The organism is Roseateles albus, from assembly GCF_028595345.1.
In the GTDB taxonomy this organism is placed as follows: domain Bacteria; phylum Pseudomonadota; class Gammaproteobacteria; order Burkholderiales; family Burkholderiaceae_C; genus Paucibacter_A; species Paucibacter_A albus.
Window position 1 is genome coordinate 1 of sequence record NZ_JAQQXT010000012.1, and the last position, 57,498, is coordinate 57,498.

Annotated in this window: 49 protein-coding genes and 1 pseudogene (1 of these 50 only partly in view); 25 read left to right on the plus strand and 25 right to left on the minus strand. The window is 58.8% G+C overall.

Translation table 11 applies throughout. The features are described from left to right. The coding region (locus PRZ03_RS17765; RefSeq protein WP_273601566.1) for an integrase core domain-containing protein at nt 1-211 on the plus strand (211 nt) is incomplete at its 5' end. Nucleotides 212-265: 54 nt separating this feature from the next. Here PRZ03_RS17765 and PRZ03_RS17770 read toward each other — a convergent pair. Genes PRZ03_RS17770 through PRZ03_RS24125 form a run of 3 tightly spaced genes read right to left on the minus strand, consistent with a single transcriptional unit; the run spans nt 266 to nt 1,264 of the window. Then, complete coding sequence (locus PRZ03_RS17770) at nt 266-565, minus strand: hypothetical protein (RefSeq protein WP_273601567.1); 300 nt, start codon at nt 563-565, stop codon at nt 266-268. Then, nucleotides 555-1,001, minus strand: coding sequence for a type II toxin-antitoxin system HicB family antitoxin (locus tag PRZ03_RS17775; protein ID WP_273601568.1), 447 nt, complete (start codon nt 999-1,001; stop codon nt 555-557). The genes PRZ03_RS17770 and PRZ03_RS17775 overlap by 11 nt, the downstream gene beginning before the upstream one ends. Before the next feature lie 8 nt (nt 1,002-1,009). Next, on the minus strand, nt 1,010-1,264 hold the full coding sequence (locus tag PRZ03_RS24125; protein ID WP_409993974.1) for a type II toxin-antitoxin system HicA family toxin: 255 nt from the start codon (nt 1,262-1,264) through the stop codon (nt 1,010-1,012). A gap of 120 nt (nt 1,265-1,384) precedes the next feature. Here PRZ03_RS24125 and PRZ03_RS17780 point away from each other — a divergent pair. Next, nucleotides 1,385-1,789: pseudogene (locus PRZ03_RS17780) on the plus strand (transposase); the annotation flags it as partial. Between the two features lie 338 nt (nt 1,790-2,127). Here the strand turns inward: PRZ03_RS17780 and PRZ03_RS17785 are convergent. The 3 genes from PRZ03_RS17785 to PRZ03_RS17795 all read right to left on the minus strand — a co-directional run bounded on the left by PRZ03_RS17785 (nt 2,128) and on the right by PRZ03_RS17795 (nt 5,654). After that, nucleotides 2,128-2,715: a nucleotidyltransferase family protein gene (locus PRZ03_RS17785; RefSeq protein ID WP_273601569.1), complete on the minus strand. Its 588-nt coding sequence runs from the start codon at nt 2,713-2,715 to the stop codon at nt 2,128-2,130. 1,239 nt (nt 2,716-3,954) lie between these two features. Next, a complete protein-coding gene (locus tag PRZ03_RS17790; protein ID WP_273601570.1) occupies nt 3,955-4,452 on the minus strand; it encodes a hypothetical protein in 498 nt (165 codons plus the stop codon). Nucleotides 4,453-4,457: 5 nt separating this feature from the next. After that, nucleotides 4,458-5,654 carry a hypothetical protein gene (locus tag PRZ03_RS17795; protein ID WP_273601571.1) on the minus strand — a complete coding sequence of 399 codons (1,197 nt, stop codon included), beginning with the start codon at nt 5,652-5,654 and terminating at the stop codon, nt 4,458-4,460. A gap of 247 nt (nt 5,655-5,901) precedes the next feature. Here PRZ03_RS17795 and PRZ03_RS17800 point away from each other — a divergent pair, with 247 nt between their 5' ends. Next, nucleotides 5,902-6,759 carry an integron integrase gene (locus PRZ03_RS17800; RefSeq protein ID WP_273601739.1) on the plus strand — a complete coding sequence of 286 codons (858 nt, stop codon included), beginning with the start codon at nt 5,902-5,904 and terminating at the stop codon, nt 6,757-6,759. Between the two features lie 961 nt (nt 6,760-7,720). On the opposite strand, the gene PRZ03_RS17805 is transcribed toward PRZ03_RS17800, so the two are convergent. The 6 genes from PRZ03_RS17805 to PRZ03_RS17830 form a co-directional block, all read right to left on the minus strand. Then, the gene (locus tag PRZ03_RS17805; protein ID WP_273601572.1) at nt 7,721-8,041 is read right to left on the minus strand and encodes a hypothetical protein; all 321 of its coding nucleotides are present in this window, start codon (nt 8,039-8,041) and stop codon (nt 7,721-7,723) included. Between the two features lie 50 nt (nt 8,042-8,091). Next, nucleotides 8,092-8,910: a hypothetical protein gene (locus tag PRZ03_RS17810; RefSeq protein ID WP_273601574.1), complete on the minus strand. Its 819-nt coding sequence runs from the start codon at nt 8,908-8,910 to the stop codon at nt 8,092-8,094. A gap of 219 nt (nt 8,911-9,129) precedes the next feature. After that, nucleotides 9,130-9,795, minus strand: a complete 666-nt coding sequence (locus PRZ03_RS17815; protein ID WP_273601575.1) for a nucleotidyl transferase AbiEii/AbiGii toxin family protein — start codon at nt 9,793-9,795, stop codon at nt 9,130-9,132. Next, on the minus strand, nt 9,795-10,277 hold the full coding sequence (locus PRZ03_RS17820) for a helix-turn-helix transcriptional regulator (protein WP_273601576.1): 483 nt from the start codon (nt 10,275-10,277) through the stop codon (nt 9,795-9,797). The genes PRZ03_RS17815 and PRZ03_RS17820 overlap by 1 nt, the downstream gene beginning before the upstream one ends. A 322-nt stretch (nt 10,278-10,599) precedes the next feature. Next, complete coding sequence (locus PRZ03_RS17825) at nt 10,600-10,878, minus strand: type II toxin-antitoxin system RelE/ParE family toxin (protein WP_273601740.1); 279 nt, start codon at nt 10,876-10,878, stop codon at nt 10,600-10,602. After that, nucleotides 10,878-11,330 (minus strand): antitoxin PaaA2 family protein, encoded by a 453-nt coding sequence (locus PRZ03_RS17830; RefSeq protein ID WP_273601577.1) that lies wholly within the window; start codon nt 11,328-11,330, stop codon nt 10,878-10,880. The genes PRZ03_RS17825 and PRZ03_RS17830 overlap by 1 nt, the downstream gene beginning before the upstream one ends. A 401-nt stretch (nt 11,331-11,731) precedes the next feature. Here PRZ03_RS17830 and PRZ03_RS17835 point away from each other — a divergent pair, with 401 nt between their 5' ends. The 4 genes from PRZ03_RS17835 to PRZ03_RS17850 all read left to right on the plus strand — a co-directional run bounded on the left by PRZ03_RS17835 (nt 11,732) and on the right by PRZ03_RS17850 (nt 17,500). Continuing rightward, on the plus strand, nt 11,732-14,101 hold the full coding sequence (locus PRZ03_RS17835) for a phage integrase family protein (protein ID WP_273601578.1): 2,370 nt from the start codon (nt 11,732-11,734) through the stop codon (nt 14,099-14,101). A gap of 691 nt (nt 14,102-14,792) precedes the next feature. Further along, nucleotides 14,793-14,945: a hypothetical protein gene (locus tag PRZ03_RS17840; RefSeq protein WP_273601579.1), complete on the plus strand. Its 153-nt coding sequence runs from the start codon at nt 14,793-14,795 to the stop codon at nt 14,943-14,945. 864 nt (nt 14,946-15,809) lie between these two features. Then, nucleotides 15,810-16,499: a ParA family partition ATPase gene (gene parA / locus PRZ03_RS17845; protein ID WP_273601741.1), complete on the plus strand. Its 690-nt coding sequence runs from the start codon at nt 15,810-15,812 to the stop codon at nt 16,497-16,499. Beyond that, nucleotides 16,496-17,500 (plus strand): ParB/RepB/Spo0J family partition protein, encoded by a 1,005-nt coding sequence (locus tag PRZ03_RS17850; RefSeq protein ID WP_273601581.1) that lies wholly within the window; start codon nt 16,496-16,498, stop codon nt 17,498-17,500. The genes parA and PRZ03_RS17850 overlap by 4 nt, the downstream gene beginning before the upstream one ends. 9 nt (nt 17,501-17,509) lie before the next feature. Here the strand turns inward: PRZ03_RS17850 and PRZ03_RS17855 are convergent. Next, nucleotides 17,510-18,636 (minus strand): IS3 family transposase gene (locus tag PRZ03_RS17855; RefSeq protein WP_273601582.1). Its coding sequence is split into 2 segments (ribosomal slippage): nt 17,510-18,375 and nt 18,375-18,636, totalling 1,128 coding nucleotides; the frame shifts between segments, so codons are not numbered across the junction. 2,330 nt (nt 18,637-20,966) lie between these two features. Here PRZ03_RS17855 and PRZ03_RS17860 point away from each other — a divergent pair. From PRZ03_RS17860 to PRZ03_RS17870, 3 genes are all read left to right on the plus strand, one after another. Next, nucleotides 20,967-22,325: a replication initiation protein gene (locus PRZ03_RS17860; RefSeq protein ID WP_273601583.1), complete on the plus strand. Its 1,359-nt coding sequence runs from the start codon at nt 20,967-20,969 to the stop codon at nt 22,323-22,325. A gap of 397 nt (nt 22,326-22,722) precedes the next feature. Continuing rightward, nucleotides 22,723-23,682: a hypothetical protein gene (locus tag PRZ03_RS17865; protein WP_273601584.1), complete on the plus strand. Its 960-nt coding sequence runs from the start codon at nt 22,723-22,725 to the stop codon at nt 23,680-23,682. Then, a complete protein-coding gene (locus PRZ03_RS17870; protein WP_273601585.1) occupies nt 23,675-24,571 on the plus strand; it encodes a hypothetical protein in 897 nt (298 codons plus the stop codon). Before PRZ03_RS17865 ends, PRZ03_RS17870 begins: the two co-directional genes overlap by 8 nt. 522 nt (nt 24,572-25,093) lie before the next feature. On the opposite strand, the gene PRZ03_RS17875 is transcribed toward PRZ03_RS17870, so the two are convergent. The 6 genes from PRZ03_RS17875 to PRZ03_RS17900 form a co-directional block, all read right to left on the minus strand. Continuing rightward, nucleotides 25,094-25,498, minus strand: coding sequence for a bacteriohemerythrin (locus PRZ03_RS17875; RefSeq protein WP_273601587.1), 405 nt, complete (start codon nt 25,496-25,498; stop codon nt 25,094-25,096). A 30-nt stretch (nt 25,499-25,528) separates the two neighbouring features. Beyond that, the gene (locus PRZ03_RS17880) at nt 25,529-28,012 is read right to left on the minus strand and encodes an EAL domain-containing protein (RefSeq protein WP_273601588.1); all 2,484 of its coding nucleotides are present in this window, start codon (nt 28,010-28,012) and stop codon (nt 25,529-25,531) included. Nucleotides 28,013-28,021: 9 nt separating this feature from the next. Then, the gene (locus tag PRZ03_RS17885) at nt 28,022-28,447 is read right to left on the minus strand and encodes a bacteriohemerythrin (RefSeq protein WP_273601590.1); all 426 of its coding nucleotides are present in this window, start codon (nt 28,445-28,447) and stop codon (nt 28,022-28,024) included. A 42-nt stretch (nt 28,448-28,489) separates the two neighbouring features. Then, a complete protein-coding gene (locus PRZ03_RS17890) occupies nt 28,490-30,058 on the minus strand; it encodes a methyl-accepting chemotaxis protein (RefSeq protein WP_273601591.1) in 1,569 nt (522 codons plus the stop codon). Nucleotides 30,059-30,838: 780 nt separating this feature from the next. Continuing rightward, nucleotides 30,839-32,032 carry an esterase-like activity of phytase family protein gene (locus PRZ03_RS17895; protein WP_273601592.1) on the minus strand — a complete coding sequence of 398 codons (1,194 nt, stop codon included), beginning with the start codon at nt 32,030-32,032 and terminating at the stop codon, nt 30,839-30,841. A 288-nt stretch (nt 32,033-32,320) separates the two neighbouring features. Then, complete coding sequence (locus tag PRZ03_RS17900; RefSeq protein WP_273601593.1) at nt 32,321-34,426, minus strand: TonB-dependent siderophore receptor; 2,106 nt, start codon at nt 34,424-34,426, stop codon at nt 32,321-32,323. 295 nt (nt 34,427-34,721) lie between these two features. Here PRZ03_RS17900 and PRZ03_RS17905 point away from each other — a divergent pair, with 295 nt between their 5' ends. From PRZ03_RS17905 to PRZ03_RS17915, 3 genes are read left to right on the plus strand one after another with little or no spacing between them, the layout of a single operon-like run. Beyond that, complete coding sequence (locus PRZ03_RS17905; protein WP_273601594.1) at nt 34,722-35,036, plus strand: iron uptake protein; 315 nt, start codon at nt 34,722-34,724, stop codon at nt 35,034-35,036. Then, on the plus strand, nt 35,036-36,709 hold the full coding sequence (locus tag PRZ03_RS17910; RefSeq protein WP_273601595.1) for a PepSY-associated TM helix domain-containing protein: 1,674 nt from the start codon (nt 35,036-35,038) through the stop codon (nt 36,707-36,709). Before PRZ03_RS17905 ends, PRZ03_RS17910 begins: the two co-directional genes overlap by 1 nt. Continuing rightward, a complete protein-coding gene (locus PRZ03_RS17915) occupies nt 36,702-37,031 on the plus strand; it encodes a DUF3325 family protein (RefSeq protein ID WP_273601597.1) in 330 nt (109 codons plus the stop codon). The genes PRZ03_RS17910 and PRZ03_RS17915 overlap by 8 nt, the downstream gene beginning before the upstream one ends. A gap of 465 nt (nt 37,032-37,496) precedes the next feature. Here the strand turns inward: PRZ03_RS17915 and PRZ03_RS17920 are convergent, their stop codons facing one another. From PRZ03_RS17920 to PRZ03_RS17945, 6 genes are all read right to left on the minus strand, one after another. Continuing rightward, complete coding sequence (locus tag PRZ03_RS17920; protein ID WP_273601600.1) at nt 37,497-37,964, minus strand: hypothetical protein; 468 nt, start codon at nt 37,962-37,964, stop codon at nt 37,497-37,499. Further along, a complete protein-coding gene (locus tag PRZ03_RS17925) occupies nt 37,952-38,677 on the minus strand; it encodes an FAD:protein FMN transferase (RefSeq protein ID WP_273601602.1) in 726 nt (241 codons plus the stop codon). Before PRZ03_RS17925 ends, PRZ03_RS17920 begins: the two co-directional genes overlap by 13 nt. A 13-nt stretch (nt 38,678-38,690) precedes the next feature. Further along, nucleotides 38,691-39,239, minus strand: a complete 549-nt coding sequence (locus PRZ03_RS17930; protein ID WP_273601604.1) for an FMN-binding protein — start codon at nt 39,237-39,239, stop codon at nt 38,691-38,693. Next, nucleotides 39,239-40,537 (minus strand): hypothetical protein, encoded by a 1,299-nt coding sequence (locus tag PRZ03_RS17935; protein ID WP_273601606.1) that lies wholly within the window; start codon nt 40,535-40,537, stop codon nt 39,239-39,241. The genes PRZ03_RS17930 and PRZ03_RS17935 overlap by 1 nt, the downstream gene beginning before the upstream one ends. A 73-nt stretch (nt 40,538-40,610) precedes the next feature. Continuing rightward, a complete protein-coding gene (locus PRZ03_RS17940) occupies nt 40,611-41,831 on the minus strand; it encodes a cytochrome-c peroxidase (RefSeq protein WP_273601608.1) in 1,221 nt (406 codons plus the stop codon). A 230-nt stretch (nt 41,832-42,061) separates the two neighbouring features. After that, on the minus strand, nt 42,062-42,250 hold the full coding sequence (locus tag PRZ03_RS17945; RefSeq protein ID WP_273601610.1) for a hypothetical protein: 189 nt from the start codon (nt 42,248-42,250) through the stop codon (nt 42,062-42,064). 191 nt (nt 42,251-42,441) lie between these two features. Here PRZ03_RS17945 and PRZ03_RS17950 point away from each other — a divergent pair, with 191 nt between their 5' ends. The 12 genes from PRZ03_RS17950 to ccoG all read left to right on the plus strand — a co-directional run. Then, the gene (locus PRZ03_RS17950) at nt 42,442-43,731 is read left to right on the plus strand and encodes an MFS transporter (protein WP_273601612.1); all 1,290 of its coding nucleotides are present in this window, start codon (nt 42,442-42,444) and stop codon (nt 43,729-43,731) included. 42 nt (nt 43,732-43,773) lie between these two features. Continuing rightward, nucleotides 43,774-45,390, plus strand: a complete 1,617-nt coding sequence (locus PRZ03_RS17955) for an MFS transporter (protein WP_273601614.1) — start codon at nt 43,774-43,776, stop codon at nt 45,388-45,390. Between the two features lie 33 nt (nt 45,391-45,423). Beyond that, nucleotides 45,424-49,212, plus strand: coding sequence for a nitrate reductase subunit alpha (locus PRZ03_RS17960; protein ID WP_273601616.1), 3,789 nt, complete (start codon nt 45,424-45,426; stop codon nt 49,210-49,212). Between the two features lie 163 nt (nt 49,213-49,375). Then, nucleotides 49,376-50,899: a nitrate reductase subunit beta gene (narH, locus tag PRZ03_RS17965; protein ID WP_273601618.1), complete on the plus strand. Its 1,524-nt coding sequence runs from the start codon at nt 49,376-49,378 to the stop codon at nt 50,897-50,899. Between the two features lie 8 nt (nt 50,900-50,907). Then, nucleotides 50,908-51,591: a nitrate reductase molybdenum cofactor assembly chaperone gene (narJ, locus tag PRZ03_RS17970; protein WP_273601620.1), complete on the plus strand. Its 684-nt coding sequence runs from the start codon at nt 50,908-50,910 to the stop codon at nt 51,589-51,591. Beyond that, nucleotides 51,588-52,310: a respiratory nitrate reductase subunit gamma gene (narI, locus tag PRZ03_RS17975; RefSeq protein WP_273601622.1), complete on the plus strand. Its 723-nt coding sequence runs from the start codon at nt 51,588-51,590 to the stop codon at nt 52,308-52,310. The genes narJ and narI overlap by 4 nt, the downstream gene beginning before the upstream one ends. A gap of 14 nt (nt 52,311-52,324) precedes the next feature. Then, the gene (locus tag PRZ03_RS17980) at nt 52,325-53,173 is read left to right on the plus strand and encodes a peptidylprolyl isomerase (protein WP_273601624.1); all 849 of its coding nucleotides are present in this window, start codon (nt 52,325-52,327) and stop codon (nt 53,171-53,173) included. A 21-nt stretch (nt 53,174-53,194) separates the two neighbouring features. Next, the gene (locus tag PRZ03_RS17985) at nt 53,195-53,908 is read left to right on the plus strand and encodes a carbonic anhydrase (RefSeq protein WP_273601626.1); all 714 of its coding nucleotides are present in this window, start codon (nt 53,195-53,197) and stop codon (nt 53,906-53,908) included. A gap of 170 nt (nt 53,909-54,078) precedes the next feature. Beyond that, a complete protein-coding gene (locus tag PRZ03_RS17990; protein ID WP_273601628.1) occupies nt 54,079-54,378 on the plus strand; it encodes a DUF2249 domain-containing protein in 300 nt (99 codons plus the stop codon). A 25-nt stretch (nt 54,379-54,403) separates the two neighbouring features. Continuing rightward, nucleotides 54,404-55,612, plus strand: coding sequence for an NnrS family protein (locus PRZ03_RS17995; RefSeq protein WP_273601630.1), 1,209 nt, complete (start codon nt 54,404-54,406; stop codon nt 55,610-55,612). A 41-nt stretch (nt 55,613-55,653) separates the two neighbouring features. Next, a complete protein-coding gene (locus PRZ03_RS18000; RefSeq protein ID WP_273601632.1) occupies nt 55,654-56,151 on the plus strand; it encodes an RrF2 family transcriptional regulator in 498 nt (165 codons plus the stop codon). Beyond that, a protein-coding gene (ccoG, locus tag PRZ03_RS18005) for a cytochrome c oxidase accessory protein CcoG (RefSeq protein ID WP_273601634.1) crosses the window boundary here: on the plus strand, nt 56,138-57,498 show its 5' portion. 88 nt of this gene lie beyond the right edge of the window; only the first 1,361 of its 1,449 coding nucleotides appear in the window; it begins with the start codon at nt 56,138-56,140; its stop codon lies off the right edge, out of view. Before PRZ03_RS18000 ends, ccoG begins: the two co-directional genes overlap by 14 nt.

Genomic DNA, 57,498 nt, shown 5'->3' on the forward strand with positions numbered 1-57,498 from the left:
CAACGGCAAGTTCAGGGACGAGTGCTTGAACGAACACTGGTTCCAAACCTTGCCTCAAGCCAGGACTGAGATTGCCGCTTGGCGGCGTGACTACAACGAGGTCAGACCGCACAGCAGCATTGGTCGAATGCCACCCGCTCAGTTCGCTGAGCAGCATCGCCGAAGTACTGGAGACGCTGCGCGACATCTGATCCCCACAGAAATCCATTAACCTTCAACCCAGGACCCCTGCCGAATCATTGATACGGAGAAAGGGGGCAGGTCATCAGTCGGTTTTTTTGCGGGGCTTCTTCTTAGGATTAACTTCTGAAGCGTCTACAGTGTTTGGGCCAACGTTCGAGCTTGGAACGAGACCGACCTCTGATACCCCGATCATCACACCAGGAACAGCCTGCTCCTTTGTTGGGCCCACGCCTCCCGTTCCAACGTGATAGCCAACCATTAGGTCATACATTCCGTCGTTCAGGTCGTAATGCTTAACCAGAAGGATTGCAAGATCCCTTAGTGATAAAGGAGCAGCAACCGGAGGTGTTTGCAGCCCTAACACTTTGCTGTCAGTGGACATGAGCTACTCCCCACTTAGGATTCTCATTCGCAACGGCTGTAAGCGTACTAAGCGAGCCTTCCGACGATTCCAGCGTTACGCGAATGTTGTGATTGACGTCGGCACGGCAGTTGAGAAATGCATCTAAGGCGCGGACGACTACGTCATTCAACGACACCGCGTCAGCAGCAGCTCGTATTGCGGCTGCTCTATGAAGAGTTGGTGACACTCGTACATTGAATTGCCCACGGAAGGGGCGCTGCGCCTCCTTTTCGAGTTGAGCGCACGTATCCAAGTAATCGTCAACTGCCTCCTCGAATTCCTTCTGAAGATTGGCAGGGGAGGATGACTCGTAAGTAACAAGATCATCAATAAACAAGACCTTGCCCCGGCATGTATTCCGAGTCATGTCCAACTCTGCCGTACCTTCGTAGTCTTTGTACTTAAGGATATCCACTTTGGTTCCTAGATAAATCCGTAGACCGTGAGATGCTCAATCACGTCTGATATGCAACCCTTATCGACCGTCGGAGAAGGGTGAGGCTGATGACAAATGATCAAGGCTTTCTTCCCTGCATGGAAAAACTTTCGGCGGGAGCCACTGCCCTTGAGCATGTCGTACCCTAAGTGCTCAAGCACTCCTTTGAGTTCCTGCCACTTAATGTCTGAGGCAGGAGGATTGGCGCATAGCCTGTGTAGGGCCTTCTGGTGTTTTGACATGCGAGTCTAGGTCATCAGGAACAGTAGTGTAACTACAAAATGGTTACAAAATTGGCTTTTTCTTCTCGCTTCCCCAAGTACGGACGCCTGTAGCCCGCGCTGCATTGCGACGCCCAACGACTCACCGCGTCGGCCCTGGTAGCGGCCGTTGGCGATATGCGCCAGTTCAAGAGCGCCCGCCAGTTCAGCGCCTGGGTGGGGCTGGTGCCGAGCCAGAACTCCAGCGGCGGCAAGAACCGGCTGGGTCGCATCACCAAGCGCGGCGATAACTATTTGCGAACCCTGCTGATCCAGGGCGCCAAATCCGCGCTGCTGGCGGCCACCAAGCGCAGTGACCGCATCTCACAGTGGCTGTTGCAGCTGCGAGACCGAGTCGGGTGGCAGAAGGCCTTGGTGGCACTGGCCAACAAGAACGCCCGCATTCTTTGAGCGGTGCTGACGCGGGAGATCGACTTTGATCCCGATCATGTGCCGCCAATTCCTCAATGCAAGCTGCCGGCGCTCAAGGAGCCGCAGCCAGCTTGAGCACAGTCATTCATTGAATCCAGTTCACATCGCAGACCCACATTCGTAGAGGCAAAGCACAGGTCAGACCGGCAGCAGGTGAGCCCGATAACCCGTCCGTTGCAAGCTCGGCACGCTGAGCCAACAACGCCGAACGAATGGGGTCCTGCTGAGCGGTTCGTATCTGGGGCAGCGGCACTGTCCGCACCAAGCCCGTTTGTAGATGTTCAGTCTGTTCCTCGTTGCGTTGCTGCTGCTCAGAACAATGGTCTAGAAATGAAAAAGACCCCGAAGGGTCAGGTCTTGCTATTGGAGCTTGAAATGCTAGGAAGTCCTTGTAGACCGGTTAGACCTCTGGCTCAACATGGCACGACCTGCACTCTCGGCCAGCGAGCAGAGTAACGCTTTTGTTCCACCCGCTGGCGATATGTATTGACGCTGACCCGAACCGGATTACGCCGCACAACACAAGCGAAGAGATCTTCAAGCCCATGTGGCGCAATGACGGTAATGGACTCGTCCAGTTCCAATCGAATACCCACCGAAGTTGCGTATTCTGGCCAGGAAGCTACAGCGTCCATGAGCGAATTTAGTGGCGGAACAGGATGTCCAAAGTGTTGCTCAAACCAGAGATGAACCGCAGCCTGATTCGTGACTTCCCACGGAACGCCGGGTAGAGCTGCTGACAGTTTGGCCTGCAAATCTTTGTCTTGCGCCGACACAAGGCATTCGGCATCAAAGTAGGCAACGTCAACGTCTGCCAACTCAGACGGCTCAAGTTTTTCGTGAATAGCATCCCATACGAGGTTCCGGACAGCACCAGCACCGATGCACCATGAGACGAGGCCCAAGCTGCGCACGGCGATCAGCGCGTCCATCATCCACTGCGACTCGCGCACGAGGGAAATCAGGCGATCGTTGCACTCGCATTCCGTCTCGAATTGCATCTGAGGTCTAACGTTGAAGCTGAGTGGCCGGAGCCAGCTGGCCGCGCGGAGCTGAAAATATACAGGCAGCGCATCGCGGCCAGCTGGCGGAGGTCCACTCGAGCGACTCGTTAGATGCCACGCTTTCTCCGCAGCAACCACCGACAAATGCTCGGCACGAAAACGAACCATTGGAAGTAGCCGATTGACACCACGGCTACCCAAGACGGAAGCAAATCTAGAAATGGCGAATACGGGAGCCCAAGCTTTTCAGAAAGACTAGATGTGATCATTCCAACAATCGCCGCAACCGGCAAGCCAACGGGGAAGGCCAGTCCGATTAGTAGCCAGGTGAATGCCACAGGCATATCGTGGATATCGCGCTGTACGTATCCGAATACCAGCAGACTGACGCACATGAGCAGCCAGAACAGCGCAAGTGCTCGCCCGATGGTGGTTTTGGGTATTGGTGGCATCTAACGTTCGAGCTGAGGGGCCGCAGCCAGCTGGCCGCGCGGAGCTGAAAATACAGAGCCAGCATAGCGCGGCCAGCTGGCGGAGGTCCACTCGAGCGACAGGTTAGGCAGCACGGGACTATTTTGTCGGTCTGCCATTGAAGCTGTCGGTTTGCCAAGGTCCGAGTGCGGCACGTCTTGCTTCCTCGTTGTACGCCGTAATGCAAGCAAGCCCATTCTGGGACCGACTTAGTGGCGCATTGAGGCTTATGCGATGAACACGACGGTCAATTTCACGCTTGAGCCGACTCTCGGGAACGGCGCCGCCTACGTTGCAAAACTGCTGCACTTCCGAAGATGGAATGAGAGGCAGTAGCTTGGCCGGGCATCGTGACACAGCGAGAGATAGCGATTCTCCGAGTGCTTGAGCCGTCTCAGCGTTGGTGCCGCGGTGCAACTCAAGAGCCAACTGCATTGCCTGTATATCGCACCGCTCAACCTTTCGACTTAGCGGGGCCATCGCGGACTCCCAGTGGCCGCTAAGGTATGCGTTGACCGCCTCCAGTCCATCGTTTGCTAGGCGGGACTTCAAATCAGCGACGATGTCAGTTGCCGCCGTCGCGGCCGCACACAGCGACAAAGCGGCAAAGATGACTGCGAAGGATCGTCGCACGGTATTGCTGCCTAACGTTTAAGCTGAGCGGCCGCAGCCAGCTGGCCGCGCGGAGCTGAAAATATACAGGCAGCATAGCGCGGCCAGCTGGCGGAGGTCCACTCGAGCGACCGGTTAGGCACCAGGCCGCCCTTATCCCGAGTAGCAACTGTATGAGACACGGATTACAACTCCTGAAACGGCTTGAAAATCCACGGTGTCGCTGTCGCTGCCATACGAGTTCTTAAGCTCATCATCGCCTTTGGCGCTTTCACCTATGAGCGCCTGCGCTTCAGCGGCAGGCCGCCCTAGCTTGAAGGGACTAAGGCGATTCCAACTTGGCTTTGAAACTTCCGCGTGTGTGACCATCACGCGCGCAGGATCATTCGAGAACTCAGCGATCCCAAGTTCAAGCCCATCAAAGAAAAGTGTCTTGCGTGTAGCGGTGTAGCCGTCCCACTGCTCGACTTCCGAGACGCTCTCGCGGAGTAGTTTGCTAAGAGACTTCAGCCGTCTTAGGTCGTTGGGCAAGACAAGTCCGTACCGGCCACCGACACATTGAATTGATTCGAGGTAGACCGACTCCCCGCACATCGCGCCTGGGCTGGCCAGGGCTGCTCCCAATGCAACGATGAAGATCCGTCTATTCATGGTGCCTAACGTTTGAGCTGAGGGGCCGACGCCGGCAAGCCGCTTGGCCCGCTAGACGGATGATTCACCGCACCGGATAGCGGGCCAAGTGGGTTGCCGGTGGCGGTCCGCTCGAGCGAAGGGTTAGGGCTAGATGCGCCCGACGATGACGTACTTGGTGCGGATGCCGCACTACGAATGTAGTTCGACCAGAACGATTGTGGCCTCTCCGGGGTTACGACAAGTGCGACTATGTCGGGCGAGCGCAGACGTATCGTCTTCTGTGACACCTCGACGTAGGAAAATCGATCGGTCTGGTGAATCAACTTTCCGGTCACCAAGTGGGGCGCACCTGACAGAACCTCGGTCGGAATGGACTTGGCTGCGTCTTCTGAAAGTGCGGCTACGATGGTTTGAGGACGAGCTCCACCAATCTTGGTGCTGACGCTGCCAAAGACAGTAGCCCCGAAGGCGACTGCAACCGTGAGCAGTAGGACTAGTGCGTAGATTGCCGAGTACGAGAGACGGTCAGGTGTTGCGCCGTGGCGCTTGATCGAATCAAGGGCGAGATTGACGAAGAAGAACATCGCCAGGTAGAGCATAAAAACTGTGACCAGCATGCCCGACTCTGGATTGGCGAAGAACGCAATAGTTGCGGCAAGCCTTACGACTAGTGAGATTACGAGATGCGTTCGTGGAATGCGAAGATCGAGGTTGGTAACATCGAGCGTGTAGAGAACGAAGAAGGCTCCAGCGAGTACGGCATAGAAGAATGCGGTCTCAACGTCACCAAAGGCTGTAAGGCTAAATAGACCCGCTGAGAGGCAGCAAGCGAATGTCGCGAAGACGAGCGAGTTCGCGAAAACGACAACGTTCCACTTTGGCTTCAAGCCTAGTTTCTGATAGTGATCGATCTCCTCCTGCAGCCACTTCGGCGTATGGAGGACCGCTCTTCCTGCGAATAGGTAGAAGCAAACCAGAAAGAATGCGAAGCTTGATCCAGCAAGAATGTAGCGTGCGTCGACAAACTCGAAGTCGACGATCCCATGCTTCGCTAGGTTCGCATTGAGAACGAGAAAGCCGCAAACATACAGGGACGCTGCCAAGAGCGCGTAGGCGGTCGGACCTAGCTCTTTGAACAAGGCGACGGGTGTCGCAGCATCGCGATGAGCTACACCGGTCGACTCCTTGTCTTTGACCGCAGGTTCAATCGCGCTTGACATGTCTTCGAGCCCTAACGTGTTGTATACCGCAGGGTCGTGCGGAATAACGCCGAAACCCGCGCAATAACAGTCTCGCCACAAAAGACCGCAAGTCGTTGATACCAGGCAGTTATATCAGGGCTTGACTGGTTATCCATACAGTATTAAATTAAGGCACAAAAGCCGCGCCTGTTACAAACTCCCTGGTGGTCGCGCGGCACAACCAGGACCAAGGCAGGTGCGTATGTTGCCATCAATTACAGGCGTTATGCCGGCTCAGTTGCGGCAGCGGCAGGTTTCTTTTGAGCCTTTGCCGCAATTCCAGTCGACTCGGTTGCTCGACCAACTCCGCGAACGCATTCGGATGCTGCACTACAGCCCCAGCACCGAGCAGGCCTACAAGTATTGGTGCCGAGCCTTCATTCGCTTTCATGGCTTGAGGCACCCCTCGACGATGGGTGGCCCTGAGGTCGAGGCTTTTTTGACTTACCTGGCCGCCGACCGCTGTTTGGCGCCGTCGGTCGGCGTCCACCGATTGCTGGCGCGACTGCTGTATGGCACCGGTTTGCGCATCTCTGAGGCCGTAGGCCTGCGCGTGAAGGACATCGACTTTGCTCAGCGCGCAATTTACGTGCGCCAGGGCAAGGGCGGCAAGGACCGCGTCGTCATGCTGCCTGCATCACTGCTGATGGACTTGCGCGGGCAACTGGGCTGTGGCCGGCAGGTTTGGTGGACCGATGTCGAGACCGGGCGCGCCGGCGTGGAGGTGCCCTACGCCTTGGAACGCAAGTACCCCCGAGCGGCGCTCAGCTGGGGCTGGTTTTGGGTGTTCCCGCAAGATCACCTCTCGACCGACCCACGCAGTGGCGTGATCCGCCGGCATCACCTCTATGAGGAAACATTTCAGCGAGCCTTCAAACGAGCGGTGACGGCCGTGGGGATCTCCAAGCCGGCCACGCCTCACACGCTCAGGCATTGTTTCGCCACCCATCTGCTGCAAAACGGCAGCGATATCCGCACCGTGCAGGAGCTGCTGGGCCATGCTGACGTGTCTACGACCATGATCTACACCCATGTCTTGCACATGGGCGGCGGAGCCGTGCGCAGCCCGCTGGATCAGCTATGAGAACGCACCCGTGGCGGGGCGGAGTGGTTGACGTCAATAAGCAGAGTAAGCTCAACCCTATGGAACTGCCAAGAGGTTAGATGCATTTGGCTCGGTTAGGCGGTATTTTTTTGGAGAATTCGCTCAGTTTCAACCAGCACCAACCCACGCCACCCGGGCAAGTCGGGATCAACGCAAAATTTCTCCCTCAACAGCGCTTTTGCCTGTAACTCAGCCACAGCGCGTTCAGCCGAGCTTGGTCTTCGCCTGAGCTCTGTCGAGGGGACTGGTTGAATGGCTTGCCCTCGTAGCGGTGGTGGCGGTGGTGGCACTGGGTGCAAGGGGGCAGTGTGAGCGAGCTTGGCTTGATATTCCTCTTCAAACTGCTGAATGAGCCGCTCAGTATTCTCAAGCAAAAGTTGGCGCTCTTCGTCCGACAGGTGACGCCCATCCGATGAGGTGTAGTGAGGTGTTGAAGCGGCGATTGCTTGGCCATGGAAGAGTTGCTTGAAACAAGCTGAGCCATACAAGTGAATGGCGGCGTTCTCCCGAACGACGTGTATGCGTTTAAAAACTGGATGATTGCATCCGACCGCCTGGCACCGAACGCGCTCGTCAGGCGGGACCTCGACAATTGCAAGTAGAGCGATCATGAGTCATTCTCTTTGCGGGCTAGACAAAACGAATTTGCGAACTCAAACGGGCCGGTCTCTTGCGCAGGGGGACCAGAAGTACGGTGCCGTCAAAGCTCCGCCAGGGCATTCGGAAGATCGTCTCACGGGGCATTGCAAATTCGCAAGATGCCGAGCCATGAGTAAATTTACTACCACCTGGTCGGTGGATTTGGACCTACACGAAGGCTGTCTGAGCAACAAGCTTGAGCGACGTGCCGATTGTCACCCCAGGAGTGGCTGACTTAGTTGTCGCTGCGATGGCCCGGTTGACCCCCGAAGCCGGCAGCAAGTTCGAGATCACGCAAACACTAAGGCCCGGACAGCTTGCTCACGTTCGAGGTCGACTGCGCGTCCTGGTCCACCGGTTTTATCCTGCGCAATAGGCTGGGTGCGACGGTCCAGCTTTGCCCGCCTTCGGTGATAACGGTGACGGATTTTCGGTTGTATTTGGTGATCACGCCGAAGAGGACAGGGTGGCCAGGGGGTTCGAAAGCCACGCGTTGGCCGAGGTTGAATTCAAGCATGGCGGAGTGCGCGCGCACGTGCTGAAGGAATTTCAGTCGCGCCACGATGCGGTGGTTGAGATCGACCAGTTCGGGCTCACTCAGCTGATCAATGTTGATGGGCAAGGATGGCTCCTGAAATCGTGAAATGTAGTAAGCGGTCGGCGCCGATAAGCTCAATTCAAGGGCTGATCTGCGGCGCGACCCAGGAACTCGAGCGGTTCCGCGTCCAGTGCACGAAACGCCTCGGTCAAAGCTTGTTGCTCCGTCTCAAAAGGCTCATCCCAGACATGGGAGGCATTTTCTGCGTCAACGATCTCTAGGATCCACCCCCCATGCCCATCGCCGTAAATCTCTACATCCACCGTCACACCGTTTCGAGTAACGGTCTGACTGAGCGGCGAGTTCGTGAAGTCGGGTTCTGATTCCGCGTCGCCTTCGCTTGTACCCGGCATATCGTCGAAGGGTGCCGCCGCAGAAGCAACCTTTTTGGACATCGTCGCTGCCATCTTCTCCGCGTGTTGGCCGCTAGACAGCCTTGCGCGTTTGCAGGATTGCACCGCCTTGTTGATCTGCTCATCGGCAAGTATGGTCATCCGCTGAAAGTTCTGCAGCAAGGCCTTGAGCTCTTGATCAGGCGCTGGCTGCGCCGAGTCTGCCAGCAGTTCGGTTGCGCCGACGAACATCTCGTACAACTGAGCCAATGCCACCACGGCATCGTGTGCCTTTTGCGGCAGCACCATCTCATCGTCGGGTCCAAGAAGGCCATCCACGAAAGCCTTGAGTTCCTGGGCCCGCATTTCTGCCAAGCCATGCAGGGCTTGTCGTGAGGCGGTCACTTCGAAGCGTGTCAGCTTGAACGGCTTGCGGGAGCTCTGATGCTCAGAGAGCCGATTCCACAAACCGTACATCAGCACGTTCATCACTTCATCCATCTCTTCCGCAGAGCCGAACACAGGCAATTCACCTCCCCAAGCTTGCATCAAAGGCGCCATGGGCGAGACCTCCAGGCCAGGGCTGGCGATGTGACCCAGCATCAGCGTTCGCAAGGCGTGCAATGGTGTTGGGCAGCGATACCGCGCCAGGACATCTTGGACTTCTTCATCGAGTGCCGCACCAGAATGTGCGGGCGGTTTAGGTGCATTCATCGATGGGGGTTTGCAATAAAAATTTGGGCGGCCACTTCGGCGCCTGATCTGCCGAGCTTCACAATGTCACAAGGACATCAAGAACTCTAGCGCTGACTCAGCCGCCTGCTCATAGCTGGGCTGGTAATCCAGTACATCAATAGCCTCGAATTGTGCTTTCAAGACTGGCTTGCGCTGATCCACTTGTTGCAAGAACGCTTCCCGGTGCCGTAACAAATAGGGACGCGCCGTTGCTAGCGCCTGAGGCTCTCGTGCAATGACGAGCGCCAGGTCAAAGAGGTCTCGCGCGGTGGCCCGGTCGCCTCGGTGCCAGAGCTTTTTGGCCACGATCTCCGCAGAAGTTTCGACCTTGATCTCGCGGCCGAGCAGCTCCCACATCTCATAGGGCGCGCTGGTCAGATTGGGCGATGCGACAAAATCGATCTCCCCTTCTGCACGCAAAAGCTTGATGTAGCCTGGCCCTTCCACATACTTGTCGGTGACGCCTTCAGCCACGTCACTCAGGCGCGGAGAAACAAAGCCCAGGTACTGGGGGTCGGGCACAAAAATGTCAATGTCCTTGCTTAGGCGGTGCCGGTAGCGCAGCATCAAGACCGTGCCGCCACCAAATGTCCAGAACGGATCGTTGATGCCATGGGCTGCGATTTCATCCACCAGCGCATAGGCCTGCTGTAACAATATCTGCCACACCCCGCCTGGCAGATCGCCAGGCGTGCTCAGAACCGTGCGCATCAGACCCACACCCCTCTGGGCGAATGCAGCGCATGAGCCCAGGCAATGAGATGTTTCCAAAGCTGTTTGGGCGCCGAGTTGGAGTTGGCAGCAACCTCCTCAACGGCTGACACGATCAGCGACAGGGGGGCTTCATCCAACAAGGTAGCAACCTGGGCTGTGAGGTGATCGGGCAATGCGCCGTCCACCAATGCTGCGGCAAAAGCATCGGGATCCAGCACGGACTTGTAACTCACGCTGGCCGTCTGGCTGACCGACTGCAGTGCATTTGCCTGACCCTTGCGTGTACCGGCATCCAAGCAGATACCCACGAGGTCCAAGAGTGCAATCAGTTTGGCCGCACCCAGGTCCACGAGTGAGCCGGTTTCAAGCTGGATGATGGTGGCGCGCGACAGACCGCTCATCGCAGCCAAGCGGGCTTGCGAAAGTCCCAGGGCGGTTCGACGCGCGTGCAGGAGATGGCCAATTTCCGCGAGGTTCATGCGCTTGATTAGGCCATATTTTCAAAAAATGTCAAATATGCTGTACAAATTTTGACGTGCGGGCTTTGCGCTTGTTGGCTGGGTTCCAGCAAGGGCATGACAAAGGCCACGCAGCGAGCTCAATGGTAGTTTGACGCACGAGAAGTCGAATTTGGGTGCATAAACTCCCGTGTGATGGAGCGGGCACCGGCAAGAGCCGAGCTTATTGAGCTTGACTGATGGCGCAACTGAGCGAGTCTGCTCTGCGCGTCAGCCGAAAGTATCAAATTGAGTTGTGCAAGCCGGCCCGCTCACGCAAGAGAAGTTGTAACTAGAGCCTGTCTCAGGTGGGTGGCCACTTTTGGGCAGCATGCAGCACGCGCACGATGACGACGGCTTCGGCCTCGACTTGGTAGACCATCACGTAGGATGGACGCACAACCATCTCGTGAGTGCCCTTCATCCGCCCGGCCTTGTAGAGCTTCGGTGACTGCCGGGCCTTCTCGGCTTGATCCTCGAAATCCTCATCAAGTTGGAGCGCCGCAGCCGGGTTGTCGTGGCCGATATAGGTCATGATGGCCGCCCGATCCTCCAGCGCCATAGGCCGCCATTCGAGCCGCATCAATGCGAACTCGTCTTGATGCGCTTGAGCAACTCTTCACGTTGGTTTGACATTTGCTTGCGGGCATCCTCGGCGCTGATGTTGGGTCGCGGATCGTCGATGCTGGCCTGGACCTGGGCGCGAAACCACTTGTCGTAGTCTGCCGCCGCATGGGCAGCCTTTAGCCGCTCGGCTGCGACCAAGCGGCGCGGATCTTTGTCGTCTTTAGCTTCGGGGTCGAACTCGGCTGAGTTGACTTTGAACTCGGTGATGCTCAAGGTACGCAGGTAGGTAGCCAGCGTTGTGAAGTTGCGGAACTTGCGCGGTTTACCTCGCGTGGCCACGAGCGGCTGTTTGGCAGAACCGTAATTGATAACGACCTCCCAGCCTCCGGCACATCCGTTGACTTCGGCACCAACTGAGGCGCCGGCGCTCACGAGGCGCTGCAGGGTGTGGTGATCGATGGTGCTCATAAAGTCAGTGGTGCGGTCTATTAGTTTGAATAGTGTCTCTCACTTGCTAAGAAAATGCTAGAAAATTTACAGCTTGAAGGCGGTTGAAGCAAGGCGCGCAAAGAACACAACTTCTCTTGCAGCTTGAGTACAACTTCTGTTGTGTGAACGACGAGCGGTCTTGAGGGGTAAAAAAATTTTTCACTCAAAACAGCACATGGATTATTCCTCTAATTCATGTACAGTTAAAATCACGATAAAGCCCAACACCCCAAATCATGCAAGGCGAAAACAAGCAAGAAACCAAGGTCTGACAAGCACTTAGGACGTGGGCCGCAAGCCCCCAAGCCCGGCCTGAAGCCCAACCGCCCTGCCCCTCCTCACCGGCATGAACGCCGACCAACGGCCAAGAGCCTGCTGCCATGAACAACACCCTTGCAGACAGAGAAGACGGCGGCGCGCCCTCAGCAAGCAGTCAGGGCACCGTAGCCGCCCCAGAAGCCACGCCTTCAAAACCCCGCCGCGGCCGCCCGCCTGGAAAGCAGGCCAAGGTCGCCGCCGAGCAACTGCGCAGGCATCACTTCACTTTCGTGAGAGCAGCCATCGAGGGCGTGCCATTGCGCCGGGCCTGGCAAAACTACCTGGCCTTCGAAGGGGGCCCGGACGACGAGCGCCACTTCGCCGCGAGGCTGGGGAAATTGCAAACCCTCATCCATCAGGCCGCCAGCGACCGTGGTCTCGGCGCACAAGCACAGCGGGCCTTGGCCAGATTCTCAACGGTCGAGCTTGAGGCAACCACGACACCTGGCCCCGCTATCCAAGTTGCCCAGGCCATCCCCGTCATCCCAAACCTTGACGAATGGGTCAACCAGCGATGCGCCGAACTCGGCATCGACTGGGACTACCAAACCCAAGCCGACTGGCTCACAGACTACGAGGCCGCCTTCGGGCTAGACCAGCCCGCGCCGCCTCAATCCGCCAGCCGGGCCTTGGCCGAGTTGGAGCGCCCTACCCTTGCCTACCCTGCCCTACCCGCTCTTCAGGAGCAGCTCGCCTCACTCAACGCACTGGCCTCCACCCTCGCCCGAGGCCCCGCCCTGAGCGACCCCCTGAGCAGCTGGCTGTCGGCCGATCTCACCAGGCGCCTCAACCAGGTCGGCGCCCTCACCTTGCAGCAGCTGATCGGCTTCATCAATTTGCACCACCACCGCTGGTGGACCCAGGTGCCCCGCCTGGGCCAAGCCCGCGGCGATCGCATCCTCGCCTGGTTGAAGCCGCTGGCCGAAGAGTTGCAGCTCCCGCTCAAGGAAGTCGCTTGCAAGCCCCTGATGCAGCTGACCCTGGCGCGCGCAAGCACCCTCGCCCGCCTGGATCCCGCCAGTCAAAAGCGATTTGGCATCGTGCCGCTGGACCGACTGGCCGTGCCGCCAGAGATCGACGGACGCCACGGGCTTTTCAGGATTCCCGGTGACAACACGCTCGGGGTGAACACCGACCTTGAGGCCATCTTTGCCTGGCTGCGGCGCCACCAGGAATCGCCTCGCACCAGCGCCTCCTATGGGCGCATCGTCGAACGCTTCTATCTGTGGTGCCTGTGGGTGCAGAAGAAGGCGTTGTCTTCGCTGGTGGAGGATGATTTTCATGAGTACCGGCGCTTCCTGTCTAAACCGCCTGCGGATTGGGTGCAGACGCAGCGCGCGGGACGCGAGATGGCGGAGTGGCGGCCGTTCAAGGGGGCGCTGAGTCAGAGCAGTCAGAAGTTGAATTTCAGCGTGATATCGGCGTTGCTGTCGGGACTGATTTCGGCGGGATACATACGGGCGAATGCGGCGGCTGGGGTGCTGCCGGCGATGAAGTTGCAGCACTTTGGGCTCAATATTGACCGCACGTTTGATGATGCGCAGTGGTCATGGGTAATGCACTGCTGGCAGTCCTTGTACGACAAATGCGGCCCGGGTGCCAGGGCTGAATCCACGGCGGACAAATCCTTCTTGCGAGCGGCAGGACTACGCAGGACTCGCTTGATTCTGGAACTCGGAGCCACCACCGGTCTGCGATTGATCGAGCTGGTGACCACCAGGCGCGGGGCACTCAAGCGCGAGGTAGTCGATGGCCAAGCGGTCTGGATTTTGAAAGTTGTTGGCAAGGGCTTCAAGCCACGTGAGGTCCTGGTCTACGACGACATCAAGGCCTTGATTGACCAGCACCACCATGACATGGCCACGGCCGGCACCGACTTTGATGCGAAGAATCCTAGAGTACGGGACTTGTTGAATCCTGATGCGCGACTTGAAAGCAATCTACGCGATTGCCAGAGCCCACTCCCCCTGCCCTTCCCTGCCCCCTCTAACGACGGCCGGGCAGATGCGAGCGGTGAAGTCGCTTCGGACCCAACTCTGTTGCCGCTGATCGGCGCTCTACGCAAGGCCCCGCCGAAATGGGCGTTGGACGCCAATGGCGTCGCCATGATGGATCGCAGCGCAGGGGGCAACGCTGACCGCTACGGCTCACTGGATCCAACAGCGCTTTATCAGTCCCTCAAGCGGTTTTTGGGTACTTGCTGTGAGCTAGCTGAAGCCGCCGGTAAAGAGATCGATCACGAGGCCTTGGGGCGGGCGTCGACGCATTGGCTGCGTCACTTTTTTGCTAACAGTGCAGCGGCTGACAACGTGATGCCGGCAGCATTGATGGCGGCAATGGGCCATTCCAGTTTGCAGACCACGTCGATCTATTTGCGCACCGAGAGGCGTTTGGTGGTCAGTGAGATGAGCAAGATGAGGCGGCGGGGCTAGGCAGAACACAGTCAGAGTGGGTCAATTTCTTCTCTGCCCCTGGTTCAGCGGCTTTAGCTGCATTATTCAGCACCCTGTCTGTAGCCCGCGCCAGAGCTAGATCCAAAGTTATTCGGCGGGCACTTGAATGCAAGTTACCCACAGAAAATGTGGATAACCCAGTTGGTTAAATATGGTTAGTACATAAAAAAATAAAAAATACCTTTTTTGATTCGCTCGGTTCGCAGTGACTAATTTCCTACTGAGAGGGCATGAGGGCTTCTTACTGCGCGACTGCCAGATGCCGTTACCCGACTGCTCGCATACATCGTGCATGCTCAAATTCCTTTGCTCCATCCTTCAAGCTTGACTGCCGTTCGTTAGAAAAATTCTTATCTATTGACGCAACGGGAGTCCATAGTTTGATGTTGTCGTGCTTGACTCCGGTCCACTTTCAGCGCTGAAAGTTGTACATAGGTCGATGCTTTGCACCAACTGGGACACAGCAGCCAATCACTGCTATTCGGCTGCCACGAAACAGTCACTGCAAGGATGCGTGCTCCCAAAGGGCTGCGGCCGTTTACGCTCTTGGAATGATCCGGATCTTTCCGTCCTTTGTGACTGAAGGATCATGCAGAGTACAAATTTCGACAAATTACAGTCCCGGCTATGTACGCCAGATTGGATCCTGCCGGGAATCAAGGAGCCGTTCATGGACCGCCGCCGGCTGAAGCCGCAACTGAACCTAGCTAGCTATACCGCACAAAAAACCGCCTATGACCCGCATCGGAAAGTTTTTGCTCAGGCGAGTCCAAATGTTGGCGCCGACACTGAATGCGTGCGCAGTCCGTTCCTGATTTCTTGAGAAGGTGCCATCAACAGATTCGTCCTGAGAAGCTATGCCACTGGCGCTCGCTCAAAAACCCTCGCAATGCCCATTGTTTCAAACGTCAACGCCCAGGCATAGCCGTTATGAAGTGGACAGAGGTCTCGCCCGGAAGCCCGGCCTGTACGACAAAGCTAGGGCGACACTGCACGTGCAAGCGCAGCGGGATCTGATTGCAGAAGATACGTCATTGAACCCCAAAAGCCCGGGAAGTTGAGTTCAATCAACTGCTTTTGGAGCGAGCACCACCCAGGGAAAGGTTCGAGGTAATTTCTGCGGCAATTCCGGCAACATTGATGTATTCGCTCAGCAGTCGCTAAAGATTCATTTGTGTGGCTCTTCAGTGCGCCTGCCGGCAACTGCTGCAGCCCACTCAGGCACAGCACAGGCAAATGGCCATGTGCCCGCGCCTAGCGTCGCATGAGTCGATCGGTCGTCAACATCGAGAAACTACAAGTCTGCTACACCTGTCCAAACTTTCAGATACCAATCCACTTGCACTCGCCTAGCTGTAGTGACCGAGGTACCCATTGGGGGGCAGGAAGCAGCAATCGAGTTAGAACGACTTAAGGCTGCGAATAGCCAAAAGCGTCTGACCGCACGGCCGCGTTGAATTTTGCAAAACAACCATAGGTATTTTTGACGAAACTTTCGATTGGAGTCCCTACGCTGCGGGCGCATCGAACGACTTTCAGCGCTGAAAGTCAGGTGTTTCCAATAAAAAAACAACTGCTACTTTTATAAATTAAATTTAGCTTTGTGATTAGAATGTATAAATCAAAACAGGTATCTCGTCGTCGACTTTCAGCGCTGAAAGTGGCGATTCAACTAGGAGTAGGCGCGATGACGGCAAAAGTGATCACGGTTTTCAACCAAAAGGGGGGGTGTGGCAAGACCACAATCGCCATGAGTTTGGCCGGCTCTTTTGGGTTGCGTGGATACACCACCTTGGTTGTTGACATGGATCCACAAGGCACGGCAAGCCGCTGGTCGAGCGCAGCCCCGGAGGAACGCCCTTTTCCTGCATCGGTAATGAGCCTTGCCCCGATGGAGGGCAAGATGCATAGGGAAGTCAGGAACCACATTGAAAAATTTGACGCAATCTTTATCGATTGCCCACCTGCCATGAGCTCGGCAGCACCAACCTCGGCAATGTTGGTCTCCGACTTGACCCTGATCCCTGTCGTTCCGAGCCCCGCCGACATTTGGGCAGCGGAGTCGGCCAAGAAACTCGCCGAGGCAGCTCAAGCCAACAATGAAGACTTGGTGGCGCGCGTGGTTGCAAACATGGTGCAACGCTCGACCTCGCTGGCGAAGGAGCTCATGGAATTGTTGGAGGAGGACAAGGATTTCCCATTGATGAAATCATTTCTTGGCTCCCGTGCAGCCTTCCGTGAAGCACAGATCCTGGGATCCACCGTGCACCAGGTTCCTCGCGCCACTGCAGCGATCGAAGAAGTTGAAGCCATGACCGACGAAGTTTTAGGCCTCCTCAAACTACCTTTGCGCAAAACTGTTGGAGGTCCAAAATGAGCGCAAAAGTCGACCGCAAGTCCGCAATGCGCGCCACCTTGTCCGCAGAAAAGAAAGATGTCAACGCCCGTTTTGCCGCCGCTGACGCAGTGCTGGCCGAGCGTCCTTCGGGCTTTGCCGTGGCGGTGGCACCACCCATACCAAACCCGGTCGCCACAAGCACTTTAAGCGCTGAAAGTTCTCCAGCCGGCAACCGCCTGATCATCAGTGCGCCGTTGGACAAAGTTCACGAGAACCCTCTTAACGCACGCCATATCTACAATCCTGACGTGGTCAAGGAGTTGGCGGCCTCTATCGCAACGCGCGGCCAAATGGTGCCCGCTTCGGCAATCATCCATCCGACGATTCCCAATGAATTCCTGTTGATCGATGGCCACTACCGCAAAAAAGCGCTAGTGGCCGCTGGTCACCACGTCATGGACTTGGTGATCCGCCCGCACGAGGGTGACATTGAGCTCTACCGCATGAGCTGGCTGCTCAACGAAGAGCGCAACGCCCAAAGCCCGTTGGACAATGCTTTTGCTTGGCGCAAGCTGATCAACAAAGGACTGGTCCAGAGCGAAGGACAGATCGCTGAACTGCTTGGCGTGTCACTATCGACTGTTAACAAGACGCTCGCCTTGCTTGGGTTGCCGTCTGCAGCGCTAGACAAGATGCGCGAGCGCCCGGAAAAATTCGGTGTCTTTGCTGGCTACGAACTCACGTTGGCTGCTAAAAAGCTCAACGAGCCGGAGTTGGTTAGTTTGGTTGACCGTATCGTCGCCGAGGATCTTTCGTCCCGCGAGGTCGCCGCAATTCGGGCCAAGCTCGAGACCGGCGATAAGCGCAAGCGCAAAGAGACCTCGCGACAGTACAAGATACAACGTTCAGGCCAACAGATCGGATCGCTCAAGGAATGGGACTCGGGCAAGGTAGCCCTTGAGGTTGTCATGGCCGACCCAAAGGAGCGCGCGGCCTTGGTGGCCGAGCTGCGAACCCGCTTTGGCTTGGTGGATTCGTAAGCTCACCTGTCAAGAAGACAGTTGATTTCTAGAGTCTGCAGCAGTTGTAGTGATCAGTCTGGGCATGAACTGCTTGGGCGGGACGCCCCCAAGTGCGTCATGCGGTCGGTACTCGTTGTATTGGGTCAGCCAATCGTCGGCGATGGCTTGGACTTGCTCGATGGAGCTGAACAGGTAGGCATCGAGCACCTCCGTTCGGAACGTCCGGTTGAAACGTTCGATGTAGGCGTTCTGGTTGGGCTCGCCAGGCTCGATGTAGTTCAAGGCAATACCTTTGCGCTGGGCCCATTCAACGAAGTCATGACTGGTCATCTCGGGGCCGTTGTCCATGCGAATCGACTCAGGCGCACCGTACCAATCCACCAGACGGTCCATCGTTCGAATCAACATCGAAGCCGGCAGTGATTGGGCTACCTGGATCGCCAGGGCCTCGCGATTGGCTTCGTCGATGACGTTGAGGGTTCGGAATCGGCGGCCGTCGTAGAGCACGTCATGCATGAAATCCAAGGCCCACCCCTGATTGACGAACGATCCCGCAGCGAGAGGCACGGGTTCTCGCTTAGGGATACGGCGCTTGGTGCGACGAGGAATGTTCAGACCCAAGTCGCAATACACCCGCCAGACCCGCTTGTGGTTCCATGGCCGACCATCCAGGCGCAGCCGGTCAAAGCACTTCCAGAATCCCCATCGGCCGTTGCGCTCGACGATGCCGTTGAGCACATCAATGACCTCGGCATCCTTCTCCTGTGGCAACGGTGGCACCTTGTAGTACGCCGCCCGTGACAAGCCCGCGGCGCGGCAGGCTCGCGTGATCGACAAGCGGTGCTCGGTCACCATGACCGCCACCGCCTGCCGTTTCACGGACGGCGTCAGAATTTTTTTGACAGTACGTCCTTGATGGCCGTGTTCTCCAAGGCCAGGTCCGCGTACATGCGCTTGAGCCGCGCGTTCTCTGTCTCCAGTTCGCGCATACGCGTCAGGTCCGACACTGTCGCGCCCGCGTACTTGCTTTTCCACGCGTAATACGTCGGCGCGCTGATGGCGTGCTTACGGCACACCTCCGCCACAGGCATGCCTGCCTCGCCTTCCTTGAGGATCGCCACGATCTGGCTCTCCGTGAATTTGCTCTTCCTCATGGGCCTCTTCCTTTCGGGTTGGGCCGCATTCTCTGATTTCAGTTGTCTACTTGGTGGGTGAGCTTACGGATTAAAGATAGAAATATTCGCCAAAGGTGAGGCCTATCGGGGACCTCATCAATGTCTCCGCATCTTTCATGGATCAGAGTAGGGGATCAGCGTGGTGTAGACGCACCGATCGCCGCCCGGTCATGGCTAGAAGGTGCCTTGACGGGATAAATACGCCTTAGAGCCCGTTTTATTCTTGCAAAGGTGAGCTTCTACGGGGAGTAAACAAAGGTGAGCTCGGTGAGGGCTGGAGCATCACCAATGTATCCGCTTGGCTCGGCTAAGCGCCCAGAATTGTTCCCGGATTTGGCCAGCCTTGTACCTGAGGAAGATCAGTCCCGCGGACTCATGGTGAGGCTCTACAGGGACCGAAACGGCTGTCATTGCTTAGCGCCGATACATACTGATCGAACTTGTCCTCTCGGCTAGGGCCAAAGGTGAGCCGCTCCAGGGACCCTATTTAAATGAGTCGCGGCAGGTATCGTTGCGACTCCTGGCAGAGTAGTCAGACAGTGAAAACGGATGTCTCTTTTTCAAAGTAGTCTTCCTGAAGTGACCCCAGCCAAGAATGGTGAGCTTCCACAGGGACCCCTGTTTCTTCGAGAGACGGCAAACCTTTCGCATGCGTGTCAGGCGTCAGACTCGTAAAAGCATGGCACTCCCTTGGGCACAAGCGCAGCCAGCAACGTATTTGAAGTCATGTGCGAGGCACCTGACACCTTGAAAGGTGAGCTTTCACAGGGACAGAAAACTCTTCGAGAATGGACACAATAGCGAACGCCTTCAGCTTAGGTGTGGGCATGTGCTGGACTATGAGCCTAGTAGGCAGTTCAGCGCGTTCTGAGCGCAAAGGGGGCGGCAGACCGTTTTCTGAAAAGCCAAATGGTGAGCTTTTACAGGGACTCATGTCAATCAATCCAAAACGGATCCTTGTATATTTGTTAGCAAGCGCCCGCTTACTGATGGAGACCAGCCAGTTCAAGTGGACCCTTCCATTTGTCGCTGCTGCATTAAGCCAAATGAACAGCGTACGCTGCGTCGCCTTCGCCATGTTGGCTGGCCCGCCATAAGGCTTAGAGAACTAAAGGTGAGCCGCTACAGGGACCAAAAAGCCTTATTGACGTGAATGTCGGTACTGGGCGACTGCGTGTGTTGGAAACTCAAAAAAACTAACGTTAAATGCTCATAGCTGCTTTAAGGTGAGCTTTTGCGGGGACTCACCTGGGGCCAGTCATCATGTTGGGCCTGATGTGTCAAAAAAGCGTTGTAGCACCGACCAGTGGTCGACAGCTGAAGGGACGAACCATGTTTAGACCCAAATAGGTCGATGTCTTCGGCTTATAGATGGCAATGCTCAAGCGAATGAATTGGTCGGAGGACTTTTATTGTTCTGGACAAAACCTAGAGTGTGTTGACGCTTTATCTTTCCAGGTGGCGGTGAGACACTTTCGTGCCAGGGCGATCAAGGTTGGTTTTGGCAGCCTGTGGCTACGGCACCCATTGCCAGCCCTTCTGTTGGGTCAGGAAGCGCCATTCTGGCGCTCTATTGGGTGCCATTGTGATCGATCGTCCCAACGGGAGATGTCACTTGATTGATGAGGATGCGCTACGGCCAAGAAGAGAGGATTGCTTTCTTGGCCTTCAACTGGTGTTTCGTAAAGCTGCGAACCAGTCGCATGCTACGGTTCATATCTAGACTGTTTTCGATTGATGAATGTCGGGTGCTCCTTTTTTGGGCTCTTAGATTTTCCTAAAACTCTTGTGTGCGCGTTTGAGTGTTTGTTGATAAACATTCTTGGAATACCTTAAATACAAATTAAAGATCAGGAAACCTAGGCTTGGCGCGGGCTAGCGGGCATCGAGGTGAGCCTTAGCGGGGAGCGCGGTGAGCTTCTACGGGGACACAGGTGAGGGCGCACAGGGAGGGAAGTCATTTTGGGTGAGCCTTTTCAGGGAACAAAAGTGAGTGGATTCAGGGTGAGAAAACACCAAAGGTGAGCTTCTACGGGGTGTGGGCAACTCTCGGCTGTCCATCTTTTGTGGATAACTTTTTCTCTGTGCCCAATCAACCTCCTTCCATTCCCTATTTGGGCCATGGTGTTCTGAGCAAATCCAAGCCGTGTCGAGGACATGTCCCGAACTGTGCCGTTGTTTGCTTGTCGGATCAAAGGTGAAAATTCGACCCGCTCATCGAAAGGTGAGAAAATATAGTTGAGAATTCACCGTTGGAGGCGCACGGCGCGTGCTGTGCGGCTGACCAGAACGCAGAAGGGGTGACACTGATGGCGACGAAGGGCAGGGGGAGGGCAGGGGACATTGCGGCTCTCGAGTCGAGTGAGCTTCGGGAGTTTCGCAAGACCAACGAGGCCATTGGCTTGCGGGTCGTTGAGGGGAATCTCTCACTGCTGTCGCGCAAAGTATTCAACGTGATGATGTATCACGCCCAAGAGATGAAGGAACCTGGGCGCAATGCTCCTATAGACACGCCAGCGGCGAAGAAGTATTTCTGGATCCCGCTGTCTGATCTCGCGCGTGATGCGGCCTATGACAGCAAGGATGTGCAATACCTGAAAAAGCAACTCGAAGAGATGCAGAATATCAAGCTGCTCATGGAGAACGAGCGGCAATGGACCAGCGAACGCTTGGTTTCCTCGGTGACACTGGTCAACCCGGAGGGCTTCAACAAACATTCCGGCCAAGTCTGGTTCGGCTTCGCGTTCCCTCCCGAGGTTCACGAGCAGGTGATGGCACCTAGCACCTATACGCGCCTTTCGATCGTGTATCAGAGCTCATTGAAATCGGGCTCCGCATTGGCCCTCTACGAAATCTGCCGGCGCTACGCGACCAATCCATCCAAGCTCACCTTCATCCAAAGCTACGAGCATTGGTATGGCGTGATTACGGGCAACCCTATCTCCGTCTCAGCGCCGCCGGTCTACAAGTACTTTAAGCGCGACACATTGAAGCCAGCGATCGCCGAGATCAATGCGCTCACGGACATCAGCATCGAACTCGTGGAACATAAGAACGGTCGACGTGTTGAGAAACTTCAGTTCAGGGTCGAGCAGACAAAGCAGGCTCAGCTTGAGTTTCCTGCGCCGCCCGTCATCGATGTCGAGTTGATGGGCCGCATCATGAAGTTCGGATTCAGCCAAGCGGACGCCAGCGACCTAGCGGCCAAGCACAGCGACGCCGTAATCCGAGCAGCAATCGCCCGAGTGGAGGTCCGTTCTGAGTCTAAAGGGATGGCCCCGCTGGACACGCCAGCTGGATATTTCCGCTGGACGCTGCAAGACATCTCACGTAATCCGCAGACCACCGCCACGGCGCTCGCCGCACCTAAGGGAGCTGGCACCGCAACTTTGAAGAAGGCCGTCGTTCCCAACGTGATGGAGCGTTTCCTTTCGGCGCGGGCACAAGACGCTCTCGGCGTCTACAAGGAGCTCGACGAAAGTGAGCGCAAGTCGATCTTCGACTCGTTCAAGGCTCAAAACCCGACCAAGGCGATCAAGATTTCTAAGGGCATAGACACCGCCATGGCTCGAGCCATATTCGCACCTTGGTACGCTAACGAGCTTTGGGGTGAGCCCTCAGCCCAGGCGCTTGCTCAATTTATCGAGCAGTTCGGTGCTGTCCCGTGATGAGGCGGCGCGGTTCAAGGATTAGCGCGCCAATTCATCGATGTATTCGAATCAAGGGCGAATTTGCCAACTGTGACCGAAATGCGGCGGGCGCCTGTGCGGGTTCCAGAGGGAAACGCTACGCGGCTGCGTCGAGGGATCGAGTCTATATTTGCTGTGCAGCAAATATAGACTTTTTGCATAAATTAGCGATTTGACATATATTTGCTGCGCAGCTAATATACTCTGTATGGCAAACATACCAGACGCTCGCGTTCGGCGCTTTCTCGAGGCTCTCGACCAGGTCACTGGGATGGAGGTTGTCGATTGCAAAGAGGAAGTGGTTTCCGACAACGTTGGCCGAGTCCGACTCGATTTCCTCGTACACGTCCGTCTCGGCGATATAGGGCGAGACACAGTGCTTGGCATTGAGGCCAAGGACAGTGTCTACCCCCGCGATGCAAAGAAGTTGGTGGACACTTTCGCGGCCCGTGCCAAGTATTTTGCTGAGGCCGATGAAGTGCCAGTTGTGGTCTCGACCTACCTCAGCGACGGTGCTCAAAAGCTGCTGCGCGACGAAGAAGTCAACTTCTTTGAGGTCGCCTCTGGCACGCTGTACTACAGACACGGACTCAGGCACATCGACATCAGGCGAGAAAGCAACGAGCCCGCTGAGGAGCGAAGAATCCGAAGCGTATTCAACGGCGCTCGGGAGCAGGTGGTCCATGCACTGCTCGAGCACTGGCGTATCGAAGGCGATGATGCGTGGCTGTCTGGCGCTGACCTTGCGAATCTGGCAGAGACGTCGCCATTTACAGTGTCGACAACCATGAAGGAGCTCGAACGGCAGTCATGGGTTGACATGAGGGGTTCTGGGCCCACTCTCCGACGCAGGCTCAGTCACCCGGGCCTATTGCTCGACGCCTGGGCAGACGTTTGGAGGCAAAGACTGCCCAGGGAAAAGCGCACTCGGTGGTACGCCTATGCCAGCGGACGCGGCGGAATCGTCGACCACATGCTTGAGCGGCTCGCTAATCGCAATGGCTGGGCATTGACCGGGGCCGGAGCAGCCAATGCCATGGCGCCGCACCTGACTGCCGTGGACCGCGCGTCCATCATCGTGCCACCAGGCGTTAGCAAGGAGTGGGCCGCCGCAATGGCGCTCGAGCCGGCGGAGAAGGGGGCAAACGTGACCTTCGTCGAACGCACTGGCGCATCGCTCATGTTCGGCGACACCAATCCCGAACGGCCAGGTTCACATTTCGCAAGCCGGTTCGTGATGTACCTGGACCTGCTAGACGGCGTCGGCAGAAACAAGGAGCTCGCCGCAGAATTTCGGCGCAAGGCACTGAAATTGGGAGAAGAGATACATGGCTGAAAAGCATAAAAAGGCCGCGCTCTATAGCAAGGAGACGACGGTCGCCTGTGAAGTCGCGCTTGGGCTTCTTCATGAAGCCTTCGGCGGATTCAAGGACAGCTTGCGCTTAATTGGCGGCCTCGTACCACGCTACTTGGCGCCGACCGAACCCGCTCACGTCGGCACGACAGACGTCGACATCGTGCTCGATGTCCAGGTGCTGCTGGCAGGAGAGGACTACAGCTCTTTGCGAGACCAACTCAAGAAGGCTGGCTTCCAGCGGTTGGTACGAGACGACGGAAAGGCGAGTTCATGGCAGTGGCAGTTGGACGTCAAAGGCTTGGTGGTCGTCGTCGAATTCCTGGTGAACTCAGATGACCCGAGCGAAAAGGGGGTGGTGAACCTGGATGGGGAGGAGATTTCAGCATGCAGGATTCCTCACGCCGGGATGGCCAAGGACTGGTTTGTCGCTCACACCATCTGCTTCGTCAGGCCTGATGGCGCCGGCATCTCATCGGAAACTATCCGGCATGCTGACGCCAGCGCCTTCGTGGCATTGAAGGCGCTGGCCATGAAGTACCGGTTCGAAGCCAAGGACGTTGCCGACCTCGTGCACGTCCTGCGGCACTACGAAAACGCGCCGGCGTCCATTGCTGAGCAGTTCGGAGCAAGGCTGGCCGCCGGGGCCTATGCAGAGCAGCTTCAGTTGGCGCTCGACACGTTGGAAGAAAAGTTCTGCACCGACGAGCACACGGCCGGCTATCTCAAGGACGGGCCCGGCCGCTATGTTCAGTTCTACGATATCAACGACGATGAAGCGCGCACCTTGGAGCTTCGCGAGGTCAGCGGCCTAGTCACCGAGTTCGTTCGTTTGGTGCGCGCGGCTAAAGCTAAGGTTCTGTTGCAATAAAAGTCAATTAACGTGGCTGACCAGTCGCCTGGACAGCATCCCGTTGAACTCCGAAGTTGCATCGATGGATCACCTGCAGGCGATGCATGTCCCAATTATTTTGAATTATTGCAGACGAATAATTAGGGCTGCAGCATAAAAAACAGAGTGCTGCTGCCATTCGTTTTTTGGTGTCCCATGAACCTCAGTTGCCAACACCGGCCGTTGGGCGCTTCATTGGTCGAACGTCAGCTTTCCCAGGCGGCGAAGAAACAATCGGCTGCGCTGGTATGAACGGCAGACGCTCCTGCGGAGGGCAGCTCCGTGCCCAAAGCGGGCATTGCCAGTTGATCAACGAATCTAAGCGACCGGTCACAAGCGGGCGCTCGCGACCGGCAGCTAACCGACATCGCCAGCGGCTGCACCGAATGCATATGTGCACGGCTCAATTAGGGAGTTTTAACTCCCCGCCGGGCGAGATCCTCGGGCATCTAAATGGTCTACAACGAATTCAGCTTGCCCTTACAGGTTGTAATAGGCAACTCACTTTAAGCGGATGTGGCGGGCAAACTCCATGTCGGTCACCATGATGTGCTCAAGTAGCCACTGCTGCAAAAACTGTACCAATTCGGCTTTGGCATCTGGATTGAATGCAGTCAGCAGGGATTGCGTAGCCACGTCAATTTGCCTAGCGAAGTTTGCATGCTGCGCCAAATGGGCCGTCCGTGTGCCCAAAGGGACGAAGTTCCGCTCCATCAAATCCTCCTCATGGCTGAAGTGGAAAATCACGTACTGCTTCAACTGCGCCAAAAGTTGCTTGAGTGACTGCTCCCTGGCTGCCGACAACTCCAACTCATCCAGCGCATTGAGGATTTCCATTAACTCCTGGTGCTGAAGGTCGACAGTGCGAATACCAGTGGTGAATCTGTTGTCCCAAGTCAGTTTCATGCGGCTACGTCTTCTCGATTCTTCGCGCCCCTAATTGACGCTGGCAGGAAATTTTTCAGAGTGCGATCGCAAATAGCTTTTGAACTCCTCCAATGGCATAGGCCGCGCATAGTAATAGCCCTGCACGATGTCACACCCCACGTCTTGCAGTACGGCCAAGACGGCTTCGTCTTCCACGCCCTCGGCCAAAGTTTTGAAGCCAAAGGCCTGCGCCATCTGCACTACCGCACATACTATCGCTACATCGGTGACCAACGACCTGTCAATTTTCAGGCAATCAAGTGGAAACGTGCGCAGGTAGGCCAAACTGGAATACCCTGTACCAAAATCATCCAGAGCAACTTTGCAACCCATGTCGCGAAGTTTTTTAAGAATGCCTGACGCACTTACCGGGTCTTGCATCACCATGCTCTCTGTGATTTCGAATTCAACGTGGTGCGCTGCGAGTTGGTTCTCGGACAATGCGGAGGTTATGCCTGCCATGAGCGCCTCTTCGTTGAATTGGCGTGCGGACAAATTAATCGCCACCACACAGTGGGCGCCTTCTGTGCTGCGCATCCAGGACGCAGCATCACGACAAGCACGCTCAATAACCCAACGGCCTATTGGAACGATCAACCCAGTCTCTTCAGCCAAGGGAATAAATTGCGCCGGAGAAATACGCCCCAAACTCGGACTTTCCCAGCGAATAAGGGCCTCCGCCCCGACTATACGGCCACTTCTCAGATCAATTTGCGGTTGGTAATGCAACACCAACTCATCCGCCTCGATAGCATGGCGTAACAGCACTTCCGTTGACATGCGCCACTTGAATCGTGCCTGCATCTGCTCTGAGTAGCGCTGGTAATTGTTGCGTCCAAGGTCCTTGGCTTTGTACATCGCAATATCTGCCTGCAGCAACAAGTCGACGCGAGTACTAGCATCGTCCGGGAAGACGCTGGCACCAATACTGACACCTACAAACGCTTCACGACTAGCCAAGTTGAATGAAGCCGACATGACATCGAGCGCCCGCTGCGCCACCCTATCCACGTCATTTTTACTCTGCATTTCACTTAGCACTAAAACAAACTCATCCCCCCCCATGCGAGCCACCGTATCGCCGTCGCGCACACAAGTCAAAAGTCGCCGCGCCGCCTCGCACAACAGCAAATCACCACACTCATGCCCTAGCGTGTCGTTGATGATTTTGAAATTGTCGAGATCAAGATAAAGCACCGCAAACGTACTGCCATGCCGTTTGGAAAATGCGATGGCGTGCTCGATACGGTCGTATAACAACAAGCGGTTCGGCAGATTGGTGAGCGCATCGTAGTTTGCACTGCGCATCAACGCCTCCTGATGGGCCTTTCGCTGGGTAATATCGCGAAACGTGCCTACAAACCAGCGGGTCTGCGATAGCTGCATATCCGTAAAGGCCAGTTCAAGTTGGATTTCATGGCCATCTTTGTGCAGACCTTGGGTCTCAATGCTCGCCCAATCCAGTGACCGCCGGCCACTGGCCTTATAACGCGCCATCCCGTTCAGGTGTCTCTCGCGAAGTCGTTCCGGCTGCAGTACTGCTATTGCTTTTCCAATCAACTCCACTGGCTGGTAACCAAAAATGCCAAAGACCGCAGGGTTGGCAAAAGCAATGATCCCATTGACATTCAAGGTAACGATGGCCTCACTTGACATTTCCCACAGCGTACGGTGCCGTATTTCGCTGTCGCGCAATTCCGCCAATGTGGTCTGTTGCACAGAGTTGTCACGCTCAAGACACTCTGCCACGTGGTTGACATGGTGCACCAAGCGCCCAATTTCGTCGCTGAACTCGGCTGCCCCACGAATGGACAGCTCCCCTGCAGCGATCTTGTCCATCAACATCCCCAGCGCAAGCAAAGGTTGAAAGATGCGCTTACGCAGCAGCCAGACAAGACCAGAAAGTACCACCATACTCCACAAAATACTCAAGGGGAAAAGTGCAGCAATACGCCTTTTTGCATCATCTACGGCAGGTAGATACAGCTCCACGTTTTCTTCCGCGGCCTTGAGCGTTGCAGACGCAATCTGAGCCAGATCTAACTCCTCCGCATACGTAGTGATGTGGGCCTTTTTCACCAAACCTTGACTGAGGCTCTTCAGCCTTTGCCACTGAATTTCTACACGGTCTAGCGCGAAAATATGAGCCGTATCTAAGTCCGCATCCTCCACCGCGCGCAGCTCTGCAAGCTTTACATCAAACTCGCGCACAGCATTTTCAAACTGCTTGAGTTCCACTGACCCATCCCGGCTTGCACGGTGCGCAAGTAGCGCCACGTGCTGCGAAAGCATGCGCAGCCGCCCAGCCGCCTCGACTTGCCGGTTCACCTCCGCCAAGGCATTGAACTCACGCGATACAACCCATATCATTGAGACCGTGGAGATAGCGAACCCTCCCACGATGACCAGCAGCAGCGTTCGCAGACTGGCACGCGGAAGATGTGACAACGGAGCGGTTTGTGGCCCCGGATCTTCAGTGGTGTCGGTTGTCAACGCCTGCCCCTAAGGAGGCATAACGCCAGATCGCTTCGTCTTTTTTTGGAGAAAGACCTTGATCTCCTTGTCGGACCGCCGAATATGTAGCGACAACCAGTCCCGCAAGACCGCAGACAACTGCGAAGCGACAGTGATACTGCCAGATTCATATTTTTCGCGAAGTACACGCAGCTGGTCGGCAAATTTCGCATGACCAACTTTGTGCCGTTCTAGGTTTGGAAAGCGCAGTGCCTCCATGATCTGCTCTTCGCGTTGAAGATGCTCTTTGGTATAGGTGATCAGTTCATTCATCAATTTCTCAACCACCTCTTGTCCACGCCCCTCGCTGGTTGCCGTGTGCAACTCATTTACCAAATTGACCAACTTCATGTGGTCGTCGTCGATCGGCCCCTCGTCAATGGCCATGTCATCGGCCCACTCAAAATATGCCATTCCAGTCTCCCTTCAAACGATTGGTAGAGACGGAGAAACGTGCTACCGACTTATTGCAGCGCGCTGTCCGAGTCTGAACACGCTGACCGCCTGCACCAGCGTTTTGGCCTGATGATCCAGAGACTGCGCCGCAGCGGCAGCCTCTTCCACCAACGCAGCATTTTGTTGTGTGACGGTGTCCATTTGGCCAATGGCCTGGTTAACTTGTTCAATACCCAATGTTTGGTCCTGACTGGCGCTGGTGACTTCGCCCATCAGGTCCGCCACACGCCTGACGTGAACAACAATTTCATCCATGGTGCTACCAGCTTGCTCGACAAGCTTGCAACCTTCACTGACATTGCCTACCGATGTGGTGATAAGGATTTTTATCTCTTTCGCCGCCTCAGCAGAGCGGCCAGCCAAAGAGCGCACTTCGGCCGCGACCACGGCAAAACCGCGCCCCTGCTCGCCCGCTCGTGCAGCCTCAACCGCCGCGTTGAGCGCCAGAATATTGGTTTGGAACGCGATGCTATCTATCACACCGATGATGTCGGCAATCTTTTTAGAAGAGACGTTGATGGCCTCCATCGTGTGGACCACCTGCCCTACAACCGTTCCACCCCTTGCAGCTACCTGGGCTGCAGATTCCGCCAGTTGGTTGGCGTGCTTTCCTGATTCAAAGTTCTGTTTGACCGTAGAGGCCAGTTCATGCATAGACGCTGCAGTTTGCTCCAGTGCGCTGGCCTGTTCTTCGGTGCGAGACGAAAGGTCCATATTGCCGCCTGCAATTTCGTAGGTGGCGGTAGCCATCGATTCCGTACCGCTGCGCACCTGGTTCACAATATTGATCAGGCTGTCGTTCATATCCTGCAGGGACTGCAGCAACTGACCGCATTCATCCTTGGAATAGACCTGTACTTCGGTCGTGAGATCTCCGGACGCCACTGTGCGCGCAATATGCACCGCTTCCTGAATTGGTTGTGTAATGGAGCGCGTGGTGAACCAAGCAAAGCCGACCCCTACCACTAAACCAGAGAAACACAGCATGTTCAGCAGAACCGTGGCCGAGTCGATTCGATCGCGGACCTCGGTGCTACTGTTTACTACAATTTTCTTTTGCAGCTCGGTAAGTGCAACGATGGGCTGTTGCATTGCGTCCAATGCCGGCAGAGTTTCGCTGTTCATGGTCGCGATGGCAGCCTCTCTTTGCCCATCTTCAATTTGCTTTGCAACTTTGGAAAATGATGTCACGTACCACTTGCGCTGCTCGACCAGCGTCGCCAGCAAAGCCTTGCCCTCGGGCAAATAGACAAGCTGCGTTAAGGTTTCGAGTGCAGCGCTGATGGTTTTCTTGTTGACATCAATGGACTGCTTGATCTTCGCAGTCTGGGCAGGGTCACTGGCAATCAGCAACTCCATCGTATTGCGCGCATTCGCTCGTGTCGTTGCATTGATGACATTGGCTGCCTCTGACTTAACCCAGTCCTTTTCAATGATGCGACTGTTGACTGTGTTGACTTCGGCGAAGCGCAGCAGGCTCACTCCCGCTATAGCGACCATCATGAAGAGCAGTACACCAAAGCCAATGGCCAAGCGGAAGCCGATTTTAAGGTTCGTGAAAGAACGCATTGCAGATTCCCTTGGTTGGGCCGCCTGACAGGGCGGTTCCGTTGTGCAGCAATTCAAGGCTACGGGGTTCAACCTAGTTGGGGTTAGATCTTTAGAGCTACCGCTAACACCCGCGACAACTATCCCATCCTCACTGGACTTGCGGTTGTCCTGCATCAATATGGCCGCATTCCTTGCGTAATGGGGGGATCAGTGCCGGCAGCAACGAACAAAACCTGCGGGTCAGCCAGATCGATGAGGCATTGACTCAAATAGAATAAGCAACCCAGCACAACGCAGAACTTGAAGAAGAAACGGCGACAGTAGCGCCCAGCCTTGAAAGGCTATCTGCTTAGAACGGTCAGCGTTGAAAGACCGCTCACAAGTAGTGAGCGTGGGGTTGCAGTGCCTCACGCGGAAGAACCCAAGGGCGGCTCTGGGCACCGAGTTGCTACGCGGGCAGTGACCTCGAAATGTCCGGGCTTGTTCCAAGCCGACAGTTCGAATAGGCGCCGCAAAGCTGGCGTTCGGTTCTCCAACCGTTTTGGTCAACGTCGGCTTACGGGCAATGATGCGGCCCCCACGGTCCCGGCCAGTTCTTGTCACTCGGGTGCGTAGAGCAGGCGCCGGCACGGTGCCCACAGGCCCATTGCGAGCTCAAAGCCCTCTGTGAAGAACGGCGAGCCAAAGTTACACAGCGTGACGGCGGGCATACACCGCTGACGAGAAACCAGGTCAGGCCGCAAGACCAGACCCTGTTCCACTTAGCCCGCTGTTTCTGCAGAGGGCAATATCGAGACCTTAGACCGTGCGGCGATCACAGCCTGGCACACGGCGACGAGCCATCAAGCCAACCAAACCGGCCAGCATCAGCGCCCAACTTTGGGGCTCGGGCACGGCGCTGACTTCAAAGGCCATGAACTGGGTGCTTTGGTTGGCGGCAAAGTTGTTGTCAACGGCCAGCACCAGGGTGCGGTTGCCGTTGGCCAGGGTCTTGCCCCAAGTGATGGCTTCGGTGTTGTCCATGGTGATGCCTTGGAATTGCAGGGCCATTTCCAACAGCACTTCGCGGCTCATGGCGGTGACGCCGCTGGCGCCATTCAAGCTTGCGATGCCGCTCACGTCGGTGGCGCCGGTGGTGTCTGTCAGCACCAAGCGGATGGTGTTGCCCACACCCGAGGCGAAGGCGCGTTCCACGGCCAAGAAGCGGGTGTCCGACAACGCCAGCAACTCGGGCAGGCCGTTGTCCGGGCCGAAGGGTGCACCTGGGGCGGCGTCTACGGGGATGGGGGGCAGCTGGTAGGCGTATTGCGCGCCCGACTGGCCGGTGAGCGGGTTCAGCGCGGTGACGCGCACGGTGCTGCCGCTGTTGATGGAAGTGAGCTTGCCGTCTTGGATCAGGGCATCTTCATTGGCCGTCCAAACCGTGCCATTGGGGGCCACGGTGAGCGCCTCGAACAGTTTGTTGTTGCGGCCACCGGTGGTGGCGTTGTCCACGTAATTGAACATGGCCGGCGTGTTGAACTCGCGCACAAAGCTGCCGTTGGTCGTCATTTCACGGACAAAGGGTTGGAAGCGCAGCTTGGGGTCGGCGTTCCAGTTGCCTTCGCTGGACCAGTACAGATTGCCATTGGGCGCCACGCGGATGCTCTCGGGGTCCACCGTGCGGGCGTTGGACGGGAAGGCGCTGCCGTCAGGACGCTTCATATAGGTCTGGCTATTGACGGTCACGGCCTTGAAGCCGTTGGCATCGTAGTCCAGGTTCAAGTTATAAAAGCGCGGGGTGCCGCGCTCGCCACCGCGGTCGTCCGAGATGGCGTAGTAGCTGCCATCGGCCGCGCGGTCCAGGCCCGAGATACCACCGAACTCCACGCCCTGGAACATCGTGCCCGTGGGCACGGCGGTGCTGCCAATCAGACGTAGTTGGAAGTCAGCCGCCTGGCTGCTGAACACGGTGCAAGCCAAGGCCAAGGGGATGAGTGCGCGGTACTTCATGAGGGGCTTTCCGGAAGGGTTTAGGAATGCCGCCCAGCCTATCGACCGCCTATGAAAGTATGGCAGCGCCCCATGAGTCGAACAGATCAGGCCAGGCAACGACGGCTTACGGGCGGTGATGCGGCCTCAAGGTCCCGGCCAGTTCTTGTCATTCGGATGCGCAGAGTGGGCGCCGGTACGTGCCCATTGCGGGCATTCAGTCCGCTGTCCAACCTTGCCAACTCCCCCCTACCTGCAGGACACGTCAAGGCCACAAATGCTGTCGGTAAACGCAGCATAGTCAAGGCATCAGAGTTTGTACTCGAGCGTCAACGCAAGGTTGCGCGGCGCGCCATACATGGCGCCGTAAACCAGGCCGCCAATGTACTTCTTGTCGAGCAGATTGTTGACATTCAGGCGCAGCGTCGCGTCCTGCGTCACCGCATAGGCGGCGAAGGCGTTGGCCACCAAGTAGGCGTCTTGCTTGGGACCGCCGACTTTGAACACATCGGCCTGCCAACGACCGCCCACGCCTACGCGCAAGGCCGGCAATAGGGGAATGCGTGTGTCGGCACGGAAATTGACGACATTGCGCGGCACCCACTCGCTGGCATCCTTGTTATCGTCCCCGGTCAGGATCAAACGGGTGAAGCCCAGGGTCAGGCGGGTGTCCTTGCTGATGCGGCCGCTGAGCTCGATCTCCAAACCCTTTGAGTCCACGTCCTTGCCCTCGTACCAATCCTGGTTGTAGAGCGGGTCGGTCGTGGGCACATCGGTGATCTTGCCGGCGAGCGTCGCCAACCCTTGCTGCTTGGCCGCGAACAGCGCGAAGGTAGACAGCAGCGACTTGTTCAGCCATTCCGCCTTGACGCCGATTTCGGTGTTGACACCCTTCATCGGCGCCAGGTACTCACCTTTCTTGTCGGTCTGATCTTGGTTCTGGAAGATGTCAGAGTAGGACGCGTACGCGACGACATCGGGCGTGACGTCATAGGTGATGCCGACATAGGGGCTGACCTCCTGGGTGTCCGGATAGACGGTGTTGGTGGCCGCAGCGCCATAGATAGAGGCACCGCTGCGCTCCAGGCGGACGGCGTTGACGCCCAGGATGCCCTTCAGCCCATCGGCGATGGCAATGCGCGAGACGCCATACAGCCGAGTCAGCGTTTGCTCGCCGCGAACGCGCGGCAGGCGCGGGCCCCATTCCGGCTCCGCATACACGTCGCCGCCAAACGGAAACGCCGGCAGCGCATCCGCCGCGTGGGTCAGTGCGGCGTAGCTGTCGTCGGCGGTCTTGTTGGTCGAGCGACTCAGGCCGACCAGCAGGTCGTGCTTGCGGCCGAAGGCGCTGAACTTTCCGCTGAGGTTGGCATCCAGCACCTGGCTGTCGCTGTCGCCGATGCTGCGGTAGGGCCAGCCGACCAGGCCGGTGTTGTCCGGGTTCAGCATGCCGCTATTCGAGTACGCGTACAGCAGGCGGGTCGATTCGTCGCCTTGGCGATTGTTGTACGTCAGCTTGGCATCCCAGTCCTCGCCCAACCGGTGGGCGTATTCGACGAAGGCATTGACGGACTTGGTGTTCCAGTATGTCCAGTGCTGCGAGGTCGACGAACCTACCGGGAATTCGGCCTGGGTTCCGTCCGAGCGTAGCAGGGTCAGCGAGCCCCACATCGGCGAATCCTGCTTGGCATCGACCGCAGTGACGCCCACCGTCAACACGCCGTCGCGGCCGATCTGGCCGTCAACCACGCCGTAGACGGTCGTGCGCTTGTCGCGCAGGTCGCGCAGATGGGATTCGCGGTCTTCATGGGCGAGCACCAAACGAGCGGCCCAGGCGCCGTCCTGCGTCAGCACCTTGTTGTAGTCCAGCGCCACGCGCTTCAGAGCATGGGACCCAGCCGACACGATGACCTGAGTGCTGGCCTCGTTTTTGGGCCGCTTACGGATGTAGTTGATGGTTCCCGAGGCGTTGCCCACGCCGGTCAGCAGGCCGTTGGCACCGCGCACCAGTTCGATGCTCTCGAACAAAAAGGTGTCCTCTCGCCCGACCACGGTACCCCAGGAGTTGGTCATGCCGAGGCCGTCGATCTGGGTCAACTGGATCTCGAAGCCGCGTGCATTGAAGATCGCGCGGTTGGTTTCGTACTGCTCGACGTTGATGCCGGTGGCCAGGCCCAGCGCCTCATTGCTGCCGGTCAGGCCAAAGTCGGCCATCTCGTCCTTGTCGATGCTGCTGATCGACTGCGGCGTTTCCTTCAGCTCCAGCGCCAAGCCGGTGGCGCCCTTGGAGATTCGGTTGGCACGCTTGCCGGTGACGACGATCTTCTCGAGCGTTGCTTCTTGGGCTTGGACGTACTCGGCTGCATACAGGGCCGTTGCAAGCGCACATGCAGTAACAACAATATTCTTCTTCATTCTTTTTTGGGGTGTGATTCATATGTGAGCGAGAACACCGCGTTGCGGCGGGCGCTGCTCGGCAAGAAAGAGCGAGACGCCGCCAACTGCTCAGCAGGTTGACGCCAATCTCGTTCGCGCAGGTTTTCAATCGTACTACAAATGAGAATAATTCGTATTAAGATATGAGGCGAAGTACAAGCACGGTTTCAGTCCCACAAGAGCAACAAGACCACCCACCGTTCTGCTTTGAACATGCGGCCTTTTATTGCCCTCCCACGGCGCTTGCGCCACCTCACCTAGCTAACCAGTTCCCATGCGCACAACGCCCCTCTCCCGCACGCATCTGTTCGGCCGAATAGCCGCTGCCGCACTTGGCGGCTATGCCTTTTGCTGGGGCTTCATCGCCCTGGGCCTAGCGCTTCTGTATGGCGCCGGCCTAGGCTTCCACGATGCTGAGCACATCGCAAGCATGCTCGGCCTGCTGCTTTTTTTGGGGGTGTTCTGCTGGGCCTTCGCGGCGCGCAGCTTGGAACAGGTCTGGGTGATCCTGGCCGGCGGCGGCGTTTTGATGAGCGGCGGCGCGGCGCTGGTGCAGCGCTCGCTGGTCGCGGCGGCAGGAGGCCTCTGATGTTGCAAAACTTTCGCCTGACGATGGCCTGGCTGCACACCTGGTTCGGCCTGGTGTTCGGCTTCGTGCTGATGGTCGTGTTCTTCTTCGGCGCGCTGTCGGTGTTTGACCGTGAAATCGACCGCTGGGCGCTGCCCGCCTCGCGCTTTGCGCCCCAGCCCATGCCCTCCTTTGACAAGCTGTTGCGTCCCGCCTTCGAGGGGATGCAGCCGAGCGCGACCAGCATCGCCCAGTTGGAAGGCCGCGTGAATGGCCCATTGCCAGAGCGCTTCGACACCGCCAATAGCTGGAGTGCCTACACGACGCATCGCGACCCGGTGCTGCAGGTCTTCGCCGGCTTTGCAGTGCCCCAGGCCAAGGATCCGGACGAGACCGTTTTCGCCATCCACACCATGGACCCGCGCAGCGGCGCCCTGATACCGGAAGGCCATCTACACATCGGCAGCCAGTTCTTTTACCCGCTGCATTACAGCCTGCATCTGCAATGGAAGAACCTCGGCACCTGGATCGTCGGTTTCTCCGCGCTGATGATGCTGGTGGCGCTCGTCAGCGGCGTGGTGATGCACCGCAAGATCTTCCGCGAGTTCTTCACCTTCCGCCCCCGCAAGAGCAGCCAGCGCAGCGCGCTCGATCTGCACAACCTGACCGGAGTGGTGGCCCTGCCTTTCCACTTCTTCTTCGCCTTCACAGGCCTGATCATCTTTGCCGGCATCTACTTCCCGGTCGCCCACACACAGCTGCATAATCTGCACGAGCTGAGCGAGCGCATCGAGGCGCGCGCCACCGGCCTGCCGCATGAGCGCGCCGGCATCGCCGCGCCAGTGGCGGCTATGGCATCGGTGGACGCGATGGTGGCGCAAGCACAGGCCCGCTGGGCTGCCAAGGGCATGGCCGGCGAAGTCGGCTTCCTGAGCGTCCAGCATGTCGGCGATGCCAATGCCTATGTCAGCGTTTACCGTGCCGGCACCGACCGAGTGGCACTCGTCGGCGACGGCATCCACTTCAAGGCCGACAGTGGCGAGCTACTGCGAGAGGACCCGCCGCGCACGGCCGTCGACAGCGTCACAGAGTTCCTGACCGGCCTGCATCTGCAGCATTTCCGCCACTGGCTGCTGCGCTGGCTCTACGTGCTGGGCGGCCTGCTCGGTGCCGTTTGCATCGCTGCCGGCTTCATCTTCTTCGTCGAAAAGCGCAAGCAGCAACACGCCAAGGCCGGCAGCCAAGGCAGCCGCGTGGTCGATTCGCTGGCGGTCACCACGGTCACCGGCATGCTGGTCGCAACTGCCGCCATGCTTCTGGCCAACCGTCTGGTGCCGGCCCACCTAAGCGCCAAGGGCGACTGGGAGCAGATCGCCTTCTGCGGCGCATGGCTGCTGGCCCTGGCACACGCGCTCTGGCGCAGCGCGCCGGTGGCGGGGGGCCTGATCAACCCGGCGTGGCAGGAGCAATGCTGGGGCTTTGCCGCGCTGGCGGTCGGGGCCGTGCTCGCGAACTGGATCAGCACCGGTGACCATCTGCTCAAGACCCTGTCGACGGGCTACTGGCCTGTGGCCGGCATGGATATGAGTCTGCTGGCGGCTGCTGCGGTGGCGGCCTGGGCGGGCAATAAACTGGCCCGCCGCACGGCGCCGGCGCGCCGCGCCACGGCGGCGATGGAGGTCAGCCATGGTTGAGTCGGCCTCATGGGTGTTGGCCGGCGCGGCCTTGGCGTCTGTCTTGGGCTTTGCCTGGCTGGCCCTGGCGATGGACACGCATTGGCAGCAGGTGCATGGCCAAGCCGCTACGTCCACGCTCTGCCGTAGGCTGCTGCGGGTGTTGGGCAGCTTGCTGCTGGCGGCCTCGCTGCTGCTGTGTCTGCAGGCCGATCATGCCTCGATGGCGGTGTTGGTCTGGGCCATGCTGCTGGCCGGCGCTGCCGCACTGATCGCCCTCGTGTTGGCCTGGCGTCCGCATTGGCTTCGGCTTCTATGGCCGCTATTTCCGTTTTCCGTGTGAAGCTCATCGATTCATTTGCCGGCCTAATACTGTAGTCACAAAAGCACCAGCCCACCATCATGCCAAGCTGTACGTGTGACCGCTCCGCGCACGCGAGCGTGCGGCTGCATCATCGCCACTAAGCCGAAGTTGCCCCAAACGCTCGAGGAACCGAAAGTCAGCTATGCGGGGCTTGCTCGACATGTCGGCCTGACGTGTGCGAGGGCATTTCAAGGGTGCTGACTGCCTGGCAAGTCAGGTCACCCTGTTGCCGCCCAGCCTGCGCGCTCCAATGACAGGAACTTTGCCAGCCGTATGAGTTCGAAGTTGCGCCCTAAACCTGACCTAGGCTGGCAACTATTCAACCGCTGAGTGTCGGCTCAAATTCTTGATGCTGGACCCAGTCCAGTAGCGCCTTGGGTATGCATCCGATCTTCGGTGCAATGAACTGACGTGATCCCATTTATCCTGCTCTAAAGCCGCAGCTTAGGTGTGTCTACGGCGTCTATGAAGCCACAACATCGCTATCGCGCTGCCGGCCAAGAGGCTGTGCGCCCAGCCGAGCGGGCCGCGCACGCCGTCTGGCGCGAAGTAATACAGCGCGTAGGTGCTTAGCAACACCAGACCCAGCAATGCGGATAGTAGCAAACCGCTATTGCGCTGCATCGGACGGCGGTGTCGTCGCGTCAGCCGCCAGCCGGCGGGGATGTGGCTGCCACCTATCGCACCCAGGCCCATCAGAGCACCGAAGCCGGCAAAGCCGTGCAAGCGTATCAACCAAGGCTCGGCGGGCGAGGGCATTGCATCTTCGGCCTGGCCATAGTGCAAGAACAACCAAGCAAGACCAGTGAACAACAGCAGCGCAAAGCTCGCATAGAGCCAGCGTTTTTGCCAGCGCGGCAGTTTCAAAAGTGAATGATGATGGGTCACGGCGCCGATTTTCAATGCAGCCAAGCCGAGGCGCCCAAGCGCGCCAGCAGCGGATGGGCAGTATCGCCGCTGGCGGCAACGATCTTGGTCAGTGCATCGGCCCAAATACAGCGCGGCGCGGCCACGCTGACATGTCGAGTTACACCACCGCCACTCAAGCGGCTGCGACTGCTGTCACTGAAGTGGCTGGTGGCGAAGGCGCCGTCGGCCAACTGGCCGAAGTCGCAAACGCCGCCGCCTTGTTCTTGCCTCAGCTTCAAGGCCACGGTCTGCGGGCCGAACACGCGCAGATCACCGCCGGCGTTGACGCTCGCCCAGGCCAGGCCAGCCTGGCGCAGCGCTTTAACGCCTTGGTCAACCGCAAAGCCCTTGGCGATGCCGCCGAGATTAAGTGTCACGGCATGCTCCAGCTTGAGGAGCCGGTCTTGCTCCACTCGCCAGCCCAGCGGGCCGCTGCCTTGGCTAATGTCAAACAGGCCCAGGCTGGCGTTCTGCAACGCCAGCGCCGCGCGCAGCACCCGCAGGCTGTGGGCGCGCAGCCTTAGGTGCGTGCCAGCGGCCGCCGCGTTGAAGTGCGCCACGTCACTGCCCGGATCAAAGCGAGACAAGCATGCTTGCACCTCCGCAATCGCCGCAAAGCCCAGCGCGAAGCAGGCTTGCTCGCTGCCGGCCGGCAGATTGATTTCCACTAAGGTGCCGAGCATGGGGCGGGCGCGGCGCAGGGCCAAGGTTTGCACGGCGATTGACGCACTAGCTCAGCAGGCCCTGGCGGCGGGCCAGATCGAGCACGCTGACGATGCGCTTGACGCCGTCGGTGACATGGCTGCAGCTGAGCGTCGCACCGGAGATATTGGCGATGTCTTCGCCGACCTGCAGCGGCGCGGCGGCCGTCTTGCCGACGAATTGCTTGCGCCAAGCGGGCAAACGGATTTCGTGGCCATGGCTTTCGCGGTAGGACAGGATCTCGATGCCGCGCAAGCGGCCGTCTTGGCCGACGCCGACCGCGTAACTGATCATCTCGTACTTGCCCCAGACTGCATCGGCCACCACCACGCCCAGTAGCTCTTTGCCTCGCCAAGCCAAGCGCAAGCTCCAGCGCGCACTGCGCGGCTTGATGCCGGCCTGGCGAAGTTGTTGCAGCTGCTCCGCATCGAGGCTCAGTTCGCGCTGCTCGAAGCGGTCGGCCTCGGCAAACAAAGCTTGGGCGGCCTGTTCGGCACTCAGGTAGTCCACCGCGAACGCCGCCGTCGGCGCGCTAGCGGCCGATACGCAGGCGATGGCGGCCAAGCTCAGCCGCATCAGAAGCTCCAGCCTAGGCCCAGGTTGAAGCGGTCGCCGTCTTTGTTCTCACCAAAGCGTTGCATATCAGCCTTCAAGACCACACCCTGCGCAATCCTGAAGTTGGCGCCCACCGTGATGACGCGCTCATTGGGCTGGGCACTCGGCGTCAGACCTTGCCCCAGGTCAGCGAAACCGCTGGCAGTGTTGAACTGTTCCCAGCGCACAAAGGGCAAGAGCGCGTAGCTGGCCTGCTCCCAGAGCTTGTAGCCGGCTTGCGCGTACCAGCCCTCGAAGCTCTTCGGGATCAGCGTAGGCTGGCCGACCAGGGGCTGGTTCAAGAGCGCGGTGTTGGAAATACTGCCGCGGGCGTAGAGCGCGCTGAGATCCCAGCGACCAGGTGTCCAGCGAGTGTGCAGATCCCAGAGCGTGACGCGGGAGTCGGCGGCGGCTTGCTTGTGACTAGCCTGACCGCTAAAGAACCCGGCGCCAACTTGCAGGCCAGGAATGCCGCGCCAATTGACGGCGCCAAACAGCGCCAGATCATGCGCTTTGGCCTGCGCCATTTCCTGGTGGATAGAACCAAGCGGCGACTCGCGGCCTTCGCTGGCGTTGGCGTCCCATTTGTTGATATCAAAGCTGGTCGAGATACCTCCTTGAACGGTCATGCCGTGGTCGAGATTGCCGACCAACTGAAAGCCGCCCTCGCGCCAGGTTGTCGGGATGATCGCGGTTTCGACGAAATTGCGCTCAACGCCGAAGAAGGCCGGCGGCTCATGGTTCTCATTCAACAGGCCCAGCGGCATCAGGAACAGGCCGCCGCGCACCGCCCAGCTAGGCGTCAGCTGATGTTCGACGTAAGCCTGCTCGACCGCAACCTCGCCCGGGTCACCGGCGCTGCTGACGCCATGCTCCAGCTCCAGCTCGGTGACGATCTTGGTGCGTTCATCAAAACGATGCTGGACCGACAGGACCAGGCGGCGCAGATCGGCCTGCGTGTCCTGGCTGTGATGGCGGGGACGGTTGTAGTTCAGCTCGGCATAGCCACCGACGACGGTCTTGGGTTCTTGGCTGGGTTCGGCTTCGATGAAAGTGGCGACTGCCGCCGGCTTTGCGGCTTCCGCTGGCCGCTGCGCTAGCTGTTGTTGCTGTTGCAATTGCGTCAACTCGTTGCGCACCTTGTTCAACTCGGCAGCGAGCTGGTCGAGTCGGCGCATCAGCTCGGTTTCGGTGGCGCTTTGAGCTTGCGCAGTCGGGATGGCGCCGAGGCTCAGCGTCAGGGCCAGAGCGAGATGAGAGAGCTTGAATTGGGGCTGCATGGAGGTTTGGAGAAAAAAGGGTAAGGCTGCGCATAAGCAACCGAGTCGGTTGCGGAAGCAAAGGGGTCGGCAGCTATTTTTTGTAGCCGTCGCTGAGCGTGCCCAGGAAGGCCAGCACATCGTCGATTTCGGCGTCACTGAGCGCTGGTTGCTCGCCAGGCTTGCGGTTGTAAGGGCCTTCGCTGATGTTGACGTTGGCCTTGTAGGCTGCGGGCAGGTCGTCGAACTTGTTGAGCGTGCCGTCGGCGCCGCGCGAGTACCAGCGCTCGGGGTTGGTGTCGCGTGTGACGTAGAAGTTCAGCACTTCTTTCAGCGATGTGAAACCGCCGTTATGGAAGAAAACCTTGCGTAGCGCCACATTGCGCAGCGAGGGCACTTTGAACTTGCCGCAGAGTTCGGGCTTTGCCGTCAGGTCGCCTCCATCGCGGGCGCACAGGCCGAGGTCATAGAAGGTCGGATCATTGTTCTGACTCAAGGCGGAGTTGCGTGGCACGCCCAGGTTGTCATAAGTGAAATCGGTAAACATTGGAAAGGCGCCGTCCCTGCCCTTGGCCGAGGGGTGGCAGGCGGCGCAGTTGCCCTTGTCCTTGGCGTTGAAAAGCGCCAGGCCGCGCAGTTCCTGCTCGTTCAGCGTGGCTTGGCCGCGCAAAACCTGATCAAACTTGCTGCTGAAAGGGCGGAACTCGGCCGACTCCATCTGGAAGGTTTGCAACAGCAGCGCGACGCGGGCCAGCGCTTCGTCGGGTCGGCTGAAGATGTCCTCACCGAACATGCGGCGCAGCTCATCGGCATAGGACGCTTTGGCGAGCCGTCGGGCCAGATCGGCAGCGTCGAGATTGGCCATCTCGCGTGGATTCAGAAAGGGCTTGGCGGCCTGGTCTTGCAAGCTGTTGGCGCGGCCATCCCAGAAGAAGCCGCCGCTGGGTGTGCCGTCGGCTGCGATCTGGAAGGGCTTGTTGCTGCTCAGATAGCGCATGCTGGGAGAACTGCGCCCGCCCTGCAGGTCCAGCATTGCACCGCCCATTTGTGCTGCCAGGCTGTTTGCGCCTGCGTGGCCGGTCTCAGCCGCATGGCAGCTGGCGCAAGACTGCCTGCCAGATGCGGACAAGGACATGTCATTGAAGATCTTGGCGCCCAAGCTGGCTTGTGCAGAGGCGCCACCGGTAGATGCCGAGCCGACACTAGGCAGGGCCTCCCCGCCACTGCCGCCACCGCAGGCCTGCAGCATCGCCGCTACGGCCAGCACCAGCAATCGAGGGAGGACCGCGTGCGAGGATTTGAAGGAAAAATGCATGGCGATCGTGAATGATGGATATGCCAATGATAACGATTCGCAACAGCAATTGCAATTGATATCAAATGACACAGGCCAAACAAAGCAAATACAGGCTCACAAGGTTTTACACCTTGCGGTTAGGCGACCGCATGTAGGCCACAGGCCTCTAGCGCATATTGCTCAAAGGCGGTGATGAAGATCACGCCATGCTCGCGGCCGCTCAAGGCCAGCATCTCCAGGCCGCGCAGTTACGGCATCTGAATCTCCAGGAACAGTAGGTTCGGCCGCCGAGCCGTGTCGGGGTCCGTCAGCGCCTGTACGGCCGCGAAGCCGTTGCCGCATTCGCCCATCACCTTGATGTCGGTGTGCGGCTTGAGGTACTCGCGCAGCAGACACCGAGCCAGGCTGTCGTAATCAACAATAGGTGCCGTCAGCATCGCATCCAACTTGTCGATATTTGAATTTGATTTAGCGCAAACGATTCAGCTTAACGGGGTCGGGTAGTTCAAAAGAACTATCGGTACTGTGGGACCATAGTTCTTTCGAAATGAAAATTCCAGCTAGTGGGAGGATGTTCGTAGGTGTCAAGTTACCGAAAATCATAGACATACAAAAGAGGCGAATCTACATGTCTGTGAATTCCTCAAGTCCGTCTAGCGCCAAATCAGCCAGCAATGGCCGCAAGGCGCTCAGCGTGCTGATCGTCAGCACGCTGGCTTTCACCGTTTGCTTCATGGTCTGGATGATGTTCGGCGTGATCGGCATCCCGATCAAGAAGGCGCTGAACCTGAACTCGACCGAGTTCGGCCTGCTGACCGCCATGCCGGTCTTGAGCGGCTCGCTGATCCGCGTGCCGCTGGGCATCTGGACCGACAAGTTCGGCGGCCGCATCGTCTTCTTCTGCCTGATGATGGCCTGCGTGCTACCCATCTGGTTGATGAGTTATGCAACCGCCTACTGGCACTTTCTGGTGATCGGCCTGTTTGTCGGCCTGGCCGGCGGCTCCTTCTCCGTCGGCACTCCCTATGTGGCGCGCTGGTTCCCGAAGAACCGCCAGGGTTTTGCGATGGGCGTGTTCGGCGCCGGCAACTCCGGCGCGGCGGTCAACAAGTTCGTCGCGCCCGGCCTAGTGGTCGCGTTTGGCTGGACCATGGTGCCGCATGTCTACGCCGCTGTGCTATTGGGCACGGCCATCCTTTTCTGGTTCTTCAGCTACTCGGACGACAAGCATTTGGTCGCCAGCAATGCCAGCTTTGTGTCGCAGTTGAAGGCGCTGAGGGACCCGAAAGTTTTGAAGTACTGCCAGTACTACTCTATCGTGTTCGGCGGTTATGTGGCTTTGAGCTTGTGGATGGTGCAGTACTACGTCGGAGAGTACGGCCTGGACATCCGCGTCGCCGCCTTGCTGGCCGCTTGCTTCTCCTTGCCCGGCGGTGTGCTGCGCGCGGTGGGCGGCTGGATGTCGGACAAACATGGCGCACACAACGTCACCTGGTGGGTCTTGTGGGTCAGCTGGATCTGCCTGTTTCTGCTGTCCTACCCGCAGACTGACTTCACCGTGCTCACCGTCAACGGCCCCAAGACCTTTCATATCGGCCTGAATGTCTATATGTTCACCGCCCTGATGTTCACGTTGGGCATCGCGATGGCCTTCGGCAAGGCCAGTGTCTTCAAGTACATCAGCGATGACTACGGCGCCAATATCGGCACCATCTCCGGCATCGTCGGTCTGGCCGGCGGCCTCGGCGGCTTCGTGTTGCCCATCATGTTCGGTGCGCTGATGGACCTGACCGGCATCCGCTCCAGCGCCTTCATGCTGATGTACGGCGTGGTCTGGGTGTCTCTCATCTGGATGTATTGGACCGAAGTGCGCAAGACCGAAATGATGGGCAGCAATGCCCCGCCGTCACCGATCTAGTATCCCCGCCAAGTTAAGCGTTAGCAACGAAAGACAAAGACAATGAGTCAATCCAATGACATCGCCGACTGGCGCCCTGAGGACGAAAAATTCTGGGAATCCAGCGGCAAAAAAATCGCCTACCGCAACCTCTGGATCTCGATCCCTGCGCTGCTGTGCGGCTTCGCGGTCTGGGGCATGTGGGGCATCATCACGGTGCAGATGCTGAATCTGGGTTTCCCCTTCAGCAAGGACGAGTTGTTCACGCTGACGGCGATTGCCGGCATCTCGGGCGCCACGATGCGCATCCCGGCGTCCTTTCTGATCCGCATGGCGGGTGGGCGCAACACCATCTTCTTGACCACCGCGATGCTCTTGGCCCCGGCCATCGGCACCGGCGTGGCGCTGCAGCATCCCGAGTGGCCGCTGTGGGTGTTCCAGCTGATGGCGCTGTGGTCGGGCGTCGGCGGCGGCAACTTCGCCTCGTCGATGTCGAACATCAGCCCTTTCTTCCCCAAGCGCCTGCAGGGCACGGCGCTGGGCCTGAACGCCGGTCTGGGTAACTTCGGCGTCACGACCATGCAGATCGTGATCCCATTGGTGATGACGGTGGGTTTATTCGGTGCCTTCGGCGGTGAGTCACGGCCGCTGATCAAGGACAGCGGCTGGATTCTGGGCAAGATCGTGGCCGGCACGCCGACCTGGATTCAGAACGCCGGCTTCGCCTGGGTGCTGTCGCTGGTGCCCCTGTCGATTCTGTGCTGGTTCGGCATGAGCAATCTGAAGACGGTGTCGCCAGACACCGGCTCGCCGCTGGTCGCTTTCGGCAAGATCATCTATCTGTACTCGCTCGCTTTCGTGCCCTCGATCGCGATGCTTTACCTCTACCTGCCAGCGCCCACGGGCCTGGGCCTGCTGAATATGTGGGTGGCGATTCCGCTCGACATCATCGCCGCGCTGCTGGTGATGAAGGTGGCCGCTTTCGGCACGATGAAAGAGGGCGTCACCAAGCAGTTTGCGATCTTCAAGAACAAGCACACCTGGGCGATGACGGCGCTCTACGTGGTCACCTTCGGCAGCTTCATCGGCTTCTCGATGGCGCTGCCCTTGGCCATCACGGTGATCTTCGGCTTCATCCATGCGCCAGACGCGGCCGGGGTGATGCAGCATGCGCTGAAGAATCCTAACGCACCTTCCGCGCTGACCTATGCTTGGATCGGCCCCTTCGTCGGCGCTGCGGTGCGGCCCATCGGCGGTTGGATCGCGGACAAGGTCGGTGGCTCCATCGTCACGCAGGTGATCTCGGCCATCATGGTGTTCGCTTCGGCCGCGGTCGGCTACGTGATGATGCAGGCCTACCACTCCAGCACGCCGGAGCAGTATTTCGGGCTCTTCATGGGCTTGTTCATCTTGCTGTTCGCGGCCAGCGGCGTCGGCAACGGCTCGACCTTCCGCAGCGTCGGCTTCATCTTCGACAAGACCCAAGCCGGCCCCGTGCTGGGTTGGACCTCGGCCGTGGCGGCCTACGGCGCCTTCATCGCACCGGTGCTGATCGGCCAGCAGATCAAGTCGGGGACGCCGCAGTACGCGTTCTACGGTTTTGCGGCTTTCTACGCCGTCTGCCTGATTCTGAATTGGTGGTTCTATCTGCGCGCCAACGCGTATGTGAAGAACCCTTGACCCATCCTTAACCATCAAACTAAGGAACACACCATGAGCCATTTTCTCGACCGCCTGAGCTATTTTGCTCAGCCCAAAGAAACGTTCTCGAACGAACACGGCGTCACCACCGCCGAAGACCGCACCTGGGAAGAGGCCTACCGCAGCCGCTGGGCGCATGACAAGATCGTGCGCTCCACCCACGGCACCAATTGCACCGGCTCTTGCTCCTGGAAAATTTACGTCAAGGGCGGCATCGTCACTTGGGAAACCCAGCAGACCGACTACCCGCGCACGCGGCCCGATCTGCCCAACCACGAGCCACGCGGTTGCGCTCGGGGTGCGAGTTACTCCTGGTATCTGTACAGCGCCAATCGGGTCAAGTATCCGATGGTGCGCGGCTCCTTGCTCAAGCACTGGCGCGCCGCACGCGGCGTGGCCAAGACGCCGGTCGACGCCTGGAAGAACCTGGTCGAAAACCAGGAACAGCGCACCGAATGGCAAAAAGATCGCGGCCTGGGCGGCTTTGTGCGCTCGACCTGGGATGAGGTCAACGAGATCATCGCCTCGGCCAATATTTACACGGTCAAAAAGCATGGCGCCGACCGCGTGATCGGCTTCTCGCCGATTCCTGCCATGTCGATGATCAGTTATGCCGCCGGCAGTCGTTATTTGAGCCTGATGGGCGGCGTCTGCATGAGCTTTTACGATTGGTACTGCGACCTGCCTCCGGCCAGCCCGCAGGTCTGGGGCGAGCAGACCGATGTGCCCGAGAGCGCCGACTGGTACAACTCCAACTACATCATCGCCTGGGGCTCCAACGTGCCGCAGACGCGCACGCCGGACGCCCACTTCTTCACCGAGGTGCGTTACAAGGGCGCCAAGACGGTGGCGGTGACGCCCGACTATTCCGAGGTCGCCAAGTTGGCCGACATCTGGATGCACCCGAAGCAGGGCACCGACGCCGCGATTGCAATGGCGATGGGCCATGTGATTCTCAAAGAGTTCTACTTTGACAAGCGCTCCGCGTATTTTGACGATTACGCTCGCCGCTACACCGACCTGCCGCTGTTGGTGAAGATGAAGAAGCACACCACGGCCGATGGTCGTGAGCTGCTCGTTCCCGATCGCTATCTGCGCGCCAGCGACTTCGGCGGCAAGCTCGGCCAGGACAACAACCCGGACTGGAAAACGCTGGCCTTTGACACCGCCGGCAAAGTGGTGTTGCCAAACGGCTCGATCGGTTTCCGCTGGGGCGCCGGCGACCGTCCGGATCTGGGCAAATGGAACCTCGAATCCAAAGAGGCGGTACATGACAGCGACGTCAAGCTGAAGCTGTCGGTGCTGGAGGACGGCGAGCAGGCGCATGAGATCGCCACCGTCGGCTTCCCTTACTTTGGCGGCATTGACACACCGAACTTCAAGTCCAACAAGCAGCAAGACGTGCTGAGTCGCGCCGTGCCGGTGGTGCGCATGAAGCTGGGCAAGCACGAGGACGCGGGCGAATGCTTGGTCGCGACCGTGTTTGACCTGCAAGTCGCGCAGTACGGCATCAACCGTGGCCTGGGCGATGACTGCCCGACCAGCTATGACGACAACCTGCCCTACACGCCAGCCTGGGCGGAGTCCATCACCGGTGTGAAGCGTGAGCAGATCATCACCGTAGGCCGTGAGTTCGGCGACAACGCCGACAAGACCCGAGGCAAATCGATGGTCATCATCGGCGCGGCGATGAACCACTGGTACCACTGCGATATGAACTACCGCGGCATCATCAATATGCTGATGATGTGCGGCTGTATCGGGCAAAGCGGCGGCGGCTGGGCCCATTACGTCGGCCAGGAGAAGCTGCGTCCGCAGACCGGCTGGACGGCCTTGGCCTTTGCGCTGGATTGGATCCGCCCACCGCGGCAGATGAATTCGACCAGCTTTTTCTACGCCCACACCGACCAGTGGCGCTACGAGAAGCTGGATGTGTCCGAGATCCTGTCGCCGCTGGCCGACAAGGCCAAGTACGGCGGCAGCCTGATCGACTACAACGTGCGCGCCGAGCGCATGGGCTGGTTGCCCTCCGCCCCGCAGCTGCAGACCAACCCGATGCAGGTGGTCAAGGACGCGGCCGCTGCCGGCATGGACGCCAAGGACTATGCCGTCAAGAGCCTGAAGGACGGCTCGCTGCGCATGAGCTGCGAGGACCCGGATCACCCGTCGAACTGGCCGCGCAATATGTTCGTCTGGCGCTCCAACATCCTGGGCTCATCGGGCAAGGGCCATGAGTACTTTCTGAAGCATCTCTTGGGCACCACCCACGGTGTGCAGGGCAAGGATCTGGGCAAGGATGATGTCAAGCCCGAGGAAGTCGAATGGCACGCCAAGGCGCCAGAAGGCAAGTTGGACTTGCTGGTGACGCTGGACTTCCGCATGAGCACGACTTGTCTTTACTCGGACATCGTCTTGCCCACCGCGACCTGGTATGAGAAGAACGACCTCAATACTTCGGACATGCATCCCTTCATCCACCCGTTGTCTACTGCCGTGGACCCGGGCTGGCAGGCGCGCAGCGACTGGGAGATTTACAAGGGTTTTGCCAAGTCCTTCAGCGAGCTTTGCGTCGGCCATCTGGGCGTCGAGAAGGAATTGGTGCTTACCCCGCTGATGCATGACACGCCGGCCGAGTTGGCTCAGGCTTTTGACGTGCAGGAGTGGAAGAAGGGCGAGATCGACCTGATCCCCGGCAAGACCGCGCCGCAGATCGCCGTGGTCGAGCGTGACTACCCGAATTTGTACAAACGCTTCACGGCCTTAGGGCCCTTGATGAACAAGGCCGGCAATGGCGGAAAGGGCATCAACTGGAACACCGACGTTGAGGTCGAGCAGCTCGGCGAGCTCAACGGCCTGGTGCGCGACGAGGGTGTGACCAAGGGCATGCCCAAGATCGAGACCGATATCGATGCGGCAGAGGTGGTGCTGCAACTGGCCCCCGAGACCAACGGCCATGTGGCGGTCAAGGCCTGGGAGGCGCTGGGCAAGCAGACTGGCCTGGATCACACCCACCTGGCCCTGCACCGCGAGGACGAGAAGATCCGCTTCCGCGACATTCAGGCCCAGCCGCGCAAAATCATCTCCAGCCCGACCTGGTCGGGGCTTGAAAGCGAAAAAGTCAGCTACAACGCCGGCTACACCAATGTGCATGAACTGATCCCATGGCGCACGCTGACCGGCCGTCAGCAGTTCTACCAGGACCACGCCTGGATGCAGGCCTTCGGCGAGGGCTTCTGCAGCTATCGGCCGCCGGTTGATTTGAAGACGCTGGTGGAGGTGCAGGGGCTCAAACCCAATGGCAATCAAGAAATAGCGCTCAACTTCATCACGCCGCACCAGAAATGGGGCATTCACTCGACCTATAGCGACAACATCATGATGCTGACGCTGAACCGGGGCGGCTCGGTGATCTGGATCAGCGAGGACGACGCGACAAAGGCCGGCATCGTCGACAACGACTGGGTCGAGTTGTTCAACTCGAACGGCGCGATTGCGGCCCGCGCCGTGGTCAGCCAGCGGGTCAAGAACGGCATGGTGATGATGTATCACTCGCAAGAGAAGATCATCAACACCCCGGGCTCGGAGATCACCGGCACGCGCGGCGGCATCCACAACTCGGTCACCCGCATCGTCACCAAACCGACCCACATGATTGGCGGTTATGCGCAGCTGAGCTATGGCTTTAACTACTACGGCACGATAGGTACCAACCGCGATGAGTTTGTGCTGGTGCGCAAGATGTCCAAGGTGGATTGGTTGGACGATGAGCCGACCAACAGCGCCGCCGCAGCGCACGCCTGAAGCGTGACTCAAATATGTTGACCAGACCAGTTTCGACGGCCCGGCGGTGCGGACTGATAGCCAGCTCCTTACTTCTATTAGACACAGTTCTCACCCCGTGGCTTTCGAATCCGGTTTATCAAATCCCATTAGCTAGCAAGTTATTCATTCAAGGAGTCACGCGATGAAAGTGCGCGCTCAAATCGGCATGGTGCTGAACCTGGACAAGTGCATTGGTTGCCACACTTGTTCGGTCACCTGCAAGAACGTCTGGACCAATCGCCCCGGCGTCGAATATGCCTGGTTCAACAATGTTGAGACCAAGCCCGGCATCGGCTACCCCAAGGAATGGGAGAACCAGGACCGCTGGAACGGCGGCTGGCATCGCAAGGCCAATGGTCAGATCGAGCCGCGCCAGGGCGGCAAGTGGAAGTTGCTGATGCGCATCTTCTCGAACCCCAATCTGCCCGAGATCGACGATTACTACGAGCCCTTCACCTTCGATTACGACCATCTGCAGTCGGCGCCGAAGTCCAAGGCCGCGCCGACGGCCCGCCCGCGCAGCCTGATCACCGGCAAACGGATGGAGAAGATCGAATGGGGCCCGAACTGGGAAGAAATTCTCGGTGGCGAGTTCGCCAAGCGCAGCAAGGATGTCAACTTCGAAAACGTACAAAAAGAGATGTACGGTCAGTTCGAGAACACCTTCATGATGTACTTGCCGCGCCTGTGCGAGCATTGCCTGAATCCGGCCTGCGTGGCGTCTTGCCCGTCAGGCTCGATCTACAAGCGCGAGGAAGACGGCATCGTCTTGATCGACCAGGACAAGTGCCGCGGCTGGCGCATGTGCGTGTCGGGCTGCCCTTACAAGAAGATCTATTACAACTGGCAGTCGGGCAAGGCCGAGAAGTGCATCTTCTGCTATCCGCGCATCGAAGCCGGTCAGCCGACCGTTTGCTCGGAAACCTGCGTCGGACGAATCCGTTACCTCGGCGTGCTGCTCTATGACGCGGACCGCATTCAAGAGGCCGCCAGCGTCGTCAACGACAAGGATCTGTACCAAGCGCAGCTGGATATCTTCCTCGACCCGAACGATCCCAAGGTGATCGAGCAGGCTCGCAAGGACGGCATCCCCGACGCCTGGATGGCGTCCGCCCGCAAGAGCCCCGTCTACAAGATGGCGGTTGAGTGGAAGGTGGCACTCCCCCTGCACCCCGAGTACCGCACGCTGCCTATGGTCTGGTATGTGCCACCGCTGTCTCCGATCAGCGCGGCCGCCAACTCCGGGGCTTTGGGCTTGAATGGCCAGATCCCCGACGTCAAGCAGCTGCGCATCCCGGTCCAGTACCTGGCCAACTTGCTCACCGCCGGCGATGTGCCGCCGGTCGAGCGGGCCTTGGAGCGGATGCTGGCGATGCGCGCCTATCAGCGCAGCAAGCATGTGGACGGGTTCGAGAACAAGGCGGTGCTGGATCAGGTCGGCCTGCTCAAACACGAGGTCGAGGACATGTACCAGACCATGGCGATTGCCAACTACGAAGATCGCTTTGTGATTCCGACCACGCACCGCGAATACGCCGAGAACACTTTTGATATTCGCGGCGGTTGCGGCTTCAGCTTCGGCAATGGCTGCTCCGACGGGCAGACCGAAACCAGCCTGTTCGGCGGGGCCAAGAAGCGGACCATTCCTATCAAAGCGACAGTCTGAGGGCAGCCATGAAGACAACTGTTTTTTCCAAATCCTGCCGCGTGCTGGCTCGCCTGCTCGACTATCCGAGCGCCGAGATGCGTGCGGCCTTGCCCGAGCTGTTTGCTGTGCTGACGGAGGAGGGCGCCTTGAGTCCCGCCCGTATGGCCGAGCTGAAGGCCTTGATGGCAACGCTGCAACAGGGCGACGCCTACGACGTTGAGGCCCGCTATGTCGAGAGTTTTGATCGGGGCCGCGCGACCAGCCTGCATATGTTCGAGCATGTGCATGGCGACTCGCGCGACCGTGGCCCGGCTTTGGTCGATCTGCAGCAGACCTACCAGGCCGGCGGCATGTTCTTTGAGGCCACGGAGTTGCCCGATTACTTGCCGGTGGTGCTGGAATTTGCCTCGACTCAGCCGGCCGAGACGGCCAAGGCCTTCCTGGCCGAGATGGCCCATATCTTGAACGCGATCCATAGCGGCTTGATCAAACGAGACAACCCCTATGCCGCCGCCATCGGCGCGGTGCTGGAGTTGGCCGGTGAAAAACCACAGTCGGTGCAGATCACCGTCGACGAGCCGCTCGATGAAGCTTGGCAAGAGCCAGCAGCTTTCGATGGCTGCTCCAGCAAAGGCCAAAGCAAGCCCGGTGCGCTTCAGCCCATCCATATCGTCAGAAAGACCAACCCTCAAGAAGGAGTGCGGCCATGAACTCGCTCGACTTTGCCCTCTTCGGCATCTACCCCTATATCTGCCTGGCCGTATTTTTGCTCGGCAGCCTGATTCGGTTCGATCGCGACCAGTACAGCTGGAAGAGCGATTCCTCGCAACTGCTGCGCGCCGGCAGCCTGCGCTGGGGCAGCAATCTGTTTCACGTCGGCGTGCTGTTCTTGTTCTTTGGTCACACCTTCGGTATGTTGACGCCGCACTTCATGTATGAGCATTTCATCAGCGCAGGCAACAAGCAGCTTATGGCGATGATCAGCGGCGGTATTGCCGGTGTCTTGGGCTTCGCCGGTGTTTCCATCCTCTTGCATCGGCGCCTGAGTGATGAGCGTATCCGCATCAACTCCAAGACCAGCGACATCATGCTGCTGGTCTTGCTGTGGGTTCAGTTGGCGCTGGGCTTGGCGACCATCCCGTTGTCGGCGCAGCATCTGGACGGCGGCATGATGATGAATCTGGCCGGCTGGGCCCAGCGCATCGTCACCTTCCAGCCTGGTGCGGTCGAGTTGCTGGCCGAAGCGTCCTGGATTTTCAAGCTGCATATGTTCTTGGGTATGACGGTGTTCCTGGTCTTCCCCTTCACGCGTCTGGTCCATGTGTGGAGCGGCTTTGGCACGGTGGCCTATTTGTTCAGGCCCTACCAGATGGTGCGCAGTCGGCGCTTGTCGCTGCCACCTGGCCACAATCAACCGCAACAACATTGATAGGAAAGTTCAGCATGAGCCAGCAACAAGGATGTGGCGGCGGGAGCTGCGGCTGCGCCAGCGCGGCGCCAATGATTGAAGACATCAAGGTCGCGGTAGCCACCGTCAACGGCGTGCCACTGCACGGCGAGGGTGAATCACCCGACCCCGAGGCCCTGCGCCAGCGCGCCTACAGCGAGTTGCTGCGCCAGGCCGCGCAGCGCAGGGGACTGCTGGCGGTCGGTGATGTGCCTTCGCTGGACGGTGTGCTGAGCGAGGCGGCGTCCGACGCCACCTTGACCTTGCTGGAGCGCGAGTTGCAATTGCCCGAGCCCGACGAGGCCAGCTGTAAACGCTATTTTGACGCCCATCCGGCTCGCTACCATGTCGGCGAGAAGGTGCAGGCCAAACATATTCTGTTTGCCGTAACGCCGGGTGTCGACGTGTCGGCCTTGCGTGGGCGGGCCGAATCCCTACTGGTTACCCTGCGCTGCGAAGCGCTGGACAGCCCCGCTTTTGCCAAGGCCGCCGCCGAGAATTCCAATTGCCCGAGCGGGGCCGAAGGCGGCGAGCTGGGATGGCTGGGGCGCGAAGACTGTGCGCCCGAGTTCAGCTCGGCCTTGTTTGCCCAGGACGAGGCTAACGCCCATATCGGTGTGTTGCCGCGTTTGATCAGCACCCGCTTCGGCTTTCATATCGTGCAGGTGCTAGCCCGCGAAGCTGGCTCGCTCCAGCCCTTCGAATCGGTCAAGGGCTCAATTGCCCAAGTGCTGCGTCAGCAGGCCTATATGACGGCGCTACGCCAGTATCTGAGCTTGCTGGCGGGTGAGGCCGAGTTGTACGGCCTGGATCTTGACATGGCCGAATCACCGCTGCTGCAGTGATTTTTCAGGGTCAACGACGCCATGCCCGATGAACTGCTGACGCGTTTGCGTCGATTCAATACCGACTACTTCCCGCAGTATCAGGCGCAGTTCAAGGACCTGGTCGATCAGGGCCAGCACCCGACCACGTTGTTCATCGGCTGCTCCGACTCGCGCTTGGTGCCCTATATGCTGACCGGCGCCGGGCCGGGTGAGTTGTTCATGGTCCGCAACGTCGGCGCTTTTGTGCCTCCCTATGACGGCTCCAGCGGACTCCATGGAACCGCCGCCGCGATCGAGTATGCGGTGCTGGCGCTCAAGGTCCAGCACATCATCGTCTGCGGCCACAGCCATTGCGGCGGCATCCGCGCACTCTATGGCGAGGTGCCGGACGAGGCCACCAATCTGAAGTCATGGTTGGAGCTGGGCCGCGAGGCCGCCTTGCCGGTGCAAGTCAGCGATGAGGCCCTGCGCCGCACCGAGGAGCGTTCGGTCGTCTTGCAGTTGGAGAGGCTGATGAACTACCCGATGGTGCGCTCACGTGTCGAGGCCGGGCGGATCAGCCTGCATGGCTGGCATTGCGTGATCGAGTACGGCGAGGTCAATGTGTTTGATGTCAACTTCGGCCGTTTTGTGCCTGCCTCCAGCGCCGAGCACAGCGGCACCGGGCCCTACCGGGCGCATGCCGAAGAAACCGGCGTCTTGTTCAACGAGATTGATGACGCCTGGGCACCAAAGGGTTTAGGGTCGAGCTGAGTCTGTGATCCAAAGCCGAGAGGCTCTCAGCGGCCGACATCGGGCTTTGTGAGACACCCTGTTTTTCGGGCGGCCAAATCCAAATTAAATATGTATTCAAAATATTGCTTTTAAGTCTTCGTGACTTCATAATAAGGTGCATGTTACATGCAACTTAAAGGAGTGCCCGTATGAACACCGTGACCAAAAGCGCTTCGAGCGCAGCTAGCGCCGTCATTGATGTTCGCCTGATTCCCCCGTCACAACGCCATGGTTTGATCTTTAAAGAATTCGAAAGTCTGGCTGTGGGTGCCTGGATCGAACTGCACAGTGATCATGAACCGCAGCCCTTGAAGCAACAGTTTCAGGCTCAGTGGCCGGGCCAGTTCGATTGGGAGACACTGGAAGCCGGCCCACAGCAGTGGCGTCTGCGCATCGCCCGTCGCCCGGCCGCCAAGAGCTGCTGTGGTTGCTGCAGCGGCGCGAACTGATCAAGCGTCAAGGCTGGAGATTGCGATGGGCAAAGCTTTTGTGCAACTGCAAGAGCCGCTGCGGCGGCGGCCCGGTGAAGGCTGGGCGCTTTGGGATTTGGGTTTTCGGCCCTTTTATCTGCTGGCCGCCAGCTTAGCGCTGTTGTCGATACCCTTGTGGGCCCTGCAGTTCAACGGTTTGCTGAGCAAGGGTGGCCTGCGCGGCGCCGCCTGGCATGCCCATGAGATGGTATTCGGCTACGCGCTGGCCATCGTGATCGGTTTTTTGTTCACGGCCGGACGCAATTGGTCGGGCCAGCCGACGCCCACGGGTCGGCCGCTGATGGCTTTGGCGGCGCTCTGGGTGCTCGCTCGGGTGCTGGTGTTGACGCCGTGGCTTGAGGCCTCGCTCTTGGTCAACATAGCTGTGCCTTGGGCTGCGGCGTGGGGCTTGTGGCGGGCTTTGGCCGCCGGTGATAACCGGCGCAACTACTTCTTTGTCGCGCTACTGCTGGCCATGGGGGTGGCCTCGGCCACCTTGCACCTGACGCAACTGGGGTGGCTGGATTTACCGGCTTCGCTGGCTCAGGGCTTTGGCTTGAATCTTGGGCTTGACGTGCTGCTGTTCATGATCGCCGTGATGGCTGGGCGGGTGCTGCCGATGTTCTCCAACAACGGCGTGCCCGGCATGAACGCTCGCCGTGACCCCCGCGTGGAGCGAGCGGCGCTGGGCAACGTGTTGTTGCTGATGGCGTTTGATATGGCAGGCCTGAGCGGCCCGCTGCTGCTACTGGCCTTGCTGCCCGCACTGCTGGCGCACAGTTGGCGGTTTGCGCTGTGGCAGCCCTGGAAGACATTGGGCAATCCCTTGGTGTGGGTCTTGCATGCGGCTTATGCCTGGTTGCTGCTGCATCTGGCTTTGCGGGCGGCTGCTGCGCTGGACTGGCTGCACGTCAGTGCGGCCACACATGCACTCACGGTAGGCCTGATCGGCTTGATGACGCTGGGCATGATCACGCGCACCGCCCTGGGCCACACCGGGCGCCCTTTGAAGGCGGGGCCGATCGAGACGCTGGCCTATCTGGCAATGCTGGGCGCGGCGCTGCTGCGCGTGGTTCTGCCCTTGCTGATACCGGCTGCTTTGCTGCAAGCGGTCTGGCTGTCGGCCGCACTTTGGGTCTTTGCCTTTGCCCTGTATTTGTGGCGTTATGTGCCGATATTGCTGCGCCCACGGGTCGACGGCCTGCCGGGTTAAGGACTTATCCAAGCCTTTTTTATACAGATGAAGGAGGCACGATGCGCTTGACCACCATGACCGACTATGCGTTGCGCATGCTGATTTATCTCGGCCAGCACCCCGAGCGACTCTGCACCACGGCCGAAATCGCTCAGGCTTATGCCATTTCTGAAGCTCATCTGACCAAGATCACCCACCAGCTCGGTCTGGGCGGCTGGATCACCACGGTGCGCGGCAAGGGCGGCGGCATGCGGCTGGCCTTGGCGCCGGCGCAGATCATGCTGGGCGAGCTGGTGCGTGCGATCGAGCCCGATTTCTATTTGGTGGAGTGCTTGGGCAATGGAAATGCCTGCGGGCTGACCGGGCGTTGTCGCCTCACCGGCATCTTCAACGACGCTCTGGCGGCTTTTTTGGCGCAGTTGGATCGCTACAACCTGGCCGATCTCCTCAGCGCCCCAAAAGCGGACGCTGGTGACGCGACGATCGCAGTCGTGCTCGGCCTGCCGCAAGCCACTGCTGCCGTTCGGCGCACCCGCAAGCCTCATGAACCCGCCTGAACTGAATGCGGCGCCCGGCGACAGCACGCCGCGCCGGGTGATTCCGCTTTATGTTGCCGAGGCCAAGGTCTATCCGCGCTCGGTCAGCGGGCGTTTCGCCAATTGGCGCTGGTTGCTGGTGGCGCTGACACAGCTGTTCTTCTACGGCATGCCCTGGCTGCAGTGGAACGGCCACCAAGCGCTGCTGTTCGATCTTGAGGCAGGGCGCTTTTATGTGCTGGGCTTGCTGCTTTACCCGCAGGACTTCATCTATTTGGCCGCGCTGTTGGTGCTCAGCGCCCTGGCCCTGTTCTTTTTCACCGCTGTGGCCGGGCGCCTGTGGTGCGGCTACAGCTGCCCGCAAACCGTCTACACCGAGATGTTTCTCTGGATCGAGCGCCATACCGAGGGCGACCGCCAGGCCCGCATCAGCCTTGACCGCGCGCCTTGGGCTTGGCCAAAGCTGGCGCGCAAGTCGGCCAAGCATGCGGGCTGGCTGGCTCTGTCTTTGCTGACCGGATTCAGCTTTGTCGGCTATTTCATGCCGATACGCGAGTTGAGCCAGCAGTTGATTGATCTTCAATTGGCTGCGTGGCCCAGCTTCTGGGTGCTGTTTTATGGCGGCGCCACCTATGGCAATGCGGGCTTCCTGCGGGAGCAGATGTGCAAGTACATCTGCCCCTACGCGCGCTTCCAGAGCGCGCTGATCGATGCCGATTCGCTGATCATCAGTTACGACGCCGCCCGTGGCGAGCCGCGCGGTGCGCGTTCGCGCAAGAGCGCCGAGTTGCTGGCTGGCCAGACCGCTGATTGTGTGGACTGCACGCTTTGCGTGCAGGTCTGCCCGACCGGGATCGACATTCGTGACGGTCTGCAAAACGAGTGCATTGGCTGCGCTGCCTGCATCGATGTTTGCGATCAGGTGATGGACAAGGTCGGTGCGCCGCGCGGGTTGATCCGTTATGCCACCGAGAACGGCATCACCCATCACTGGACGCGTTCGCAGATGCTGGCCCGGGTGCTGCGTCCTCGTGTGCTGTTGTATGGCGCGGCGATGTTGCTGCTGAGCGCCGGCTTTGTGTTCAGCCTGCAGCAGCGCAGCGAGCTGCTGATTGACGTGGTCAAAGACCGGGGCGCCATGGCCAGACAGGTCGAGGACGGCATGATCGAGAACGTCTACCGCCTGCAGTTGATCAACCGTACCGAGGGGCCACTGCGCCTGCGGCTGAGCGCCGAGGGCTTGCCCGGCTTAGCGCTGCAGGCCAACGGCGGCACCGAGCTGCGGCTGGCACCGGCCGCCATCGGCGCGTTTCCAGTGCAGCTGCGATTGCCGCCGCAGGCCCAGCTGCAAGGTGGCCTGCAGCCGGG

Coding starts and splice junctions, on each gene's coding strand:
- PRZ03_RS17770 (WP_273601567.1), bottom strand. CDS start 565: ATGTCCACTGACAGCAAAGTGTTAGGGCTGCAAACACCTCCGGTTGCT.
- PRZ03_RS24125 (WP_409993974.1), bottom strand. CDS start 1,264: ATGTCAAAACACCAGAAGGCCCTACACAGGCTATGCGCCAATCCTCCT.
- PRZ03_RS17785 (WP_273601569.1), bottom strand. CDS start 2,715: ATGCAATTCGAGACGGAATGCGAGTGCAACGATCGCCTGATTTCCCTC.
- PRZ03_RS17790 (WP_273601570.1), bottom strand. CDS start 4,452: ATGAATAGACGGATCTTCATCGTTGCATTGGGAGCAGCCCTGGCCAGC.
- PRZ03_RS17795 (WP_273601571.1), bottom strand. CDS start 5,654: ATGTCAAGCGCGATTGAACCTGCGGTCAAAGACAAGGAGTCGACCGGT.
- PRZ03_RS17800 (WP_273601739.1), top strand. CDS start 5,902: ATGCCGGCTCAGTTGCGGCAGCGGCAGGTTTCTTTTGAGCCTTTGCCG.
- PRZ03_RS17810 (WP_273601574.1), bottom strand. CDS start 8,910: ATGGCGCCTTTGATGCAAGCTTGGGGAGGTGAATTGCCTGTGTTCGGC.
- PRZ03_RS17815 (WP_273601575.1), bottom strand. CDS start 9,795: ATGCGCACGGTTCTGAGCACGCCTGGCGATCTGCCAGGCGGGGTGTGG.
- PRZ03_RS17820 (WP_273601576.1), bottom strand. CDS start 10,277: ATGAACCTCGCGGAAATTGGCCATCTCCTGCACGCGCGTCGAACCGCC.
- PRZ03_RS17825 (WP_273601740.1), bottom strand. CDS start 10,878: ATGCGGCTCGAATGGCGGCCTATGGCGCTGGAGGATCGGGCGGCCATC.
- PRZ03_RS17830 (WP_273601577.1), bottom strand. CDS start 11,330: ATGAGCACCATCGATCACCACACCCTGCAGCGCCTCGTGAGCGCCGGC.
- PRZ03_RS17835 (WP_273601578.1), top strand. CDS start 11,732: ATGAACAACACCCTTGCAGACAGAGAAGACGGCGGCGCGCCCTCAGCA.
- PRZ03_RS17840 (WP_273601579.1), top strand. CDS start 14,793: ATGGACCGCCGCCGGCTGAAGCCGCAACTGAACCTAGCTAGCTATACC.
- parA (WP_273601741.1), top strand. CDS start 15,810: ATGACGGCAAAAGTGATCACGGTTTTCAACCAAAAGGGGGGGTGTGGC.
- PRZ03_RS17850 (WP_273601581.1), top strand. CDS start 16,496: ATGAGCGCAAAAGTCGACCGCAAGTCCGCAATGCGCGCCACCTTGTCC.
- PRZ03_RS17860 (WP_273601583.1), top strand. CDS start 20,967: ATGGCGACGAAGGGCAGGGGGAGGGCAGGGGACATTGCGGCTCTCGAG.
- PRZ03_RS17870 (WP_273601585.1), top strand. CDS start 23,675: ATGGCTGAAAAGCATAAAAAGGCCGCGCTCTATAGCAAGGAGACGACG.
- PRZ03_RS17875 (WP_273601587.1), bottom strand. CDS start 25,498: ATGAAACTGACTTGGGACAACAGATTCACCACTGGTATTCGCACTGTC.
- PRZ03_RS17885 (WP_273601590.1), bottom strand. CDS start 28,447: ATGGCATATTTTGAGTGGGCCGATGACATGGCCATTGACGAGGGGCCG.
- PRZ03_RS17890 (WP_273601591.1), bottom strand. CDS start 30,058: ATGCGTTCTTTCACGAACCTTAAAATCGGCTTCCGCTTGGCCATTGGC.
- PRZ03_RS17895 (WP_273601592.1), bottom strand. CDS start 32,032: ATGAAGTACCGCGCACTCATCCCCTTGGCCTTGGCTTGCACCGTGTTC.
- PRZ03_RS17900 (WP_273601593.1), bottom strand. CDS start 34,426: ATGAAGAAGAATATTGTTGTTACTGCATGTGCGCTTGCAACGGCCCTG.
- PRZ03_RS17905 (WP_273601594.1), top strand. CDS start 34,722: ATGCGCACAACGCCCCTCTCCCGCACGCATCTGTTCGGCCGAATAGCC.
- PRZ03_RS17910 (WP_273601595.1), top strand. CDS start 35,036: ATGTTGCAAAACTTTCGCCTGACGATGGCCTGGCTGCACACCTGGTTC.
- PRZ03_RS17915 (WP_273601597.1), top strand. CDS start 36,702: ATGGTTGAGTCGGCCTCATGGGTGTTGGCCGGCGCGGCCTTGGCGTCT.
- PRZ03_RS17930 (WP_273601604.1), bottom strand. CDS start 39,239: ATGCGGCTGAGCTTGGCCGCCATCGCCTGCGTATCGGCCGCTAGCGCG.
- PRZ03_RS17935 (WP_273601606.1), bottom strand. CDS start 40,537: ATGCAGCCCCAATTCAAGCTCTCTCATCTCGCTCTGGCCCTGACGCTG.
- PRZ03_RS17940 (WP_273601608.1), bottom strand. CDS start 41,831: ATGCATTTTTCCTTCAAATCCTCGCACGCGGTCCTCCCTCGATTGCTG.
- PRZ03_RS17945 (WP_273601610.1), bottom strand. CDS start 42,250: ATGCTGACGGCACCTATTGTTGATTACGACAGCCTGGCTCGGTGTCTG.
- PRZ03_RS17950 (WP_273601612.1), top strand. CDS start 42,442: ATGTCTGTGAATTCCTCAAGTCCGTCTAGCGCCAAATCAGCCAGCAAT.
- PRZ03_RS17955 (WP_273601614.1), top strand. CDS start 43,774: ATGAGTCAATCCAATGACATCGCCGACTGGCGCCCTGAGGACGAAAAA.
- PRZ03_RS17960 (WP_273601616.1), top strand. CDS start 45,424: ATGAGCCATTTTCTCGACCGCCTGAGCTATTTTGCTCAGCCCAAAGAA.
- narH (WP_273601618.1), top strand. CDS start 49,376: ATGAAAGTGCGCGCTCAAATCGGCATGGTGCTGAACCTGGACAAGTGC.
- narJ (WP_273601620.1), top strand. CDS start 50,908: ATGAAGACAACTGTTTTTTCCAAATCCTGCCGCGTGCTGGCTCGCCTG.
- narI (WP_273601622.1), top strand. CDS start 51,588: ATGAACTCGCTCGACTTTGCCCTCTTCGGCATCTACCCCTATATCTGC.
- PRZ03_RS17980 (WP_273601624.1), top strand. CDS start 52,325: ATGAGCCAGCAACAAGGATGTGGCGGCGGGAGCTGCGGCTGCGCCAGC.
- PRZ03_RS17985 (WP_273601626.1), top strand. CDS start 53,195: ATGCCCGATGAACTGCTGACGCGTTTGCGTCGATTCAATACCGACTAC.
- PRZ03_RS17990 (WP_273601628.1), top strand. CDS start 54,079: ATGAACACCGTGACCAAAAGCGCTTCGAGCGCAGCTAGCGCCGTCATT.
- PRZ03_RS17995 (WP_273601630.1), top strand. CDS start 54,404: ATGGGCAAAGCTTTTGTGCAACTGCAAGAGCCGCTGCGGCGGCGGCCC.
- PRZ03_RS18000 (WP_273601632.1), top strand. CDS start 55,654: ATGCGCTTGACCACCATGACCGACTATGCGTTGCGCATGCTGATTTAT.